This is a genomic window from Trichocoleus sp. AS-A1 (assembly GCF_039962015.1).
In the GTDB taxonomy this organism is placed as follows: Bacteria; Cyanobacteriota; Cyanobacteriia; order Cyanobacteriales; family FACHB-T130; genus FACHB-T130.
In genome coordinates this window covers 1-51,149 of sequence record NZ_JAMPKG010000038.1, presented here as the reverse complement: position 1 = coordinate 51,149, position 51,149 = coordinate 1, and the positions used below count along the sequence as shown (strand labels likewise).

Below are 51,149 nucleotides of genomic sequence, written 5' to 3'. Positions count from 1 at the left end.
TTGTGTTTACTTGGCTTTCAAACTATTATTTTTTCTAGGTTCGGTGCGCTTCGGTGTCGCTTCACTTTCGCTTGCTCTCCCGACCGCTTTATTAATGTAGCAACCACGAACCGCTTCTGTCAACTGTTTTGAAAAACTTTTTTGGAAAACTCTCAAAATCCCCAGCCGAGCAGCTTTTGGGCTAAGTTGGTTGGGCAAGCTTTTAGAAAAATTAGGGGAAAACTGAAGTGGTGATTAGGGGAAAACTGAAGTGGTGAGTCCCAGAGCTGTTCTACCTCCCTTGATCGTATTAGACCCGATGTTACGCAGCTGGTTGTTGGAGGATGTCGGTCGCGGCGATCGCTCGAGTCAAAGTACGCGATGCAGATGGGAGGAGCGATGAACCACCGGATGGAACTAGATGATGCTGTAATGATTAAGGATAATCACATTGCTGTAGCTGGAGAAATTGGCGAGGCGATCGCTCGTATCCGTAGCTAGATGGTGAATAAAGTGGCGACCTTGACTGACCTCCACTTTGATATTGGATCTTCCTGGCTACTCAATCGTTAGAAAAAGCGGCTTTTTTTGATGAGCGACCGGCGCATTACTAAGGAGGGGCTAGTTCTGAATTAAGGCTCAAGAACACCGCCGCTAAGAACTGAACGGAGGAAGTGTTGAGCTGATTGCAAGCCCTGACTCATTATGAAGTGCAATCGTGGTACCCAAATGATGCAAACTCAACAAACCCACACGTAGTTCTCAAAGTAAGCGTTTTGATAGCAAAAGTAGCAGATTAAGAAGTAGCAGATGAAGACAATGCGGGGGAAAGCCACGGATGAATAAGAGTTTCTGCTTTAACCCTGTTGACCGCACTGTACGGCGACTTGAGTAAAATTGTCAAAATTGAACAAACTCCCAAGAAGCGGGAGAGCATTGTGAAGAGCTTAGCTTACCCCATCCTTCTTCAGATCTTTTGTCCGAATGTCTGTTAGGATGAGTTTCTGCCAGTACATTCCGGTCTGTTGCTGGCGCATTGGAAAAAAGCTCATTTAAGCCATCCAACTGAACCACAAATTTCCTGCTCTTAGACTGGCCCCAGGCACTTGATTTGGGATAGGGGCATTACTAGGAGCGATCGCATCCATGACATTTCGTAACCTCGGTCTTTCAACGGACCTGCTTCGTGCTGTGGCTGACTCTGGCTATACTGAGCCAACCCCCATTCAGCAGCAAGCAATTCCCGCCATCCTGAAAGGGCAAGACATTTTCGCTAGCGCCCAAACTGGAACGGGCAAGACTGCTGGCTTTACCCTGCCTTTACTGCAACTCCTGGGTACTGCCAACGCCAACCAGGTGCATCGCAGACCTCGTGCCCTCATCCTCACCCCTACGCGCGAACTGGCAGATCAGGTCAAAGATAGCGTCAAAACTTATGGAAAATACCTGTCGCTGCGAGCAGCAGCGATCTATGGCGGCGTGGGAATTAAGCCGCAAGTTCAAACGCTGCATCGGGGAGTTGATATTGTAGTCGCTACGCCCGGTCGCTTGCTCGACCACGTTGGGCAAAAGACGGTCGATCTCTCGAAGATAGAGATACTGGTGCTGGATGAATGCGATCGCATGTTAGATATGGGCTTCATCCGCGACATCCGCAAAATTTTGGCAGTGCTACCTGCATCGAGGCAAACGCTGATGTTTTCTGCCACCTTCTCTAAACCGATTCAGCAGCTTGCCAGCACCCTACTAAAGTCTCCGACCCAGATCGAAGTAGCTCCCCGGAATACCGCCGCACAGCAGGTAGAGCAGGTGGTTCATCCGGTCGATCGCAATCGCAAGCGAGAACTGCTTTCTCATATGATCGGGTTCCACAATTGGCAACAAGTGCTAGTCTTCACCCGGACGAAACACGGAGCCAACCGTCTAGCTGAGCAACTTGCTCAAGATGGGCTGAAAAGCACTGCAATTCATGGCAACAAAAGTCAGGCAGCCCGTACCCGTGCTTTGCAAGACTTTAAGCAAGGAAAAGTGCGAGTATTAGTTGCCACCGATGTAGCATCACGGGGTCTAGATATCGATCAGCTCCCCCACGTAGTCAACTTTGAACTCCCTAACGTACCAGAAGACTATGTGCATCGCATTGGTCGCACAGGTCGCGCTGGTAACGAAGGAAGAGCGGTTTCCCTCGTCAGCGAAGATGAATACCCATTCCTCAAAGACATCGAACGATTGCTCAATCAAACCCTTGTGAAAGACGTGATTCCAGGCTACGAGCCAACTGCCCCAGTCCGGAAAGTGGTAGACCAAGCGAAAGGTCAGCGCGCAAATCAAGGGCGCAGTAACCGAGCAAAGTCCCAGGCACCATCCGCACCTACCCGCAGCAAAAAGCCCAGCGCACCAGGACGCACTCGAAAAAGTCTGCACACTGCTTAAATTTCTGGCGATTGCCGCCTAGTTAAGGCGAGATACCCGGCTTTTTTAAAAAGTTGGGTATTTTTGTTAAGGGCTGACAATGTGGTTGGCAAGGGGTGCGGTGCGAAATATAGGTTTGCGATCGCTATTTGGCAATCGCTGTCAGTTAGTCATCAATGATAATTATGGGTGAATGGGGAGTTACGGTTGAAGAAGCTACCCCAGCAATCGATGGAAGAACACCAATGACCGTTACCATTCCCATTCGTGCCATTGAACTCACTCCCGGTAGCATGATTAGCATTCATAACTTGTCTTGGCAGGACTTTGAACAGATTCTTACGGAACTGGGAGAAAAGCGCAGCACCCGCATTGCATACTACCAAGGAACGCTGGAAATCATGTCCCCTTTGGCATTGCACGAACGCCCCCATCGCATCATTGCTGATATTGTCAAAGCTATCTTAGATGCTCAAGGGCGGGACTGGGAAGATTTTGGCTCAACTACTCTGAAGCAACCAGAAATTGCCGGAGTCGAACCCGATACTTGCTTTTACATCCAGAATGCCAGTCGTGTCCGGGGTTGCACCAATATGGATCTAGCGGTTTACCCGCCCCCGGATCTCGCCATTGAGTCTGATGTCACTTCAAAGACTACCTTGAACGCCTACGAAGCGCTGCCCGTTCCGGAAGTGTGGATCTATCGCGATCGCCAACTCAAGATTTACATCCTACAAAACGGTGACTATGCCGAATCATCCGTCAGTTCTATTTTTCCCGATCTTCCCATGACGCAAATGATTCCCCAACTGGTGCAAAAAGCCATTGATGAGGGAACCAGTTGGATGCTGCGCGAACTTAAAATACAACTGAGTCAATAACTGGAAAGATTGGAACAAAACTAGACAAGCAAAACATGGATAGTTCCACTCGCCTCCAGAAGATTTTAGTTGATTCGCCGGTTGGTGTTGTGTTACCGGCGATCGCGCTTTTGAATCTCCCCGGCTGGTGGTTAGCTGGCGGTGCAGTACGAAATACAGTTTGGCGAGCATTTTCAATAACTCACTGCCAAAGCTGTCCTCACAGCCCAGTTTTCTAACTACAAGTTCGATGTTAAAAATCAAGCCAGTTTTGCACGTTGGCGTCCCGGTCACAGAGTTCTAGCAACACTGAGTTTTGTAGCGTTTTTAATGATGTCTGCCAAGTCAAAGAACTTCTTTGGAAAGGCGTTGAATTTCCAGAGGGCAATCGGTTGGCATCCACTTCCCTACCCAAGTTTACACCTCATTCATTTTCAAAATCTATTTCTATTTGCTCTGCTGTTACACTATTGTCATCTTCACTAGCTAATTCAACAGTTGGTTCGTTCATTCTTTCGTCAAGGTGTTTAGCAAATACTTCTATAAAACGTTGAAGTTCTGCTCGATTTGGCATTACGTTTCCCTCTCCCCCCTCCCCCAGTAAAAAAAATTTCTTACCAGCTTGAGATGCTTCAACAATTGTTAAATCCATTTCTTTTCTAAGAGCTACTTGAACAGACAAGCAGTGTGGATTCCCTTTATTCATTAATTGACCTCGACCTAACCAGTCAAAAAATTCAGATTGGGAAATCCTAATTTTTGAATTAATTGTAACAAGTGGTAATACTGTTTGATTTCTTTTTAACTTATAAAAAGGCTGCTTCGGCCAAGCTTCATCAGAAACTTTTATCTTTCCATCCTCTATTAAATAACCGACTGCCAGATCTGAGCGCTCAGAAGGGGTTTTAAAGGAGACTTCTCCCCTTTCCCAAATTGGATAAGTACCAAAAGGAATACGAACCTCAGTAAAAACATCTAATTGGGGGTAAAATTCACATAGCTTAATTACCAAGTTAATTAAGTAATCTTGCATAAGAACAGCCGTTAAGTTTCGTGATAAGTTTTGGTTAATATCAAATTTTTGCTTATTTTCACGATCCCCTAGCCAATTATATGTTCCAATAAATGTCTCTAAACCATCTATCGGGTTGGAACCTTTAAAAACGTCATAAACTAACTGAGTTTCTTCAAAAATATCAGCTAGATTTTTTGTAATCTCAGAATTACTACTTCTAAAATCTTCAATATATTGATAGAAGAATTTCATTTTTTAGATACAAAAAACTAAAAAGGTAAGGACAATTGATCTGCAAGACAGGGGTTTGAATCTATATTAAAATTGATTTTTTTAGATAAACTATCTTCTATTTCATTTTGGTTGCAGCTTTGTTTTAGAGCTTTTAATAATTTATTACCTATCGCTTTTGCAAGAAGTGGGGGAACAGCGTTTCCTACTTGAGAATACTGAGGAAGTTCAGAATTACGTTTTTTATTACCTTTCCCTCCACCACCAGAAGATCTTGGGCCTAAAAATTCAAAAGTATCATCAAATGATTGAAGACGAGCCATCTCTCGAACAGTAAGAATTCTATGTTGCTCATAATGGACAAAATCATCGGGTAACGTAACAACAGTAAAAGAAGGCAAATCTGGATGCAGCCGTACACACCACTTTTTTGAAGTATGTAAATGTTCCTCCCAAAGAGCTTTTGGAATAGAATCTAAGCCTTTTCCGGGTTCAATCATTGCAAATCTTGCAATAACTTCAGGCGTATGTCTTGCGGCCTCATGATTTTTTAGCTCATTGTCTATGCGCTGTATTCCTAATTTTGAAAATAATCTGCCGCGTCTACTATCTTCTTGATATTTATGATTAGGAAAATAAGAATTGTTATAACTTTCAGCCGTTTCCCAGGTTCTCAAGAAAGCTAAGTCTCCTATTGCTTCTTTTACAGTAATAGGTGGCTTGTAGTAGTCTGAATTTATATCTTTTATTGGAGGCATATCTTCTCTATGACCAATAAAAAGAATACGTTCTCGTAACTGGGGTACTCCAAAATCAGCGGCATTGACTTGTATAGGCCCGTTTACACCATACCGAACAGGTCTAAGGCTCAAAACTTCATCACGAATTCGTTGAACAGTTTTTCCTCCATACATAGTCGCTAATCCACGTACATTCTCCATAACGAAATATTTAGGTTTGAGAGATTGAATAATCCTCAAGTATGCGAGAAATAGATTGTTGCGAGGATCTTTTTCATCTCTTTTCCCAAAGACAGAGAATCCTTGACAAGGCGGTCCTCCTATTACTACATCAACAGTAGGTTTGCCACTATGTTTAATAACAACATTTAGTAAATTTTCGACAAAGGATATAGAACTAATATCCTCTACCAGGAAAGCATAGTTTATGCCCAACTGTTTTGAAAATCTATTTTCATGAGTTAGACAAGCATTTTGATGAAAATCACTTGCAGCAATTAATTGAAAACGACTTCTATCATTACCAGCGAGCAGTAGTCCCTCTGTAAAACCTCCTGCTCCTGCAAATAAATCTATAAATGTGTACTCAGTCATATATGTTTTCAGATTGATGTTAAAATCTAGCCTGTCGCTCTCTAAGATGTAGTTGTGAAGAATATCATAGCCCTTTAATGCTCGGATAATGCTGCCAATTCGCATTTTCCCGAAACGGTAGCCATATCAACCTTTAAATGCTCTGATGTATGCTTTCCTCAAAGCCAGGAAGTGGAGCATCAAGACATGATAGAGGATGACGCAACGAGATTTGCCTTACAAACTAAACTCTTGCAACGAGTAGAAGCGTTAGGGCTACAGCAAGCTCTATTTCCATCTGATAGAGAGCCAATCAATGAAATTGTGCAACAGCTAGAAAGTATCAATCCCATTCCACAGCCACTCCACACCGACTATCTCCCTTCTTTACTCGGTAACTGGCAATTGGTGTACGCCTCAAAAGGAACGGTTGTTACTCGTCAACTTGCATCAATTCCAGATTTTGGGGGAACAATAAACATCAAACGGGTGTGGCAAAGGTTGGTTGCAGGCGGTACGAGAAAAATTTCTGCCTGTAACGGCGCTTTTCTTGACTTACCCCTGTTGGGAGAATGGCGGTTACAGGCTGACGGCGTTTGGACTTGGGGCGCGGATGAGAAGAAAGCTAAAGTGACTTTTGATAGTTTTTCGATGCAAGCAACAAAGCTTTTTGGCATGGAAAGCTGGAGTTTTCCTGAACTGAAAATCCCAGTATTGGAATTCCTCGGGAATGAGGCAGAGTGGACAACCTCTTATTTAGACGAAGAAATTAGGGTAGGACGAGGTGCAACAGGCAATCTGTTTGTGTTTCGTCGTGAGTGAGTTAGGCGTTTTGGGCGATCGCATTCTATCAACTCTGCAATTATGGAGAATGCGATCGCTCACAAGTAAAATCCGATAGTTCAAGTCATCTGAAGCCCAATATCGAAGGTTCCCACGTAGCCTTGTGCCTCTTGGGTAAGCTGGAGCATCAGTTGATCGCCTCCATCTTGAAAGATGCCGTCTCCATCGTTCCTCTGGGTGCGCTGTCCCTTAGCCGCATAGGGAGGCTGCGCGTGGACTCGATCCGTGAGGGCATCGTCGAAGTAAAGCTGCGAAGTAAACTCAGAACCTCGCCCGGATGCAGAATCGGTGCGAATCTTGAAGTGAATGTGAACCGTTCTGCCTGGATACCAACCAGGGTAAATCGTTACGAACTCAACGGTTCCATTTGCATCCGTCACCTGATTGCCACGCAGGAACTTCTGCCCTTGCGTATCCCCGTTGAAGTCCCGAACATCCGAATAAACGCCCAGTGCGTCACAGTGCCAAATGTCTACTGTTGCACCCCTTAGAGGCGTACAGGATCTTCCATCAATCCCAGAGACACGAAACACCAAATGCAACGGGACTCCTGGCTTCACCGAACCATCAGAGGGATCTGAGCGGATATCAGAGCGGTTAAGCTTCTCATCCACGAAATATGGCCCTTCCGTCTGTTGGGGTTTTACCACGCAAGTCGGAGTCTGCGCGATCGCTATCGGAGTCGGTGTCTGAGTTGATGAACTTATCGGTTTTGCTGAGATAGACTCTCCGCGCCAGCATCCCACAAGCGATACTGCCGCTGTTCCCCCTAGGAAGCCAAGCACCTCTCGTCGCTTCATCATGGAGATAAGGGGAATTCTTTTCAGATGGTCTTTTTTCATTTCATCGGCTCCAAATAGAATTATCGCAATTTACCTAGGCGGTTGAAACCGCGTCTACCAAAACCCGGATGGTGCGTGGGTTCCAAAATCTTTGATTTGTCTTAAGCATTCTCAACTGGGCAGTTGAAACCGCGTCTACACAGACAAAACCCGCCTGTGCGGGTTTCAAAATCTTTGATTTGTCTTAAGTCGGCGCAGCCGGACTTGGTTTGTTTAGCCGCGATTTCTGATCGCCAGGGCTTATTGAAAATTTGGTCGTATCTACGAAAGGGTCGCTAAATTGATTCAAGCTTATTGCTGAGGAGGACGATCTTCCTGTCGTTGATTGCCATCTTGAGGTGGACGGGGCGGAACTCCCAGCGCATTTACCAGTTGCTCTTCCGTCACGCCGAGTTTTGCCGCCGCCGCCTTAAAATCGGGTCGGGGTGGGCGTTGTCCCGGTTCGGGCGGTGTAGTTGGTGGGTTTGCAGGTACTCCCAGTGCTGCCTTCAAATTGGCTTCTGACACACCCAGCTTCTGCGCTGCGGCTGCAAAATCGGGACGGGGCGGACGGGGCGGAACTCCCAACGCATTTACCAATTGTTGTTCGGTAATGCCGAGTTTTGCCGCCGCTGCTTTAAAGTCGGGACGAGGCGGGCGCTGTCCTGGTGTAGGATTCGCTGGCACTCCCAGTGCTTCTTTCAACTTAGCTTCTGAAATGCCCAATTTCTGAGCCGCAGCGGCAAAATCTGGTCCTCGTCTGCGTCCCTGTCCCTGCTGTTGTTGATTGGGCTGGGATGAGTTTTGGGCTTGTCGGTTGGGCGATTGAGCCGTTGCCTGATTAAGAGTCACACATCCAAACGTTCCAACTAGAACAGGAATCGCGATCGCTGCCAGCAGTCGGCGGGTATTCATCACAAGCTTTCTCCTTCGGTTGAATCTCGAAACGTGTCTATAAATTCAATTAAGCTCAACCAAAATTACAGCTTGCCCTTCGTCTAAATTACAGTTTTGTAATCTGAGCTAGTGAAGGCGAGATCCCCGACTTTTTAGAAAAGTCGGGGATCTGAACCGCAGGCGAAGCTCTGCGAGCGCGCTAGCGCTATCGCGTGAACTCCGCAAAAGTAACCTCAAACACACAACAGCCATACTTCCTTGGAAAGACGCGATCGCACAGATGTCTTCCTAGGATGAGTAAGAGTTGCGATCGCATTCGCGCAGACTGTCTCGCGAAAAAGAAGCACAATCCACAGCTTTCCTAGCGTGGAGAAGTCCTACAGGAGTTTAAATGGTTATGAATAGTTCGTCGAACCGACCTCTGGCTGTCGTGACAGGTGCCTCCAAGGGCATCGGTTACGAGCTTGCCAAACAGTTCGCCCAAAACGGCTTTGATCTCCTTGTCACAGCCACCGGATCGAGTATCGATGAAGCCGCTCAAACCTTTGAGGGACTGGGTGCCAAGGTCGAGACGGTACAGGCTGATCTTGCTACTTATGACGGTGTTGAGACACTCTACAACCAAATTAAGGCGACTGGCAGATCGGTAGAGGCGATCGCGATAAATGCAGGGGTCGGTGTCGGCGGTGATTTCGCCCGCGAGACTGATCTGAAGGACGAGCTGAATCTCATCAACCTGAACGTCGTTTCATCTGTGCATCTCGCCAAACGGGTAGTGAAAGATATGGTCGAGCGCGGCAAGGGTCGAATCCTCTTCACTTCGTCAATTGCTGCCATCATGCCAGGGCCATTTGAAGCAGTCTACGCGGCTTCCAAAGCATTTGTACACTCCTTCTCGGAAGCGTTACGCAACGAGTTAAAGGATACAGGCGTCACTGTTACCTCACTCATGCCTGGGCCAACCGATACCAACTTCTTCCATCGTGCCGGAATGGACGACACCACGGTGGGTACAAAACAGAACGATGACCCGGCTGAAGTCGCCAAACAGGGTTTCGATGCCTTAATGGCAGGCAAGGATCACATCATCGCTGGTTCGCTCCTGACGAAGATTCAGGGCAATGTAAGCAAGGTTTTGCCTGATACCCTCAAGGCTGAACTGCATCGTCAGATGACTGAGTCTGAATCACCTAACAAGTAACGCACGCAGTACCTTCCTGATCATCTGTTGTATATAAAGGTGTTTTGGCAGGCATTCTCTACCGACCGGAGCAAATGCAAGCGTTGAATGAGGTGCAGACATCAATACCCGTAGGCAAAAAGTAGTTTAAAGCAGAACATTTATGCACATTCATCATCTCAATTGTGGCTGTATGTGTCCGGTCGGTGGGGCGCTCTTCGATGGCTTCAGTCGCGGTCTAACGGCTCGTCTCGTCTGTCACTGTCTGCTCATCGAGACAAACCAGGGACTCGTTCTAATCGATACTGGCTTCGGCCTGCGCGATGTTAACTCGCCTTACGCGCGACTCAGTCCCTTCTTTATTCATTTCAATGGTATCCAGTTCGATCGCAAGTACACGGCGATCGCTCAGGTCGAGCAACTAGGATTTTCCGCACGGGACGTGCGCCATATCGTGCTTACCCACCTCGATTTCGATCATGCTGGTGGGCTGGAAGATTTCCCTGAAGCAACCGTACACGTAATGCAGACTGAAATTGACGCAGCGCGGGATCGACACGGCTTCATTACCAAAGGGCGCTATCGTCCAGAGCAGTGGGACGAGGTAAAACGCTGGAAGTTCTATTCGCCAGGGGGCGAACCCTGGTTCGGCTTCCAGGCTGTCCGCGATCTTGAGGGACTACCGCCAGAGATTCTCCTCATTCCACTTGCGGGTCACACACGGGGTCATGCTGGCATTGCCATCCAGACAGGAGATAGTTGGCTCCTGAATGCAGGCGATGCCTACTTTTACCGACACGAGATGGACTCCTCCGAACCACGTTGCACGCCGGGAATGCGTTTCTACCAATGGATGATGGAGGTGGATCGCGAGGCGAGGCTCCACAATCAAGATCGGCTACGTGCATTATCGCGCGATCGCAATAACGACGTGCGCCTCTTCTGTAGTCACGATGCGATCGAGTTCAAAGCGTTCGCCGACCAGTCCAGCGACCCTCAGAACTTGAAAATTCATCATTCATGAAGTCTGCGTCAATCAGATTGATTGAAGAAGCAGGAATTAAGAGCGATCGCGGCGAACAACAGGAGACTATGCTCAGTTAGTCCCCGATTTGATGTTTGAGGTCAAGTCCAAAACTGACTTCTTATTTAAGCTGCGTCAGAAGTCTCAGGAATCTCTAGCTCTATGAACGCAGGTTAGGGTTTTAGTTGACTTGCGATTGGTTTATATGAAAATAAGAAAATGTTAGGCCTCCTATCAAAAAAGGGTTAGCGATTGAAAAGCCAATCGAGTAACTCTTTGTCGAATAGGTCTGGCTCTTCAAAGTGAGGCGCATGGCTGCTCTTCTCAAATATGCGGATAGTAAGATTACTAAACTTGTCTCTTACTCCTTCCCACATATAGGGTGGTGGAACGAGGTAATCGTAGCGACCAAGTGCAAGCAATACAGGTGCTTGCAACTTATCTAAGTTCTCAGTAATATCTATATCCCGAAAAACCTCGCCCCAGACATAATCAAACATAGCCATATTGACTTCTATACCTTCCCAAAGTTTTGTCGCGTCATAGTTGTAGTCAAACCAACTTTTGGGTCCCATGAGAAGGCAATAAGTAATAAAAGCTTTCTCAGGTGCAGCAGATATTTCTTCAGGCAACCTGGTCAGGTTTTTAGCAAGAGCCGCTTTACGCTCAGGACAAACAGAATCATTCAGATAACGTTCCGCAGCCAGATGCCCTTCATGCGAGTAATTTGGTCCTACACACATCATTACCACATGAGACACATTGGCAGGATATTTCTTGGCATACTCCAGCGCCATAAATCCATGACCTGAATGACCAATAACAATAATTTTGCCAAATCCTAGCTCTTTCCTAACCAGTTCAATATCATCAACCAGTGAGTCTAGCTGGAACAAAGAGGTGTCTTTACACTTATAAGGAGGTGAGAAACCTCGATGATTGACAAAGACCAACTTTAGACTGCTACGAAGATTGTTAGAAAACGTTCTAGAGTAATACAGTGAACTCCCAACCACGATGGTAGGAGTACCGTCACCCTCAACAATATACTGAAGCTTAAAACCGCTTGAATACACATGGCCTGTTAAAGACATATTCTTACTTCTCCAGATTTCATCCGCTTAATCATAAATACAGAGACGACCGCCATACAGTCTAGGATTTACTATGATTCGTTCAAGTAGTTTCGGCATTTTAAGTAATCGCTTAATTAAATGTTAATACTATGAAGAAGTACGCTTTTGCAGCGTACTGGGTTCAGGGATGGATTGACATAGATGTAAAACATGCATCCTCGTACAGTTGCGATCGCGTCTTCACAGCACCATCCAATCGTTTAGCAAATTTGAAGCCATTAGCACCAGAAGTCTTAGCTATTTTAGCTACAGTAGCAAAAGGATAAGCTACGGTAGTCAGTGCGTAAAAATAGAGGTCAGCAATGTCCAATTACTACCATTGAACGATCGTGCTGTATCACGTGCTGTATCAACTCATAAATCCTCGTCCTTCCTTAGTATAATTTTAGGAGAAGCGAGTTGGATTTGTGTCATAGACACGCAGACAGACTTGTAGGGAATTTTTACTACCCGATCCTACAAAGTGCCCGACTCTAGTTGCTCCAAGTATATGAAATCAGGAGCCTTTACTCCGGCTTCCGCTCTGATTCTAATGAGTTTAGGAGATTCAAAAAAACGCTTGGCATCGTCTATCGATGTCCACGATGAGAAATGCACTACTTTGTTGGGATCGCTTTCATACTTTAAGACCTGATACGACCTCTCTCCAGCTTCCCTTCTTATGTCGGATGCATTGTCAAAAACCTTCTTCCACGACTCGTAGTCTTCAACTTCATGGATAATTAACACGTATTGCATAATTTATCTAGCTAGTAGTGTTTTTTTATTAACATAACCGATGCTTGGGACATTGGTGTTGGTAGTAGTGGATCGCGAGGCGAGGCTCCACAATCAAGATCGGCTGCGTGCGTTATCGGGCGATCGCAGTAACGACGTGCGCCTCTTTTGCAGTCACGATGCGATCGAGTTCAAAGCCTTCACCGACCAGTCCAGCGACACTCAGAACTTGAAAATTCATCATTCCTGAACTCTGCGTCAGTCAGATTGATTCAGGAACCAGAGCTAAGGCGATCGCGGCAAGCAACAGGAGACTATGCTCAATACTAGCCCCTTAGACCTTACATAACTAACCGACGATTGCCATACCATTGACTCAAATCATGCTCAATTCCTTCAAGGATTGCGATCGCATCCATCATTGATTTTGCATCAGCCGCTAATAAAGCAAAGGCTGACTCAACCCGTTGTTGATAGTTCTGTGGACAGAGGGTAAAGCTGTTGGCAACTGCCACCGCACCTTTCTCATTCAATAGGTATTCTTCATTGAGTGCAAATAATACCTGATTCATACAAGCTACGCTACGGAAACAGCAACCTGCTGCATAGGCAACATCTCCGCGTGCAATTGCCTTTTGTGCAATGAACAGTGAAAAACTAATTTCCCAGGCAAAGGTATTAATAGTGGCTTGTTTAAGCTGAATAGGATAAGGGGTTGTCTTTGCCTTTAAAGCATCTAAAACGTTATACGGATCGTGAAGTGGCAGACAAATTGCAACTTCACCCATATAAATAGAGGATACAAAGCCGTGTGGATGCCCTGGTTGGTAATCAATAGTAATTTGCCCAGCATGACAATCACCAATGACACGATTAACCTGAACCACATCACGATAGAGAAAATCTACAGATACACCTCCTATCTTTAGCCAACCACCGCCATTAATCCATTTCCCCCATCCGCCAATTGGGGTGATTAGATTTGCGCGATGATTGTCGTCAAGTTCAGAGGCGAGGTGATTTAGAGCAGTCACATCAAGCGGATTCTCTGGGTTGTAATAGATTCCCAGATCCACATCTGACTTCTGTGTATGGTTGCCTCGCGCCCTTGAACCACCTAGAGCGATCGCTGCAATTCCCTGAATTGACTGTAAACGTTCAACAACACGGTGGATGAACTGAGGCAACTGCTGATTCATATTGACTCCATTTTTACCACCAATTCAAACCCATTTCACATTAGATGCTATCGGACAAGCTTCAAATAACACCCTCACTCATAACATAAGCTGCACAACTATTAGTTGTACCGCATTCGCTATCAAACAGCACCCGCTTCAACTATATTTTCCTCTAGATAAATCCACATATAATTCTGTTGAATAGTCTGTATATAGCTGAATCGAACCGATTAGGCTTTAAGTCCAATGAGAGCGAGCGCGCCGAATGACAAAAAGCTGCATTTGGATTGTTAGACCGCCGTGTACAATCACTAAACACTCAAGTCCAGCTATTAGCTAAACACGCCCTTTAAATGTGTTCTCAAACTTTCAATGTTGTTCCACTGAGACATTAGACTTGGACTGGCTAACGATTTTGCTTTGGTATCTTGCCACCCCCAATCTGCTCTCATGACATCTTTATCGAGGGGAATACGATAAGGATCGCTGAAGTCAGCAACCCAATGTATCTTCACCAATCTGAAAATGCCCCATTCACCCAGTTTCCATTGAGATTGATCTTCACTTCCTTCCTTGACCAGTTCAACTATGTGCGTTAGACACCGCTCATAGCCAACTGGCTTTTGGGAAAGAATAATGAGCGCTCCTTTTGGTAGCTTCAAAGCATGAGCCTCTACACCCATACCCTCTTTGAAGTTCAATTGGAAATGAGATCCAAGGGGGTAGTCTTCATACGCCCACTTGTCGGGTTCATTAACATTATTGACATTTTTGATGTATTCCAGCCGAGTATAATTCATTTTCTTTTCCAGTTTCTTACAAGGCACAAGGTTTTTTAGTTGTTCTAATGTCTCTATGTGACACTCTGAAAACTCCTCAAATGGAGAATAACCATTCCACATTGAACTAAAGGGATAGTGGACATCAAATGGAGCGATGGAACTGAGGTCTTGAGCGACTAGAAAACAGTAAGGCTTTGGCGGGTTACTAATCTGTGCTGCAATCCCCTGACCGCGTTTTGCGTGGGTTTTAGATTTTTCAATTGCTTCAGGTGTTAGAAAAGGGAAAATTGCTTTTTCAGCTTCCTTATAAGTCGCTTCCACCCAAAATGAATCAACGGGTGTCGATCCCCACCGAAAATTACGATACTCGCACTGTGGCCAGTAAACTCGAACAAGCATATCCTCTCCTTGCTCATCTTAGTTTGTTGATAGGAATCGTGTCATAACTGAAGTTACTTTGATAGTTGCTGCACAAATACAGTATGTTCTCGTGCAGCCAACCCTTCGGAGCAACACAGCAATCGCCCCATAGCCCCAGTCAAGAAGTCGTTCACTGCCAACCATAAGCCTGGAAACACTTGACTCCGAGTCACCCCATCCTGATCAGCTGACAGTGGAATACAACGAGGCTATCCCAAAGTTCCTAATTCAGCCAACAACTCTATACCCGAAATCGTTGAGATTCCTATCAAACTAACTCGATTTCAATTTCCCCAGGCGGTTCTAACACACTTGCAATCTTTGTTAGATCGTCAGGATAAGGGTCATACGCCGTCTCAAGCAGAACGACAGGAAGCAGAAGGACTTGTTGAACTGGCAGAATTTTACTATGTTTGCCCTCAACACGGGTGATGAAGCAAGCATAGATAACAACGGAGTTCTTAGTTAGACGACTGCTAGGCAGGTATCGAGTGCTGTAGCAAACGGCTCAGGCGCATCAAGCATGAGCCAATGTCCTGTAGCGGGTAGAGTGATTGTGGTTAGTGCTGGGCGGAGGACGTGAAGGCTGAACGGCGAGTTATTCGACGGAGCAAGAATAGCGTGAGCGCGTGCCCCTGGCGAAGCGAGGTACTCATCGAGAGCTTCTACTGCTTTAAAGGCGAACAAACCGCGGGACGTTCCAAGCAGCCGATCCTTTGGGGTGGCGGCAAGGCGGGCGAGTATTTGCTCTTGCGTTGCCGAGGTGCTCCCTGCCAGTGCGTTGCGGAAAGAGTCTTCCAGCACCGATCGCCAGCCGTCGGTTGCGAGTGCCGCTTGCATCGGAGCGATTTGTGCCTCATATACCTCTGGGGGGCATTGAGTGCAATCGATTGGTGGATCTACCAGTACTAACTGCGCGATCGCGTTAGGTTTAGCCGCCGCCGCCGCGAGTGCGACGCAAGCGCCGAAGCTGTGCCCAACGAGCGCGATCTGCTCAAGTCCAAGGGCTTCTAATACAGCCAAGAGATCGCCTGCACACGAGGCGGGAGAGTAGTCATCATCCGCAGGCGGTGAGGAAGCACCGTGTCCCCGCAAATCGATCGCGATCGCACGTCGAGTCCGGGCGGCATAAGCAAGTTGTTCATCCCAGAGGTCTGCGGAACACGCCATACCATGCACAAACACTACTGGCAGTAGCTTGCATTCCATAGTGGTGACAGGTGCAGCGGCTTCAAGGATATGAATGCTAATGTTCTGAGCAGCGAGAGTTATTAAGTTCATACTGCTTTCCCTTGAGCCTTAATTGCTTCAGATAATCGCCATTACCCTACGGATTAATCTTAAAGCATTGTCTCTAGTCCAATTGCTGCTCAAACACTGGTCAAGCACCTCAAATACACAAACTGCTGTTCCTGTCCCTGCTATGTGATTAGCCCTGCTTACTGCTCCCATTCTACTTGAACAGGCTTTATCTCCTGTTCGTTGAATGCGGTGAGGCTAGCTCTCAGATTCCCATTTGACCAGTGTATGGCTGTGAGATGATACTTGTAGTCTTCTCCGTATTTAGCGCGATAATTGTACATTTGTTTTAAGGTCTAACGGCTAGTGTTATCGATTGCAGATCAGCTTGAACTCAGCACAAGAAGCATTAGTCAGTCCGGTACACGCAGTTGTTAGCTATGCCACTAAACAAGTTGAAGTTCCATTTGCATATTACAACCCTCATAGGGGCAAGGTCGTCCAACTCCTTTCCGAAACCATGACTATCTAAATGAATTTAATATGACCTCAAAAGTGTTCCCAATTTAAAATCCCGGCACTCGTATCCTGAATGCCGGGAAAGATTTAAGTCGCTGAGCCTATATGAGAGATTTCCAGTTTCCGCAGAATCAATCTGATGCTGTGAGGTTTTTCCACTAAACTACCTCCCCGTACATAAAGGAGAGGGCAGGATTTGAACCTGCGTCTCGCTAGCCTTGTTCTACAGAGAATGATACAGGGAGCGATTTTTAAAATGAGATTGGAGCAATAGCTTGAGCTTTATTCTGAGCTTAATGCGCTAGGGCGGCTTTACCATTTGCCTACCCCCAGATAAACTGGGGGGCAGGAATCGAACCTGCAAATCCCTACTCGCTAAAAATGAACTTGTACTCCAAATCCAGTGTAGTTTAATCTGCAAATAAATAGCCAAAAATCGCATTAGCAACTTGCCGCTGCTGCACTTCCTTGCTATTGGCTTCTTCTCTAGCTTGAATCACGGCTTTTTGTAACATATCCACTCTACGCAGCATTCGATTCACGCGGTCTTGAGGAAGTGCCCCTGAGAACTCAATCAAACTCCAGGTTCCTTCCACAATATCTTTGGAAACCTCCTTAATTTGGGCAGGGTGATGTTCCGTTGCTTCATAGGCAACCACAAAATCAGTAATTTTCTTAGTTTTCACAGTTTCTTTGGGACTGGTGACGTAGCATCCTCTATTGGGGTCATGCTGCCAGTCTTTGTCAATCGAAAGCACGGGTAGCGAAGCAATGAACGTCTTCACATCCTGAAGCTGCTTTTCAAGAAATAATAGATAGGAAACAGGAACATCTGCAATAATAGTCTGTTCATCTACTGTGACAGATGCTTTAGCCTCAGTATTAGCGTAGTCCTGAGTAGCTGCTAGGTCTAAAAATTCAGAGCAAGATTGCACAAACTTTTCGATCAACTCCTCAGCCTTCAGCGTCAGTTTTTGCGATTCAGGAGGATATACAAATCCATCCTCTTCTCTAGGCTGGTAAGTTCTGCTCAATCCTTGAAATAATGTACTCTTCTGACCCAGTTGAGATACTTCGGCTTTGCCTTTGTTGGCATTTGCTTTAACAGATTGCAACACAGCGATCAACTGATTTAGCTTCATAGAATTACCAAAATTGGTCAATTCAATTATTGCCTAGCCGATAGAGCCAATTTCTGACTTGGCAGGGAAAACTTATTGGGACGTGTGGCTTACAGATAACCACAGGTTACACTGAATAAACGCCCAAGCCGTCCGACGCATGAGAAACCCATGCATATTCTGTTCGTTGAAGATGAAGCGAAAATTGCCAACTTCGTCCGAGCCGGATTGAAGGAACAGGGTTTTGTTGTCGATTACTGTGACAACGGAGACGAGGGGTATGCTCGCGCCTTGGACAACGAGTATGACGCGCTCGTGCTTGACATCATGGTGCCGGGAAAAGATGGTTTGTCTATCCTCAAGAGCCTGCGCCGGAAAGGACAGAATGTACCAGTCATTTTGTTGACTGCTCGTAATGAATTGGATGACCGACTTGAGGGTCTAAATTTGGGTGCTGACGACTATATCGCGAAACCATTTTTTGTGGAAGAACTCGTTGCCCGGATTCATGCAGTGATACGTCGGACTGCGGGCGATCGCCAAAATCTAGTCTGCGTCGGCCCCATCAAACTGGATCGCATCACGCGAGAAGCCACTTGCAATCAACATATCGTTGAACTCACCACCCGCGAGTTTAACCTGTTGGAATATCTAATGCGATCGCCTGGACGAGTCTTTACCCGAACGCAAATCTTAGAACACATTTGGGGCTATGACTTTAATCCCAATACCAACGTAGTCGATGTGTGCGTTCAACGGATTCGCAAAAAGATTGATTCCATTGGTGGCGCGGGTTGGGTTGAAAGCATTCGCGGCGTTGGATATCGATTTCGTCAATCAGAGTCTCAAGAGTGAAGCTGCGTTCTTTCCGTATCCGGATTGCTCTATTGTCTGCTGTTCTGGCAGGTAGCGCCCTCATTGGGTTTGGATTAATTTCCTGGTGGCTGATTTATGAGGCAAAGGTGAGCCGTCTGGATGCAGAATTGGAAAGCCAATTGATGCGGGTAAGTCGCCCTCGACCGCGTGGCTGGCAGTCTTATGAAGACTCACTTGGGCAGTTGTTTAGAACCGATACAAAAACAGCGATCGCCTTACTAATAATCGGTGCAGATAACAATGTGCTGTATCGTTCCGAGCAATGGACTGCCGATCTCGATACCAAAAACCTTTGGACATCGCACCCCCAATTGCTGCCGTTTCCATCACCCCCTTCCGAGCGGCCAACAGCCCCCTTTTCCGAAGCCAACCCGCCATTTCCAGAGCGATCGCAACCGCCGCCGGATCGACCCCCGCCTACGCCTCGATTCGTTACTCAGCGCACCGCAAGCGGAACATGGCGGATTGGTGCCGTTACAACACCTTTTGCTCAAATTGCGATCGCAGTGAGTTTAAACGCGATCGCAACTGAGATGGTCGTTATCCGCAACATCTTCCTGATTTCAATTCCAGGGGTACTTCTGCTTGTAGCCGGGGGTGCATGGGCAATTGCTGGAAGCAGCTTGCATTCCATCCGACGACTAACCACGAGTATTGGGAATGTCACCGCTAGCGGTTTGGAACAACGGGTTCCTATCGGGACAACGGATGTTGAATTTGTCGAGTTAATTCAGGTTTTCAACAAAATGTTGGAACGCCTGGAACGCAGTTTCAAACAAGCGTCCCGCTTTAGTGGAGATGCTGCCCACGAACTCAAGACTCCGCTAGCGATATTGCAAGGGGAACTGGAACGCACTCTGCAACAAGCCGATCCCGGCTCCGAGGTGCAACAAAGCTTGAGCAATTTGCTGGATGAAGTGCGCCGACTGACGGGGATTGTGCGTAAACTGTTGCTGCTTTCTCTAGCGGATGCCGGACAAATGAACCTGCATCGAGTTGAGGTGGATTTGTCTGGTTTATTAACTGAGATGCTGGAAGATATCGAACTGCTAGCACCCCATTTGGAGATTCAAACAGAAATTGCTGATAGTTTGTGCGTAAAGGGCGATCGCGACTTACTCATTCAAGTCTTACAAAACTTGATTAGCAATGCCATTAAATATAATCTCCCGAATGGCTGGATTCGGATTCAGGCTCGTCGTCAGAGTACAGATGTGTTGATTACTATCAGTAATTGCTCTCAAGAGATTCCTCTGGATGAGCGAAACCGAATTTTTGACCGTTTCTATCGTGGCGATCCAGCCCGGACCCGTAAAGTAGAGGGAATTGGATTAGGACTGAGCTTAGCGCGGGAAATTGCGCGATCGCATCGTGGTAATCTGACGCTTGATCCGACCTTATCTGGACAGACTGCATTCACGCTAACCTTACCAGTAGGGTTGTAAAAGCAGCGTTCTTTTTGTACAGAGCCAGCTTTCCCCTTACTCAGTTTTCGTTGAGAATATGCCTTCAATCGCGAAAGCGATCGCTTTCGGGTTTCTCGAAACTGCTAACCGCTCCAACAAGAGCCGCACAAGCACAATACTAGAGCCGCCAGCAAGCGAACTCCGAACTTCTGGCTTGGTAGAGAACAGTGAAATTGGCGCGATCGCACTTTTGCGGCGGCGATATCGCTGATGCAAATATGTCTAATCTCTCTAACCACTGTCACCTTGACATTCCACAATTTACAATTAGTAATGTCGCCAGAGAAACGCAAAAGGATTTCTTTGTATTCCGCGTAATTGAAATCCAGCCTGCACTGGCTACAAAGGCAATATTGATTTCCTGGCTTGTAATGCTTGCAGGTGGTCGCCAACGGTTCGTTGTATTTACTCTAGAGACCAATTTATGAAAGACCTGACTCGTTATCGAAACATTGGCATCTTCGCTCATGTCGATGCTGGCAAGACCACCACAACTGAAAGAATCCTGAAGCTGACAGGTAAAATCCACAAAATTGGTGAAGTACACGAAGGCGCGGCGACGACGGACTTCATGGAACAGGAGCAAGAACGCGGGATTACGATCCAGTCGGCTGCAACTACCTGTTTCTGGAACGATCACCAACTGAACATCATTGATACCCCAGGACACGTTGATTTCACAATTGAGGTCTATCGTTCCCTGAAGGTTCTCGATGGCGGTATTGGTGTTTTCTGTGGTTCAGGCGGAGTCGAACCGCAATCTGAAACCAACTGGCGCTACGCCAACGACTCCAAAGTCGCTCGCATCGTCTACATCAACAAGCTCGATCGCACCGGCGCTGATTTTTACCGAGTCGTCAAGCAAGTCGATCAAGTGCTTGGAGCCAAGCCACTGGTGATGGTGCTGCCAATTGGCATTGAAGAACAGTTTTGCGGCGTGGTCGATCTGCTGACCCGTAAGGCATGGGTGTGGGACAACTCTGGCGATCCGATGAACTATAAGATCAAAGATGTTCCTACCGACATGGTCGATCAGGTCGAGACCTACCGCGAACAGTTGATTGAGCTAGCGGTTGAGCAGGATGATGCTGTGATGGAACAGTATCTCGAAGGGGAAGAGCCGTCGATGGAGGATATTAAGCGTTGTATCCGCAAGGGTACTCGCGACTTGGCGTTTTTCCCGACCTACTGCGGCTCGTCGTTTAAGAATAAGGGCGTACAGTTGGTGCTGGATGCCGTGGTTGACTACCTGCCGAACCCGATGGAGGTCAAACCGCAGCCAGAGATCGATCTGGAAGGGAATGAAACAGGCAGCTTTGCGCTTGTCGATCCAGACAAACCATTGCGGGCACTCGCGTTTAAAATCATGGACGATCGCTTCGGTGCTTTAACCTTCACGCGCTTGTACTCCGGGACATTGTCCAAAGGCGATACCGTACTGAACACCGCGACAGGTAAGACTGAGCGGGTCAGCCGTTTAGTTGAGATGCATGCGAATTCTCGCGAAGAGATCGACTCAGCTCAGGCGGGCGACATTGTAGCGATCGTCGGCATGAAGAACATCCGAACCGGACACACCATCTGCGATCCCAAGAATCCCGCGACGCTGGAGCCAATGGTCTTTCCAGAACCCGTCATCTCCATTTCGGTCAAACCGAAGCAAAAGGGGGGTGAAGAAAAGATGGTCGCCGCGCTCACTAAGATGGTGCAAGAAGACCCGTCTTTCCATATGGTGACAGATGAGGAGAGCGGCGAAACAATTCTCAAGGGGATGGGTGAGCTACATCTCGACATCAAGGTGGACATTCTGAAGCGCACCCACGGGGTTGAAGTTGAGGTGGGTAAACCTCAAGTAGCCTACCGCGAGTCGATTACGAAACGCCTCGAAGACAGCTACGTCCACAAGAAGCAGTCTGGTGGTTCTGGTCAATTTGCCAAAATTGGCTATGTAATTGAGCCGGGTGAACCAGGCAGCGGCTTCCAATTTGAGTCAAAGGTGACAGGTGGTACCGTGCCGAGAGAGTATTGGCCAGCAGTGGAAAAAGGCTTTGAAAGCTGCGTCGATCGCGGTGTATTGGCTGGGTTCCCCTGCATGGACTTAAAGTTCACGCTGCTTGAAGGGGGTTTCCACCCGGTGGACTCGTCAGCAATGGCGTTTGAGATTGCTGCAAAAGCCGCTTATCGGCAGTCTGTTCCTAAGGCTGCGCCTCAGCTGCTCGAACCAATCATGAATGTTGATGTCTTCGCACCAGATGATTACATGGGCGATATCATCGGCGATCTTAACCGCCGCCGAGGGATGATGAAATCTCAGGAGACAAATCAGACGGGGGCACGCATTAAGGCAGATGTGCCTTTGAGCGAAATGTTTGGCTACATTGGCGATCTGCGTACCATGACATCTGGGCGCGGACAGTTCTCAATGTCGTTCTCACACTATGCACCTTGCCCCAGTAACATCGCAGAAGAGGTGATCAAAGAAGCGAAAGAGCGTCAGGCTGCACACTAGGGCATTGGCTCCGATGAAGCGATTTGTCGGAGCCAATAACCGATAGCAATCCTCAATCAGTCGTGAGATTTTTGCGTAGTGTGAGCGTCCTGCTTGCGTTGAATCCCAGGCAAGATGACCGCACTACGTATTCTTATGACTTTTCTTAGGACTTGAATAGGACTGCTGTATATAGATGTGAATTTGATGCAAATTTTCTGGCGGTCTGTCGATATTAATTTGTTATGAAGCTGAATCCTTTGCCTACAGAAGTCATTCTGAGCCATCCCCGTTCTACCCTGAGTCATCTATATCTAGACTGGAATCCTGAGCCTGGAGCCTATTTAGAAGTCGAGGGTCAAACATATATGGTTTTAGAACGTAGGCATCGCTATCTGCTCAAATCGGGTCGTTATCAGCTTCACAAAATTGCTCTTTACGTTCAAAAGTTCGATACTCCGGCAGAGGGCAGTCTGTTGGACGGGCGCTGGGTAATCGGAGATATCACCTGCTCATACAATGCTCGCTCTGAGTTGCTTCGATGTACGATTAATCCCAGTGGGCCTTGCGATCGCTGCGTTCATTATCAGCCCTTTTAGAATCGCTCTTTATCCCATCAGTTGCGGCTTAATGCCATCTTCGGGTTGCTACAACGATTCGAGCAATAAAGAGCCATTTTATATAAAAAAGTTTAAACTTTGTCTTGCCAACGGATGACGTGACGTACTTCGCTCAGAAGCCCTGAATCCTAGTAGCGTCGGTAGTTATATTAATCTGCATCGATAAAGGTAAAACGAAATCGTTTCTGCTTAACCTTGTGCTAGCAAATATTCTAACGTTTTCATCGCAGGAGCCAGACGCAGCTTAGAAATTAAGGAGTATGTATGGCAGGAAAATTAGACGGAAAAGTGGCAATCGTCACTGGTGCATCGGCGGGAATTGGTGAGGCGACTGCGATCGCGCTAGCAGCAGAAGGCGCACAGGTAGCGATCGCAGCAAGGCGTTTTGATCGACTGAATGCGATCGCAGATGGCATTGCAGCGACGGGTGGAAAAGCATTGCCAATCGTGGCAGATATCACGGATGAAACTCAAGTTCAGAACCTAGTGCAAAAAGCAAACGCACAATTTGGTCGAGTCGATATTCTCGTCAACAATGCGGGCATTGCTTTGTCAGGTAATATTGAGGGAGCAAATACCTCTGACTGGCGACGCATGATCGATCTCAACGTTCTGGGATTGATGTATGCAACTCATGCGGTTCTTCCTATCCTGAAGGCACAAGGATCGGGACATATCGTTAACATTTCATCCGTTGCAGGTCGAACCGCACGAGTAGGAATCGGTGGCTACAATGCGACAAAATGGGGAGTCAATGGCTTCTCGGAATCGTTGCGCCAGGAAGTATGCAAGCACAACATTCGCGTCACCATCATCGAACCAGGCATGGTGGATACGGAAATCGACAGCCACATTACCGATCCAATCGCCAAACAGCGCACCGAAGAACGGCGTAAATCGATAATACCCCTGCAAAGCGAGGACGTTGCAGCCGCGATCGTTTATGCCGTTACTCAGCCGCCGCGAGTGAATGTCAACGAGATTCTGATTCGACCCACCGCTCAAGACTGGTAGATCCCAAATAGCGAAGCGGCTGGTTCTCTGAGAATCGTTATAGTTTAACGCTTGACGGTATCGGCGGACTGATTGAACAACAGATCCCGCGCCTGATCTGGACTGATGACTTGATCTTTGAAGGCTTCTGCTTTTTCATAAGCCCGAATGGTTGCAGGACGGGCTTTTATTGCTTCAAACCAGCGTTGCAAGTTGGGAAAATCTTCGATCTTTTGGCTTTGCTTTTCGTAGGGCACGATCCAGGGATAAGCAGCGATATCGGCGATCGAATAATCACCGGCAATAAATTCGCGATCGCTTAATCGTTTATTCAACACTGCATACAAACGTCCCGTTTCATTCACATAGCGATTAATCGCGTAGGGAATTTTTTCAGGGGCGTATTGAGTGAAATGATGGTTTTGTCCTGCCATCGGTCCGAGTCCGCCCATCTGCCAAAATAGCCATTGCAGAACCTCTGCGCGATCGCAAATATTTGCTGGAATCAACTTTCCGGTTTTTTCTGCTAAATACAGCAGAATTGCACCAGACTCGAAAACAGAAATCGGTTCGCCACCCTCAGCAGGTTCGCGATCCACGATTGCAGGGATGCGATTGTTGGGGGAAATCTTTAGAAACTCTGGTTTAAACTGATCGCCCGTGCCAATGTTGATCGGAACGAGGGTGTAGGGTAGCCCAACTTCCTCTAGAAACATAGTAATTTTGTGTCCGTTTGGCGTCGTCCAATAGTAAAGGTCGATCATGATGATGTCTCCTGAATATTACAAAGATTAGGTTTTAGCGATCGCTTTCAGCGCCGAACTGACAGCTCAAAGATAATCAATGCTGTGGTTGCCATGCGCTCAATTATTTCTCCTCCTACACACCATGCTGCTTAAACCATGCCTGAAGGCGTTTCCAACCATCTTTGGCTTCTTTCTCGCGGTAAGAGGGGCGATAATCGGCAAAAAAGGCGTGGGGTGCATTGGGGTAGACAATGATGTCAGATTTGCTGCTGCTGGACTTCAAGCGATCGCGCATCTGCTCTACTGTATCCAGGGTAATCCCCGTATCCTTGCCACCATAGAGTCCGAGAATGGGGACACTCACCGCCGAGGCTATATCGACGGGATGTTTGGGTGTCAGTTCGGTAGCATTGCCCACCAGACGCCCGTACCAAGCCACGCCTGCCTTGACTTGGGGATTGTGCGCTGAGTACAGCCAGGTAATGCGTCCGCCCCAGCAAAAGCCGGTAATCGCCAATTTATCGGCATTCCCCTCGGCTGACTTTACCGCCCAGTCTACCGTAGCATCCAGATCGGAAAGCACTTGGGCATCCGGTACTTTGGCGACTACTTGGCGAATTTCATCAACGTTGCTTAACTTTAAAACATCGCCCTGACGCACAAACAATTGGGGTGCGATCGCTAGGTACCCCAATTTGGCAAAGCGACGGCAAACATCCTGAATATGCTCGTGTACACCAAAGATTTCCTGAATCACTAGGACGATGGGAAAAGTTCCTCTTTTTGCGGGCATCGCCCTGTAAGCTGGAATTTCGCCATCTTTAACCGGAATTTTCACCGCACCTGCGACTAATCCCTTAGCATCAGTCGCAATCGTTTTGGCAGAAATGGGTTGCACTGCTAGGGCAAAACCTGTTGTCAGGGTAGCCGTAACCATAAATTGGCGGCGCGTGATTTCTTTCATTCTCTTTACCTTGAGCTATGCAGTCTCAATCCTAGTTAAGGAGGAAATGAGCTGTAACCAAACAGCCATTAGGCAGATGCAATAGCTAGGAAATCTAATTATCAAGATCGAAAACAAGTGTAAACAAAAAATAAAGTTGTTGACTAGAAAATAAATTTCTATCTAAAGAATAAAGCTTGCCACGGGTAAATACCTGGGGTAGTTGGGAAGTTATGGATAGGACGCGATCGCCCTCAGCTAACCCACCTGTCAACCACTGGACACGCGCCGCTACTGTGTGCGAGGCGATCGCATAGAAACACAACTTACAGCTTTAATCAAGCAGATGCGCTCTTAAAGAAATTGGTTAGGAAGATGGCACTGCGAATCCAAGTATGAAGTAGAATTTGCCGTTAAACTCAAACTCTCTGAGCATCTCCATACCAAGTTTTTGAGTATGCGCCCGAAGACTTCGCAAATTGTCATTGACTACGAAAGCAACGCCAGCATTGAACTGTGTGGCGACTTGAGCAAGAAGTGCCTGAAATAAACCTTGTAAGATACCACTTCCACGGTAAGCAGTTGCAACACAAACCGGACCATACCAAAAGGAACGATAATTGCTTAAAGGTTGCCCATGAAACATTATTTCTGGATACAAGCTCATTATATATTTGAGCAAGGGAATTTCCTGAGAGTATTCTTGAGTTGTTGCACAAACATATCCAACCACTAGGTTCTCTTGCACAGCAACCATTATTGCTAAACTTTCGTTAATCGCTGCCAGATGAAAATCATCCTTAAAGTCAATTGATAGAAAGCCATTCTGCCTTTCTAGCTCAGACAAGTTAGACACGAGATTCTTTCTATGCAAAGCGAGGATTTCAGGATAATCAGCCGCTAATGCTCGTCTAAAAATGATGTTCGTCATGTTTGTTATATCTCTTGTAAATTAGCTCAAGGATAGGTATGAGCGCCGTAATATAGCAATTTTGTTAAAGTTTTAAACAGGTATTTTTCCTGACGTAGAGACGCGATATATTTTGTCTTTATTGAAGTTTACGGATTATTTAAGATTGTTATAAGCTGTAATACTACTTGCCTGCGGCTATTGAAAAGTTAAAATTTATTCTTCAATAAAATTCAGTCCATGAATTGAGTTAGTACACGTTCCAACTCATCCGGTTGGAAACTGCCCTCAGCAGGTTGCCGATTCTGATGCGCTGGTTCCAAATAAAGGTATTCACAATAAACATTCGTAAATTGAGTGTGGCGTTTAATCGCCCAATCAAAGATACAAGCTCCCGTTAACACAGCAAAGGAAAAATCTGTATTTTGCATCGCGGAATGACTGAAGTTGGCATCGGTTAAGTTCGCTTTCCTAAAAGACGTTCCGGGATTGCTTTGAATCGCTTGAATTAGCCATTTGAGAATACGGAAGGTCAAGAACGCGGAAACGAACATCAGCAGTAGGAGGAACAATCCTTGAACGATTGCTCCATCAACGAAGCCAAGGATGCTAACAATCACAAGCCCAAGGGTGAGCGTCACCATTACCGCCAACAGTACAGCAATGGCTGCAATGTTCAAGAAACTCGTGATTTGTGGAAAGCGGAAAGCAATCTTATCCCGGATGAAGCTTCCAAACACGAGAGCTAATATCGGAAGCGCACTGAAAAAGAAGTTGAGTCCCTTATTGGAGCGATCGCCCAACAATACCATTGACACTTGGGCAGCGATCGCGCTGAAGGCGACTAAAACAACTGGACCAACGATAGCGGCAGCAACTAGAATATTTACCTGGCGGCGGCTCTGACCCGTTTTGGCCCTCTCAAACGTTGCCCCAATTAGGGTCGCCCCAGTGAAATTGCACCCCCGCAAGTCAGAGCCACTGAAGTCTGCGCCAGCCAAGTCCTGCCCTTTGAAAGAGCAATTTTGCAAGTTTCGGTTGGCGTAGTTTCGATTGGTCATTATTTGCTGGCTTCGTTAGTATCAACAGCTACAGAGTATAGTTCCATAAAATTGCCCGATGGTAGGACTTATGCATTGACAGAAGCCAATTTCTGGGCAGTCGCCCCAGCATCTTTTCTAGGGGTTTCAGGATGAAGTCAGGCGCTACCTGAAGAGACAGATTTCAGTTTATACCAATTTTAAATTAACCTTCTTGAGGCATTACTTTTCTCAAATTTTTTTAAGTCGTGGATAAAGGGATTGATATCGCATCCAAGCCTCTTCTAAGGCTGAATTAACTGCTTGGGGAGTTACAGTAAGCGTTGGTGTAGCTGCCAGTTTGAGCGTGTCATTAGCATCGGCGTATACGCCAATTCCGATACCCGCCAGTAGAGCAGCACCCCGCGCGGAAGCAGCAGCAACTGTAGTTGCATAGAGAGGTATTCTTAATACATCAGTCAGTAATTGTTTCCAAGACATTTCTGCCGTTCCACCGCCTGCTAAACGCAGTTCTGTCGCTTTAAAACCTGTTGCCTCAAGTGCCTCAAAACCTTGTCGCAAGGCAAAAGCAACTCCCTCTAAAGCTGCCCGCATCAGGTGCGCCTGTGTGTGATGAAGTCCAAGCCCCACCCATGCCCCGCGTACATAGGGGTCAAGGTGTGGAGTTCGCTCACCTGTAAGGTATGGCAAAAATGTCAATCCTTCACATCCTGGGGGAACAGTAAAGGCTTGAGTATAGACTTGCTGCCAAGTCAAGCCGAGGATACCTCGCACCCACTCAAGCGCTAACCCGGCATTTTGCATTGCTGCAAGGCTGTACCACTGGTTAGGTACGGCGGCTCGATAGAGATGTGTATGACCATGAGGATCGATAATGGGTTGGGAGCGAGGTGTAATGATTTGAGCGCCTGTGCCAATGGTTAGTTGAACCAAACCAGGCTCTAGTAATCCATTACCAAGCGCTGCCGCTGCCGTATCCGCAGCACCAGCGATAACGGGTAAGCCAACTCTTAAGCCAAGATGCTCTGAAGCAACAGTTGTTAGGTAACCTGCGATCTCACTTGAGGGGATAATTTTTGGTAACCAATCACAACGTAGATTCAGGGCTGAGATTGCTTCCCTTGCCCAGTTGTCCGACACAACATCGTAAAGCAAAGTACCACTAGCGTCAGAGGGTTCGGTGGCAACTTCTCCAGTCATCCGTAACCGTAGCCAATCTTTTGGCTGAAGTGCCCAACGCGCTTGGGTGTAGACAGTAGCCTCGTGTTCTCGTAGCCACAGCAAAGTTGAACCCGCCATTCCTGCTGTAATTGGGTTGCCCAAGCGCTCTAAAATAGCGGCATCGAGCGAATGATAAGCGTTAAGCGTGGCACTAGAGCGAGTATCTGCCCAAAGGATAGCAGGACGCAGGGGCTGACCGGACTCCGAAGCTAGGACAACGCCGTGCATTTGCCCTGAAAGTGCGATCGCCTGTACTCGATCGGCATGATTTCCTACAGCCTTCCTCACAGCCGAGGCAACAGCTAACCACCAATCTTCTGGTTCCGACTCAGCCCATCCAGGGTGGGGTGCATGAACAGGATAAGAGCTTGACGCCTCACCTATAGTGGTTCCGTCTGTCGCTAGGAGCAATGCCTTAGCAGAGCCTGTTCCTAAATCAATGCCAAGCAGCATTAGGCTAGTCCTCAAATCATTCAGCGTCTTAGCAAACGGGCGATCGCTTGCACCAATTCTTCCGGTTCGACAGGCTTCGAGATGTGCATCCCAAATCCGGCAGCTAAGGCTTGCTGCTGATTGATTTCTCCAGCATAGGCAGTAAGTGCGATCGCAGGAATCGTGCCTCCCTGTTGGGGCGACCACTTTCTAATTTGCCGAATCAGCGCATAACCATCCATCTCTGGCATCCCAATGTCACATAACAACAGATCGGGGACAGATTGATTCAGGTGGGTCAATGCCTGTACACCCGAAGCGGCTGTCGTAACTTCTGCACCAGATTGCGTCAGGGTGAATGCTGCCAACTCCCGCATATCTGCATCGTCGTCCACAACCAAGACCCGAACACCTGCTAAGTCTGTCGCACTTTCTGAATGCCTACGATCGGAAGAGGGTTCCGGCTCAACGAGGTTTAACGGGAGCCGGATGGTAAATGTAGCCCCTAAGTTTTGTCCTAAGCTGTCTGCTTGAACGGTTCCTCCATGCAGTTCGGTAAAATGACGGACGATCGCCAGTCCCAATCCCAATCCGCCGAATTGTCGGGTCGTTGTCCCATCTTCTTGACGGAAGTAGTCAAACACATAGGGTAAGAAGTCTCGACTGATGCCTTTTCCAGTATCTTTGACTTGAATCTGAGCATACGTGCCAACTTGCTCTAGTCGCACTTCGATTCGTCCTCCGCTTGGGGTGAACTTCACGGCATTGGAAAGGAGGTTCCAGACTACTTGTTGCAGGCGATTCGTATCGCCTAAAACCGTTCCTGAAACGGGATTAAATATAGTTTGGATTTGAATGTGTTTGGCTTCGGCTGCTAGTCGTACCGTTTCTAGGGCGGCTTCAATCGTTCCTGCTAGATTTACGGGAGCGACGTTTAACGTCATTTTTCCTTGCAGAATGCGGGAAACATCCAACAAGTCCTCAATTAATTGCGCTTGCAGCTTGGCGTTGCGTTCGATCGTTTCCAGGGCTTGCTGCGTTTTTGTGGCATCGAGTCGCCCAGTTCGGAGCAATTTTGTCCAGCCCAGAATCGGATTGAGGGGCGATCGCAACTCGTGGGACAACACCGCTAAAAATTCGTCTTTAATCCGGTTAGCGGTTTCTGCTTTTGCGCGATCGCTTTGAGCCGCCCGGTACAACTGAGCATTGTCAATCGCCAAGGAAGCACGACGAGCCAATTCCTCTGCTAGTTGCAAATCTGCCGGGGTATACTGTCGTTCAGATTCGGCGGCGATAAAGGAGATAACCCCTAGAATTCGTGCCTGAGTTCGTAGTGGCACGGTCATTACAGATCTGAATCCCACTTGCCGTAGAATCTCTAAATGCTCTGCATCACGCGCTGCCTGCACCAACAGTTCATCGGGAATATCGGGCACTATATCCGGTTGTCCAGTCCGCAATGTCAATGCAGCACCGCGAGGGTCATCTGGGTTTATCGGATACTTGTCTCTAATCTGATATGCCCATTCCAGCTTGGCAGGGTCGATGTGAGCAACCGCAATCTGCGCGATCGCACCGTTCTCTTCTATCATGTGAACCGTACACCAGTCGGCTAATTCCGGCACCGTAAGCTGTGCGACGCGCTCTAGAGTCGTTTGATAATCCAGTGAGGATGCCAGCACCGCACTCGCCTCAGAGAGAAAGCGTTGGGCATGCTCTAATCTGACGCGCTCAGTCACATCTACCACATAGACTAGAACGCCTTCGACCTGACCATTTGAGTTAACAGTCGGAAGATAGTAAACGTTATAGTAACCGGGACGGCGATCGCCGCGTCCGGGAACATTCACCGCAAAGTTCGGTGAAATGAAGGGATTCCCTGTGGTGTATATCTGATGAAAGACTTCAACTAATTGGGGATCGAATTGACCAAAAAGATCGGGAATTGAGTAGCCTAAGTGTTGCTCGCGAGTTAATCCATTAATTTCTGCTAATGCTTCGTTGATGGCAATAAATCGCTGCTTTTCATCTAACAGAGCAAGTCCAATGGGTGATGTTTCAAAAATGGTTTCCAGTTGGCGCTGTGCGGCTTCTGCTTCAGAGCGTGCAAGGCGCTCGCGTTCTAACAGTTGTTCTCGTTCTTGTTCTGCTTGCTTGCGCTCCGTCACATCCAGCACCAGCGATAACACCGAAATCATCCGTCCCGATTCGTCCCTGAGACTGGAGTTATACCACTCGCAATGCACAATGTTGCGATCTTCGGTGTAATTGCGGTTGTATGAAAAAATATGGGGTTCTTCACCATAGACCAGCCGTTGGCAGACTTCAGCAACTGCTTCCAGGTCTTCCTCAAAGACAAAAGGTATCTCTGTTAAAGATTTACCCAGCATTTCTTCGGCTTTCCAGCCCAAAATGCGCTCTGCACCAGCAGACCACCGAATGACTTGAAAGTCTCGATTCCATTCAACGACTGCCATAGGAGAGTTTTCAACATGGAAGTTGAGCTTTTGTAGGGCTTGACGCAACGCCTCTTCCGCTTGCTTGCGTTCTGTGATATTTATGACGACACCAATCGAGTGCTTGGGATTTCCCTGAACATCATAAGTAAACTTTCCTCTCGCTTCCACCCAGTGAACCGAGCCATCTGACCAACGTAGGCGATATTCATGGTGATACTCTTTCTTTTGGGCTATCGCTTGCTGAAATTTCGCCTTAGCTTCTGCCAGGTCATCGGGATGGACCCGACTTTCCCAAACTTCATGGCTGGGTTCGCATTCATTCGGTTGTAGACCCAGGACGGTGAAGTGTCCTTCTGACCAAAGCAATGCCTCGGTCTGCATATCCCAGTCCCACGTTCCCATGCGTCCGACCTTGAGCGCGAGTTGCAGATGAGCTTCACTTTCTCGCAATTGTTCTTCTGCCCGCGATCGCTCTACGGCTAGCCAGGTTTTTTGAGCAATTCGCTCCATCTGCACCACATCTTCCTCCGTCCAGCGTCGGGGAGCCACATGGTGCAACACCAACAATGCAACAAATCGCCCTTCTTTCACCAATGGAACACACACGAGAGATTTAGTTTGAATTGCATCAAAGGCAGCCACCCCAACTCCGGTTGTCCGAGGATCGCGATCGACATCGTCTACGACAATAGTTTTGCCCTGCTTTAATTCAGCAATGAGTTCACGACCAAAGGAATCCATATGATGGCTACCGACGATGCTGATGACACCATTGCAATAGTCGCGATCGACGATGACGTATTCCTGAGTGGAATCAATTTCACCGTAGGTACAGCGAGTGACATTGAAGTGCTCTCCTGCGGAGCGAACCACCCGCCACATAATTTCCTTCGAGTCTTGAATGGCACGAATCGCATCATTCAGTTCAATCAGAAACTGCTGCTGTCGTTCTTTTTCCTGTAGCTCTGCCAGCAGTGACTCAATCTGTTGCCTTGCCCGCACCTGGGCTGTCACGTCCATGTTATAAACCAACACGCCCTGAATGGTTTCCTCCGCATCCCGCCAAGGCGCAAAGATGCAGTTGAAAAATCCTTCTTCCAACACACCATTGCTGTTTCGATCCCAGTAAGCAGGCGACTCATTTCCAATGAACGGTTCTCCCGTTCGGTAAACACGATCGAGCGCTTCAAAGTAAATTTGCCCCTCTAGCTCCGGGAAAACGTCCCGCATTGATTTACCGATAATGTCTGGAGTGCGCCCAGCCACTTGCAGATAAGTTGGATTGGCAAATTCATACACAAGATCGGAACCTTTAACAATTCCAATCATGGCAGGCAATTGCATCAGGATTTCATGCAACCGCTGGCGTTCGCTTTCTGCTTCGAGTCGGGCAGTTTGTTCTCGATCTAAAAGGCGATCGCGCTCCGCTTCCATTTGTTTGCGTTGGGTGATGTCAACCGAAACGCCAATCATGCGAACTCCTCGTCCCGTCTCATCCCGATAGACTTGCCCCTGACTGTTGAGCCAGCGCACAACGCCGTCTGGACAAATTACTCGATACTCCGGTGTGTAGGGCTGTTCTCCAGCCATTGCCCCTGCCGTCGCTTGGATCACCTGTTGTCGATCGTCTGGATGAATGAGCGCAACAAACTCTTCTCCCGTCCCTTCATAAAGACCCCAAAAGTCTAGAGCATTAGCAGAACACACCACTCGATTGCTCTGCAAATCCATATCCCAGACAACCGTTTGAGCCGCCGTCAGTGCTAATTGCAGGCGTTCATCGCTTTCTCGGAATGCCTGTTCAACCTGTTTGTAATCGCTCACGTCTTGGAAGATAACAACGGCTGCAACAATCTGCCCTTGGTTATCTAAAATCGGTGCTGAGTTGACGTTAATGAAAACGCGGCTACCATCATCTCGATGAATTTCTATCCCTTCGTTGGTGACGACCTCACCTGTTTTTAGCGATCGCGCTAAGGGCATATCTTCATGGGCATAGGGCTGACCGTTAGAACGAAGTGAAATGTATGAAACGACGGGATCGTATTCGTTAAGCTCAAGCGATTGTTCGTAGCCATACCCAACAATCTGCTTAGCTTGTTCGTTCGCCAGGACTAACTTACCGGATACCGCATCGGCAATCATGACTCCCGCAGGCATCTGTCGCAAAACGGCTTCAAATTTGGCGCGTTCAATTTCCAGCTCGTGCAACAAGCGTTCTCGTTCTGCCTCCGCTTGCTTGCGATCGCTAACATCTCGAAAATAAATGGCTACCCCTGCGGTCGAGGGATAGGCATTCGCCTCTATCCAACACTGGATCGGTTCCCCAAATTCTTCCCACGAAACAGGAACCTGTTGTGCCACTGCCCGATGTAGTTCCCGATATGCAATGCCACCGACCAACTCAGGAAAAACCTCATTCCAAACGTCCTTGCCCAGTAACTCTTCTGGCGTTTTGTGCAGGATTTGAGCCGCCGCCCGATTCACGTAGGTGTAGCGCCAGTCGCGATCGAAGGCGACAAAAGCATCTGTAATGCTTTCAAGAATCGTTGCAACCTTGTGTTCAGTTTCTTGGGCAGGGAACAACTGTTCGCTTTCAAGAGTGCGGGCAAAGCGTTCAATGACTTCAGAGCGAGAAATTCCTCGCCTGTGAGCCTCTTGATCGAGCGATCGCCATGCTGTATCGGTGAGAGATAGGCTAACCCGTTGTTTCGTCTCTGAGTTCCAATTGCTAACAAACTTGCCTGTGCCGTCGCGCTTCATGAACAGCCATCCGTATACATACACGGTCTTCTCTATTCAATCTGAGTCGCTACGTCAGGAGAATCCGTCTTAAGAGAGATGCTTTGGAGAGAGGGAATACGGATGCGGATGATACCTACGAGAATCGGGCTAGCGTTCCTTCCTTTAGCGCCAAACTCATGCAAATTACGCAAGTGTTCGGCAACAGTTTCGACGAAAAGTGACGACTCTCAAAGAGCCAGAAACCTTTTTGCGACTTGAGCCGAAATCTAATTTCTGGGGAGGTCTAATGGGTTAGTCTATACTGACAGATGGCAATTCCTAGCGGGTGAAGAGAGGCTTGTTCGACCAGCATCGCCAACAATTAGTGGAAAAGGATGCACCCCTGGCTGCGAGGATGCGCCCACGTACTCTTGATGAGTTTATCGGGCAAGACCACATCCTAGGCTCCGGGCGTTTGTTGCGCCGTGCGATTCAAGCTGACCAGCTTTCTTCCCTGATTTTTTTTGGTCCACCGGGTACGGGGAAAACAACTCTGGCTCGGATTATCGCCAATACCACCCGCGCTCACTTCATTGCGATTAATGCCGTCCTTTCTGGGGTAAAAGAAATTCGGGATGCGATCGCTACCGCTCAAAAACGCCAAAAAGAACACACTCAGCGCACGATTCTTTTTGTTGACGAGGTTCATCGCTTCAATAAATCTCAACAGGACGCCCTGCTTCCTTGGGTGGAAAATGGGACGGTGATTCTCATTGGTGCAACCACAGAAAATCCCTATTTTGAAGTTAACAAAGCTCTTGTCAGCCGTTCCCGCATCTTTCAGCTGAAGCCCCTCAATGAAGCTGACTTACGCCGCGTCCTCGAACAGGCACTCGCTGACTCAGAACGCGGTTATGGTCAGCTATCTGTAATCTTAGAGCCGGATGCGATCGCACATTTGGTCAATATCGCTAACGGTGATGCCCGTTCCTTACTCAATGCCTTGGAATTAGCCGTCGAAACCACACCCCCCGACGAAACTGGAACGATTCGCATTACGCTATCTGTCGCGGAGGAATCGATTCAGCAAAGGGCTGTACTCTATGACAAGGAAGGAGATGCCCACTTCGATACGATTAGTGCCTTTATCAAAAGTTTGCGCGGTTCCGACCCCGATGCAGCTTTATACTGGCTAGCAAAGATGGTTTATGCCGGGGAAGACCCCCGCTTCATTTTCCGGCGAATGTTAATTCTAGCTAGTGAAGATGTGGGACTCGCTGACCCCAATGCCTTAGTCGTCGTTAATGCCTGCGCGAGTGCTTTCGAGTGGGTGGGAATGCCAGAAGGACGCTATCACCTGGCTCAAGCCACGCTTTATCTCGCCAATGCGCCCAAATCTAACAGCACGATGGGATTTTTTGATGCGCTAGCGGTGGTTGAGAAGGAACGGGAGGCGGAAGTCCCCAATCACCTGAAAGATGCCAACCGGGACAAGAAAGGATTGGGACATGGTGCAGGCTATCTTTATCCTCACGCCTACCGCGACCACTGGGTAGCACAACAGTATTTACCGAGTAGTTTGCAGGGACAGGTGTTTTATCAACCTTCAACACAGGGATTTGAAGGAGAAATTAAGACGCAGGTGGCGCGTCATCGGGAAGCGCAGTTGGAAGCAGTGGCAGAGGGTGTTTTTATCTCACCCGTGGAAGTGCTAACAACAGGACCAACTGACCGCACAGTTGACCGTTGGTTGCAACGCACGTTGAGTCAGATTGGCGAGCAACTTGCAGGGATACGCGATCGCATTTTCACCCTTGCACAACTTCAGCGTCACCATGTCATTTTGGACTTGAATGCCGGGAGTGGTTTACTCACCTTTGAAGCTTTGCGTCGCGTACCAGAAGGTGGCGTTTATGCCTGTACTCGCACTGCTGATGAAGCAAAGGCACTCCAAGAGCAAGTGGTAGCGCTTCCAGAACTCAATCGTCCCGTCCTATTGAGTGCTACCTTAACCCAATTGCCAAAGGTTTTAGCTGCCCAATCCTCTGATATCCGATTTGACTGCATCATCGGGCGAAATGCACTTATCCACGAACCGGATAAAGCAGCAGCAGCCAAATGGTTAGCCCAATTACTGCAACAGTCGGGCGTTTTGGTACTTGCAGAAACAGTGCCACGCCACACGCAACGGCTTTATCGTTTGCTCGAAAAGTCGAAACCCAATGCCGACTTATACCAGCGATTAGTGGCAGCGGAAGAGGCAATTTACAGCCACACGTCAGATCCAATGGTCAACTGGAATGCGTTTGATTTGAGAAAAGCTTTCGAGTCGGCGGGATTGGTGGTTGAAGTAACTGAGGAGCGATCGCAAACCTCCATGCATATTACACCAGCCTTAATTGACCGCTGGTTCGCAACGACTTCTGTAACGAATAGACCCTCCTATGCGGCGCATTTGGCGAAGCACCTCCAAGAACAAGAAATTCGGATTATAAAAGAGCTATTTATCCGCTCCCTGCTTCATCAGACCGTTAATTGGGAAAGCGCGATCGCTTTTGTGCGATCTTCGCTATCGTAGGGAACGTGACGAATTTCCGATTCATTTCGAGTATTTAGGCTATGGAAGAAGTTCTTCAGATACTCAAAAAAGTCATTCTGGCGGTAGTTGGTGGTGGAGCGGCGCTTTTAGCTTTCTATCTGGCACTGTTTTTTTCGATTATGGTTCTGGTTCCTACCAGTTCTCCCAATCAACTAGAAGAATGGACAAACACTGTGGTGACAGTGTATAGCATCAAATTAAATCTACTCTCGATACAACGATTGAAAGGGGCTGCTATTGGTATCAGTGTTGTCCTTCCCCTTGCTGCTGTTGCTTGGTTTTCACTCCGAGGATTCATTCACCAACGGTAGTAATAACAAATAATTTGCGCTCCAGCAGCAGTTGAATAAAACAAAAGTTTAGTTTCAACGCTTAGCGTAATCTATGGGCTGTATTGCAATCGCGCTGGCAAGTTCACCTTAATTTTGTAATTTTTTGTAAAAGGTACTTCGTCCTAAAAATTAGGATAAAAAGAGGTAGGCATCTAGTTAAAAAGGAACTAAATTCGTGAGTCAGTCTATTTCTAAATTGGTGGATACCCTGCCAACCAGCAGCATGACCGTTTATATGCTGCGATCGCTCGATTATGTCGTTCCCGGTGAGTGGCAAAACTTGGTGGGATTTGAAAATACTATCCGTGCGGTGACAGGTGTTACCGACAAAGGTCTGATTGAGGAGATTGGCGAGAGAGCGATCGCGCTGTACAACGATCCAACCCAGAGTTATCAACAAACCTTATGGCTTTACCAAACAATTGACCGTGCTGATAGCGCCATTGGTGCAGCAGCGCTAGCGAATAAAGTAGGCGAGAAAATCAGTTTTCTGAATTTTTTAAACCAGCTTACTCCCAAAGCGGATACCGTACAAGCGATTGATTTGTCCCTAAAGCTGGTTGTCGAGTTGATTGCCTTTTGTCGGTTGCACGGCATTCCTACCAGCATTGAAGCATTTAGAACTTCTTTAGGAAACTATCACAACGAATCCATAATGCGAATGGCTGCGCTAGTTGCTGTTGATGGATTGATTCCGCTTGGCCCCAACTTCATCCTCAAAGCTCAATCTATTCTTAGCCAGGTCAATCCTTCGCAATTAGAAGGAAATACTACCTATCAGAGTATTAACAGTGCAATTCCTGGCGGTACTACGACTGGTAAATTAGGCTTCATTGGTGAGAGTTTTGCCTCAGTTAACGGCTGGATGAGCAACTTTGTTGCATCTCGTGGGTTAACACAAGAAAATGTTTTGGGGCACTTACAACAGTTTATGAATACGGCTGATAGTAAGTTGGATTATCTAGCTGCATTCCTAGATATGTCAACTAATTACTACGAGCATACAGGTACCCAAACTGTGGCTCGAAATTTGATTTTACGAGCAGCCGAACAGACTGAAGGTAAAGCTAAAGACAAAAAGAAAAAGCACAAGGAAAAAGAAAAGGAAAAGGAAAACAAAAAAGATAAAAAAAAGAAAGATTAACGAGAGCGCGATCGCTCCTCATTCTCTCAAAACTTATTGAGCGCGATCGCATTCAGCATTGGCGAGGATAGCGAGCGCATTAATGACACCAGCGACGAGGAAAAATATAGCTAGTGGGTTTCCTTGGTCTACCCTAACCCAACATTTTAAGCTTGCCGCGCTACTACGGCGATATGCGATCGCACTGACGAACTAAAGGAGATAAGAGATGAAAGCTATATGGGAAAAGATAGATAAATGGCTTAGAGTAAATGCACCAAAAGTATTGGATAATTTGCAATCAGGAGCCACTGAGGAAGAAATTCAACGAACAGAAAATTTCTTCTGTATTAAGTTTCCTAAAGATGTCAAAGAGTCCTATCTCATTCATAACGGTCAGGTTGATGAACAGTCTTACTCCCTTTTCCCACATCTTGAATTTCTCTCTCTTGAAGCGATGATTACCGTATGGCAATCCTGGTATGAGATGGGCAACGAAGGTTTTAAATATTCACCAGAAGATATAGAAGAAGGTGTTTGGAAAGGTTGGTGGCATCCGAAATGGATTCCTCTAACCTACGAAAGTAATGGCGCATGTAAATGTCTAGATTTAGCTCCAGAACCCGGCGGTGAAGTAGGTCAAATTATTATCGTAGAGTGGCAAGAACCTATTAGAAGTATAATTTTTCCTAGCTTTAGGACGTGGCTAACTGGATTTGCTACTGAACTCGAACATGGAGAATATCGCTTCTCTGAAGATTATGGTGGATTGGTAGATAGAAGTGATGTCTGACTTGTCGAACCCTAGAGAAGACACTTCGCCAAAATACCCAGCGTGTGAAAAAAATGCCATTTCAGTAAGTGAAGGAGGACTACAATCAAGTTGCTCTCTAAGCTTCTCCGTTCACTCCTCCCCATGTCCTCGATTTCCTCAATCAGATTCTCCCAGTCCACCTCTGCATAGTCCTGACTCCGCAATTTTTTTACAGTCGTTTCTATCCATCGCAGGTAATCTGTTTCATGGAGAGTTGAATGATGGACTTGGCTAGGAGGCATAGTAGATTATTCCATAGTCGATTTCTTTGACAACCAACTGGGCCGGGAAATCCAGACACTTGTGCATGTAGTCCGTGTATTAGTGTCGTGGCTGGAGTAGGAGCATCCCTTAAATGTAGTGATGGCGAAGTAGTACTGTGTTTGCCCTTGGGGTTCCTGAAGTGTAGAACACGATCGCTAAAATGCGATCGCTCTCTAGAAATCCTCAAGAGAATTTGATTCTTTCTGTTGCCACTCGATTTTATACATCGCACCACTATTTTGCGCCATTTTGTAGACTTTAGGTAAGCCACTCAAAGTGGCGGCTTACTGAGTAAAGAAGCATTACCATGTCTGAAACTCAACCAGTACCAGAAAAAACCAATGCTGCTCCCACCGTACAGAATTCTCCACAACTCAAGCCGGGAGGAATTCTCAGCAATTGGAAAACCAGAGTCGGGATTATCGCTACGGCAGTCATTGCTGTTGTTTTTGGCTTGTTTGTTCTCGGTTTCTTTTGGCAGCACATGATTGCAGGGATGGGTATGAGGTCTTGGTCTAGCCATGCGCGTGCCACACCGATTGAGTGCATGATTAAGGACACGAACAATGATGGTTATGTGAGCTGTAGCGCCATGCTAGGCGGCGAAGTCGTACCACTTGAGTGTGGAGCCAACATATTAAATATTGGTTGCCGAGTGAATTATGGTGCGGCGGCTGCCCCTCCTGTGCGTCCATTCAATCTGCCAAATGTTCGCGGAAGTTCCTGAAATTCTAAGAAACTTTTGCCCAAAGTTTCTTAGAGATAGCGCTTAACATCTCAAACTAGGCGTTGCTGAATCGCGATCGCAGATGGTTTGGCGTACACACTCTACTCTACTGGAGACTAAGTAGAACGAATTTCGTGCAGAATTCTGCAACAACAGAAGACATAACCCTCCGATATTGAGGAGAGTTTACACCAAACTATTTGCGATTCCTGCCCCAAGCTTACCAAACCATCTGCGGTTGAATCAAAAACAGCCTAAAGACCAAAACCCTTGAGTGTCGTCACTTCCCCCCACTTCCCGCATACATAGTCCAGAATTCACCAAACCATCTGCTATCACGCGATACATGGCAAATTCGTTCCGATATCAGACCAAATATGAAACTAATAATCCCTACCGAAATTGCATCTGATATCGAGCCGCGTTTACCTCCCAATTTACAGGTGGTACGTGTGGATAGTGAGGGCAATCTTGACGGCGATGCCAGCGATGCTGAAGTTTATTTCAACTGGATTCTGCTAAAACCAACTACTTTGCATAAAGTTCTCGCGGCTGCACCCGCGCTGCGTTGGCAACACACCCCTAGTGCCGGGGTAAATCACATTCTGACACCAACGTTTTTGGAACGGGAGATTACGCTCACGAATGGCGCAGGGGTTCATGCAATTCCGATTGCGGAATTTGTCCTGATGTTTATGCTCTATCATGCGAAGAATTTACCTCAACTACAAGCGTTTCAAGCTGAACGTAATTGGGGGAGAGGCATAAAACTGAAAGAGTTGAAGGATGCAACCTTGCTAATTATTGGTGCGGGAAGTATTGGCGTCGCGATCGCGCAACGTGCGTCATCTTTTGGAATGAGAGTTTGGGGTAGCCGTCGCCATCCCGAACCGCTACCGGAGTTTGACAAAGTCGTGAGTGCAACCGAATGGCGATCGCTGCTTCCGGAAGCTGATTATGTCGTCGTTAGCACACCTTTGACACCGGAGACGAAAGGCACGATGGACGCAGCAGTTTTTCAAGCCATGCGTTCATCTGCCTTTTTCATTAATATTGCTAGAGGTGCAATCGTCGATGAAGCTGCATTGCTGACTGCTCTTCGAGAAGGCTGGATTGCAGGCGCTGCATTAGACACTTTTTCCGCAGAACCCTTACCGCTAGATAGTCCTTTTTGGTTGCTGCCTAACGTCTTTATTTCACCCCACTGTTCGGCAGATTCGCCACAAACTTACCAGCGATCCTTAGAACTGTTTTTGGAGAATTTGAGCCGCTATCAAGCTGGTTTACCGCTGCGAAATGTAGTGGATAAGCAAGTGGGTTACTAATATTTTTCCCACTCATCCTCTGCAATTAGCAATTCGAGATTCTCAAAACTTCCTGACTCTCACTGCTGCTTTAGCACAAAAGTTCTCAATAGAGGACTTGTAGCGAGTGCGAAGACGTGAAGATGCTTGCTTAGAACTTGTGTAACTGTCACAGAGCAGTTTATAGGGTGCCTTCGCGCGATCGCCTTGCTTCAATTACAGTTGATTACGTAACGCAACAGGATGCACTCAGCAACCTTTAGCCTAGATGATGGGTATGATTTCTAGGCTGGCTTGCAGATTTTAGGGCGAACCATAAGCGTAGGAACGTGACGGTGAAACTTCGGTAACACGTACTTATTTTGTCCCGCCTTATCCTTATAATTAATCTTGGTCAATCAGCCTTTCAGGGACTACCTCATACTGCCTAGTTCGTCAACTAGATTTTCTTAACGATAAAAAAGTACATCTAGAGATTCTCGCAACGAAAGCTGTTCAATGGCTCCACTGAGCTAGTTAGCCGAAAAGCCTAAATAGTTGACTTGTACAATAATTTGCCAAATACAGGCTAAAACAAGGGGCCGTTAATATGAACTTGAGCGGCAAAAGTAAGATTCCGAAAATTCTCCAAACCGATCAATCCCAACTGCTAACAGACTGGATCTCAGAGCAAATAACTGCTGGTATCCGCAAAGACCTAATTAAGGAAATAGAGCTGCGTGAAGAATGCAGAGAATTCCTGGACTTGTTCTCGGCATCTGTCCAGCAAGGTAACTTCACCGACATTAAATCGACTGAATGGCGTAGCGTGCGCGAGATGCTTGGCTCGATTTCGCGATCGCGCAGCCAGAAAGGCTTCACGCCATCAGAAACCGCAACTTTTGTTTTTTCTTTGAAGCAACCTTTGTTCAGCCGCTTGCGCCTAGAACTTGCACAGGATAGCGAAAGCCTTCTGGAAGAGATTTGGTCAGTTACGACTCTGTTGGACAAGCTTGGACTCTGGACAACTGAGAGCTATCAGAAAGCCCGCGAGGAAGTGATCCTGCGCCAACAAGAGGAGCTGATGGAACTTTCAACGCCGGTCGTGAAACTGTGGGAAGGCATTTTAGCCCTACCCATCATTGGCACCCTCGATAGCGCCCGCACCCAAGTGATGATGGAGTCCCTCTTGCAGAAGATTGTAGAGACGGGTTCGGAAGTCGCCATCATTGATATTACGGGAGTGCCCACCGTTGATACTCTCACCGCTCAGCACTTACTTAAGACAGTCACTGCGGCTCGTCTAATGGGCGCTGATTGCATCCTGAGCGGGATTCGGCCCCAGATTGCTCAAACGATTGTCTACTTGGGCGTGGATCTGGCTGATGTGATCACCAAGGCTTCTCTATGCGACGCATTTGCTTTGGCGCTGAAGCGAACTGGAGCCACGATCTCTCGCGCCCAAACACGCACTTAAGGAGTTTTATGGAACGTATCCCCATATTACAAATGGGTGAATTCCTGCTAGTGACGATTCAGGTCGATATGCACGATCGCCTAGCGATCGCTTTGCAAGATGACCTGACCGACCGCATTAGCCAAACAAGTGCCCGTGGTGTGCTGATAGATATTTCAGCACTAGAGATCGTTGATTCTTTTATTGGACGGATACTGGGAAATATTGCCAAGATGTCGCGAGTACTTGATGCTGAAACGGTTGTTGTAGGTATGCAGCCAGCAGTCGCCATCACTTTAGTAGAGTTAGGACTCTCCTTAACCGGCATTCGCACAGCCTTAAACGTTGAAAAGGGAATGTCCCTCCTGCATAAATCGTTGGAGGCTTCTCCTAGGGGGAGCATAGATGGTCTTGCAGAGGTCTGAAACGATAAGCATCCAGTCTTCGGCAGACGTTGTGCTAGTACGGCAAGCCGTGCGTCAGTTTGCCCTAGGACTGGGTTTTAGCCTAATAGACCAGACTAAAATCGTGACAGCGGCGAGCGAGCTGGCACGCAACACCCTGGACTATGGCGGCGGCGGGACGGTGCAACTCGAAGCCCTAGAGGAGGGACTCCGTCGGGGTCTGCGGCTAACTTTTGAAGACAGTGGGCCAGGAATTCCGGATATCGATCTGGCGCTAAAAGATGGCTTCACAACCGGAAACGGCCTGGGGATGGGTTTGAGTGGGTCAAAGCGCCTTGTGAACGAATTCAATATCGTTTCCCGTGTCGGAGAAGGCACAAAAGTCACTATTACAAAGTGGAAGTGAGTTAATTATGAATGCTCCCGTTGCCTTACCCATTTTAGAGTCTAGTCAGGCTGGTGAAGCGAGACGAATAGCCCTCGCGATCGCGACTCGTCTCGGCTTCAACGAAACTGAGCGGGGGCAGGTTGGTATTGTCGTTACTGAGATCGCCAATAACCTGGTTCTGCACGCTAAAGACGGTCTGTTGCTGCTACAGCCTTTAAGCAAAAACGAGATAACGGGTATAGAAATCCTAGCCTTGGACAAAGGGCCAGGGATCAGCAATATCCAGGAGTGTCTGCGCGACGGTTTTTCTACAGCAGGGACGCCTGGAAATGGTTTGGGGGCAGTTAGCCGCCTTTCTGCTTTTTTTGAGATTCATTCTGTTCCCAACGTGGGTACAGCTTTATTAAGTCACCTCTGGGCTTGCCCAGAAGTGGCAAACCAATCGACCAACAATCTAGAGATTGGCGTGGTGTGCCTCCCGATGGCAGGGGAGGAGGTATCGGGTGATGGGTGGGCAACCGACCAACAGCCCGGTCGCAGTCTGCTATTAGTCGCAGATGGTTTGGGTCACGGCCCTCTAGCCGCCCAGGCGTCCCTAGAAGCCATTCAGATATTTCGAGAGAATGTCCGCAAAAGTCCCGCAGAGATTATTGAAGCGGCTCACGTAGCCCTGCGGAGTACTCGTGGAGCCGCTTTAGCGATCGCAGAAGTAGACTTTAAAACTCTTGTCGTTCGTTTTGCTGGAGTTGGTAATATCGCTGGCAGCGTTTTTTCTCCCGCAGGAAGCTACAGCATGGTTTCCCACAATGGCACAGTGGGGCATGAAGTCCGTAAAATCCAGGAATTTGTCTATCAGTGGCCTCAAGGAGGGCTTTTGGTGATGCATTCCGATGGGTTGAGTACACAGTGGCGATTGGATCGCTATGCTGGTCTCATAACCAGACATCCCAGCCTAATTGCTGGAGTTTTGTACCGGGATTTCTACCGAGGTCGCGATGACATCACTGTGCTGGTTGCTCGCGAAGAAGACTGAAGGCCAAAGGAGTACAGCAGGGGCTGATGAACAATAAATAACAAGCGATTAGCCATTAGCAATTGACCAATGACCAATCTTCTTACGATAGAAATACGATTTGAGCAAGATGTCGTGATGACCCGTCAGCAGGCACGCCAGATTGCTCAAGCTTTGGGGTTTGACTCGCAGGATCAGACGCGCATTGCCACTGCTGTATCGGAAATTGCCCGCAACGCCTTCCAATATACCCGTGGGGGAAAAATAGAGTTTCGGGTGGAAGGCGAATTGCCTCAGAGCTTGGTGGTATGCATTCGTGACCAAGGGCCGGGTATCGCCAATCTGAAGAGCATTCTGGATGGGCAGTATAAATCAAAAACCGGAATGGGTTTAGGCATTATTGGCACCAAGCGGCTGATGGAGCGGTTTCATATCGCGTCCACGCCAGGGCAGGGAACAGAGGTGCTGATGGAAAAAACCTTGCCAAAGCGGGCACCGATCTTGACAGCAAAGCGCTTGGCGCAAATTGCTGATGAGTTGGCGATGCGAGGGTCTCAAAATCCCTTTGAGGAAATTCAGCAACAAAACCAAGAACTGCTTCGCACTCTAGCAGAACTCGAAAAGCGTCAAGCTGAATTGGCGCAGGTCAATCGCGAGCTAGAGGATACTAATCGGGGTGTTGTGGCATTATATGCCGAGTTAGACGAAAAAGCAGTTTCTTTACAGCGAGCCAATGAACTCAAAACTCGCTTCCTCTCTAATATGAGCCATGAGTTTCGCACGCCGCTCAACTCGATTATGTCTCTCTCTCGACTGCTGCTAGATCGGATGGATGGTGAATTGACACCCGATCAAGAACAGCAAGTGACGTTTATCCGTCAATCGGCTGAAGGACTCTCGGAGTTGGTGAACGACCTTTTGGACTTGGCAAAGGTCGAGGCAGGAAAAATTGTGGTTCATCCGAATGCGTTTGAAGTTAGCGAGCTATTCGCTACTCTTCGAGGAATGCTGCGCCCACTTCTTAGCGATAATTCCTCAATTTCTCTTGTTTTTGAAGAACCTGTTGGCTTTCCCCCACTCTGCACCGATGAGGGGAAGGTTGCCCAAATTTTGAGAAATTTTATTTCTAATGCATTGAAATATACCGAAAGAGGTGAAGTTCGCATCAGAGCTGAACTGGACAAAAACGCTGTCGTCTTCTCGGTGGCTGATACAGGTATCGGAATTGCGCCTGAGGATACTGAACGGATCTTTGAGGAATTTATTCAGGTGAATTCTCACCTTCAAAAGCGGGTTAAAGGAACAGGTCTAGGACTGCCGCTTTCGCGGAAGTTAGCCGAGTTACTGGGAGGGAGTGTCTCCATCAAAAGCTTACAAGGGGTAGGTTCCACGTTTTTCGCCACCATACCGCTCATTTACCGGGGTGAGGGTGATATAGAGGAGGTATCTGAACCCGATGCTCCTTTGCAGTTAGATGCGACTCGCTATCCAGTATTAGTTGTAGAAGATAACCCAGAAACACTGTTCATTTACGAGAAGTATTTTGCGGGGTCGAGCTATCAAATTTTCCCAGCGCGATCGCTCAAGCAAGTAAAACAAGCATTTCAAATGTTTGAGCCACGAGCTGTGCTATTAGACATTTTGCTTGAGGAGCAAAATACTTGGGATTTCCTTTCAGAGATGAAAGGAAACGCTGCGACACGAGATATCCCGATCGTTGTTATCACTGTTATTGACAACGAAAAGAAAGCTCGTGCTTTAGGTGCAGATGCCTTTTTTGTGAAACCAGTAGAACGATTATCGCTTCTTGAAAAACTTAATACTTTAGTCAAACAAGAGCATTTACAAAAAGTTTTGATTATTGACGATGACCCAGCATCCCACTATCTACTAAAGCAATATTTAGCCGATTTTACGGGTCGCACCACTCGTGAAAAATGTTTTAATTTTAAGATAATTGAGGCAACTTCAGGGGACGAAGGTATCCGTCACGCCCGCCTAGAAAATCCTTCTTGCATTTTTCTCGACCTAGTTATGCCAGATATGAGCGGGTTCGAGGTTTTGGAACAGATGAAAGCCGATCCAGCTACTAAAAATATTCCGGTAATTATTAATACTTCAAAGCTTCTTGAACCAGAGGAACGCTCGATACTTGTTGAAAGCACAGTAGCGATTCTCTCAAAAGAAAACTCATCCCGTGAAGAAGCGATCGCTCTTGTCCGAGAAGCACTTCTTTTAGCTGGGCTAGTTCTAGAGCCTGGAGAGGCTGCTCATGTCTGACCGCACCCTTATCACGATCTTGCACGTAGACGACAATGAAACGAACCGCTATGTCGTCAGCCGAATGCTTCGGAAAGAGGGGTATAAGGTTCAAGAGGCTGCCACTGGCGAAACGGGTCTACAATTAGTAGCGCAGCAACCGCCTGACTTAATTATCCTTGACGTGCAGCTTCCTGATATTAATGGATTTGAGGTCTGCCACCGGCTCAAGGCAAATCCTGCTACTTCCTCAATTCCTGTCCTGCATCTGTCTGCTAGTTTTGTCGAGAGTAAAGACAAGGCACAAGGGTTAGAGAGTGGTGCAGATGGCTATCTAGCCCAGCCGGTGGAGGCAATCGAGTTGCTCGCTACTGTGAAAGCTTTGCTCCGCATCCGAGAGGCTGAGGAATCGGCAATGGCTTTGGCGAAAGAGTGGCAAACGACATTCAATGCCATGAAAGATGGTGTTTGTTTACTAGATCACCGTGGCAGAATCTTGCGAACTAACAGCGCCATGACGAATCTTCTGAAAAAACCGTTCGGAAAGATCGAGGGTTGCTTTTATCAGGAGGTAATGCACGATATCCTGGGCTGCGTCGAGGTAACTCCCTTAACTCGTGTCCAAGAAACCCGTCGTCGCGAGAACGAGGAGCTACGGTGTGGTGAACGATGGTTTTCTGTAACCACAGATCCCGTGTTCGACGAGAGTGGAGTTTTTACGGGTGCTGTGTATATTGTAGCTGACATCACAGATCGCAAGTGGGCATCAGAAGCGCTGCGAACCAGCGAAGAACGGTTTCGCTTGTTATTAGAAAATGTAAAAGACTACGCGATTTTCTTCATCGACCCAGACGGGCGTGTTATTCGTTGGAGCATTGGAGCAGAGCGCATTTTCGGTTATCAGGAAGCCGAAATCCTCGGTTTATCTGCCTCAATTATCTATATACCTGAAGACCTAGAACTCGGTGCAGACAAGCAAGAACTGGAAACGGCAGTAATAGAAGGTCGTGCTGAAAATGAACGCTGGTACCTGCGTAAGGACGCCACCCGTTTCTGGGCAAGTGGCATCGTAACGCCCTTACGAGATGAGACTGGGCAGCTACGAGGCTTTTCTAAAATCATGCGTGACTTCACTGAACGGAAGCAAGTTGAAGACGAACGCAACCAACTACTCGTTGCCGAACAGGAAGCACGCACCGCGGCGGAGTCAGCAAACCGGATGAAGGACGAGTTTTTGGCAACACTGTCTCACGAACTGCGATCGCCCCTCAATGCAATGCTAGGGTGGGTTCAATTACTCAATACCCGCAAATTTGACGAGGCGACTACTGCGCGGGCGATGGAGACCATTGAACGCAGTGCTAGGGCACAAGCTCAGCTGGTGGAGGATTTGCTGGATGTTTCCCGCATCATTCAGGGCAAGTTACGCCTAAATGTCCGCCCAATTGAGCTTGCTTTGGTTGTTGAGGCGGCGGTTGATACCGTCCGTCCGGCGGCTGATGCTAAGGCTATTCGACTCCAAAGTGTACTCGATCCGGCAGCAGGCCCGGTTGCCGGTGACTCAGATCGCTTACAGCAGATAATTTGGAATCTATTATCCAATGCAATCAAGTTCACACCTAAAGAAGGGCGAGTTCAGGTTCGCCTCGAACGGATTAACTCCCATGTTGAAATAACAGTAATCGATACAGGGCTTGGCATTAACTCTGACTTTGTGCCCTATGTCTTCGACCGCTTTCGTCAAGCTGATAGTTCTATTACCCGGTCATACAGTGGACTTGGTCTTGGTCTAGCGATTGTACGCCACTTGGTAGAGCTACACGGTGGGACAGTTCGTGCAGAAAGTCAAGGTGAGGGGCAGGGAGCGACATTTATCGTAAAGCTTCCTCTGATGCCTGTCCGTATGGAGACAAGTGAGGGAGAGCGGGTACACCCAACGGTTGGGCGGGGAGTTTCATTTAACCATCCACCTTCGTTAGATGGCTTACAAATACTCGTTGTAGACGATGAGGTTGATTCGCGCGTGTTTGTCACCACGCTATTGGAACAGTGCGGAGCTTCTGTGTGTGCCGTTGGATCGGCTGATTCAGCGATTGAAGCAATAAAAATTCTTAAACCAGATGTTCTATTGAGCGATATCGGGATGCCTGGAGAGGATGGCTACACATTGATTCGTAGAGTACGGGCATTGAACGTGGAAGAGGGGGGACGAACTCCTGCTGTTGCTCTAACAGCATACGCTAGGGCTGAAGATAGGATGCGAGCGATCGCTGCCGGATTTCAAATGCACATCCCTAAACCTGTGGAACCTTCTGAATTAGCAACCATTGTAGCGAGTCTTGCTGGACGAACAGGAATTCATGAAGTGTGAAGTCAACGGCAGTCAGTAAATGCTCTAAGACTCGACTTTCTACAATGAACGGTTCCACTGAGTTAAGTTTTTAAGTATCAGAACAACAAGTGCCTACTTCACTGTTCCGAGGGAAGGTTGACTCAGAAATCCTGAAGTAGGCTGAAAAGACAAGTTGCAAGCCGAGAGGAGTTGGTGATTGTGGATAGAAATAGATGGAGAAGCGTCCAAGCAAGGGAGGGCAAGTAAGCTGAAAAATCTACAGAAATATTCAGCAACCCCCGTTAATTGTCTAGGGGAGATGCTTTGTTTTGCCAAATAGATGACTTTTGTCAAAAATTTGAACCGCAGTGGCAGCAAAAGCTACTGATGCATGACCTCAAGACTCGGAAGCGACAATAGACCTCTTGCATGAATCAGGAAGAGGAGGCAAGCTTAAAGTTAATAATGGCAGCAATCAAGTTGAATCGTAAGCCAAAGCGCCTGCGTCGATTCCGGTAACGCTCTGCCAGGATGCGAAAGACCTTCAGCAAGCGGTTGATGTGTTCTGCTACTACTCGCAACCGTGCTAACAACCGATTGTGCTGACACTCAAACTTGTCCAGTTTGGCTTTGCGTGACTTTTTGGTTGGGGTACAACTGCTTGGATGCAGTTTTGCCATACCTTGATACCCCGGCGTCAGCCTTTCCAAAGTTGCTCTGGCAGCATCGGGATACGATTGAGCTTGAACTTTTCGCTAATCATGCACTCGCCCTTTACCAAATGCTGTGCAGATGATTTGCCCGTTGGCTTGGTTGACTACCACTTGGGCTTTCAACGTGTGCCGTTTCTTCTTGCCACTGTAGTAGCCTCGCTGTTTTTTTTTGGACGTTCGATTGGACTCTCAGTCACATCGACCACCAACACATTCCAGGTGTAAGCGTTGGCATAAAGCTGCTTTTTTCCAGGTAAGCGGAACTTGCCAGAGCGCATTAGCAACGTTTCTACCTTCGTGGGGGAGGCGACACACGGCTGACTCACTGATTCCCCAACTGGTCGCAATATGAAACTGAGTGCGATATTCTCGCTCCTACTCCAGCACAACCAGCAGTTGGTCTTCGACGCCGAGTTTTGGCTGTCCACCTCGGAAGCCGCGACGATCGAGATGCGGACGCAAAATCTCGACCATCTGCTCAAAGGTGTCTTGATGAACACCACATCTGCGCTTAAAGGCACTGGGCTTGAGGGATTTGAGTTGCTCGTAGGTCATGGCTAGTTCCTCCTTAACCTACTTCTATCCACCTTCTACCTATTCACGCAAGAGGTCTAATATTCAGAGAGGGTAGCCCCAAAATAGCATTTACTAACATTAGCTCAATCCTATAATAAAGGGTCGCTCTTGAAGAGCGACCCTTTATTATACTCAATCTAACTAAAAATCAACCTGGCACTGAGCTATTTTCCCAGGCAGTCACCCACCGAGTATCTTCGCCGCAGTTGCGTTTCACCTCCGAGTTCGGGATGGAGTCGGTGTGGTTCCACAACGCTAG

Annotated in this window: 39 protein-coding genes, 1 tRNA gene, 1 rRNA gene and 6 pseudogenes; 27 read left to right on the top strand and 20 right to left on the bottom strand. The window is 47.6% G+C overall.

Annotation, left to right across the window (positions count from 1 at the left end; translation table 11 throughout):
• Nucleotides 1–351: 351 nt before the first annotated feature.
• The 4 genes and pseudogenes from NC994_RS22840 to NC994_RS22825 all read left to right on the top strand — a co-directional run.
• Nucleotides 352–477: pseudogene (locus tag NC994_RS22840) on the top strand (nicotinate-nucleotide diphosphorylase (carboxylating)); the annotation flags it as partial.
• A 648-nt stretch (nt 478–1,125) separates the two neighbouring features.
• Complete coding sequence (locus NC994_RS22835) at nt 1,126–2,412, top strand: DEAD/DEAH box helicase (protein ID WP_190434724.1); 1,287 nt, start codon at nt 1,126–1,128, stop codon at nt 2,410–2,412.
• A gap of 224 nt (nt 2,413–2,636) precedes the next feature.
• Nucleotides 2,637–3,272, top strand: a complete 636-nt coding sequence (locus NC994_RS22830) for a Uma2 family endonuclease (RefSeq protein ID WP_190434737.1) — start codon at nt 2,637–2,639, stop codon at nt 3,270–3,272.
• A 35-nt stretch (nt 3,273–3,307) separates the two neighbouring features.
• A pseudogene (locus NC994_RS22825) lies at nt 3,308–3,548 on the top strand (nucleotidyltransferase family protein); the annotation flags it as partial.
• A gap of 127 nt (nt 3,549–3,675) precedes the next feature.
• On the opposite strand, the gene NC994_RS22820 reads toward NC994_RS22825, so the two are convergent.
• Nucleotides 3,676–4,518 (bottom strand): hypothetical protein, encoded by an 843-nt coding sequence (locus NC994_RS22820; RefSeq protein ID WP_190434721.1) that lies wholly within the window; start codon nt 4,516–4,518, stop codon nt 3,676–3,678.
• 17 nt (nt 4,519–4,535) lie between these two features.
• Nucleotides 4,536–5,831: a DNA cytosine methyltransferase gene (locus NC994_RS22815; RefSeq protein WP_190666179.1), complete on the bottom strand. Its 1,296-nt coding sequence runs from the start codon at nt 5,829–5,831 to the stop codon at nt 4,536–4,538.
• Nucleotides 5,832–6,017: 186 nt separating this feature from the next.
• Here NC994_RS22815 and NC994_RS22810 point away from each other — a divergent pair, with 186 nt between their 5' ends.
• The gene (locus NC994_RS22810; protein ID WP_190434717.1) at nt 6,018–6,632 is read left to right on the top strand and encodes a PAP/fibrillin family protein; all 615 of its coding nucleotides are present in this window, start codon (nt 6,018–6,020) and stop codon (nt 6,630–6,632) included.
• 80 nt (nt 6,633–6,712) lie between these two features.
• Here NC994_RS22810 and NC994_RS22805 read toward each other — a convergent pair whose 3' ends face one another.
• Together NC994_RS22805 and NC994_RS22800 are read right to left on the bottom strand one after the other, a co-directional pair.
• Nucleotides 6,713–7,495 (bottom strand): intradiol ring-cleavage dioxygenase, encoded by a 783-nt coding sequence (locus tag NC994_RS22805; RefSeq protein ID WP_190434714.1) that lies wholly within the window; start codon nt 7,493–7,495, stop codon nt 6,713–6,715.
• A gap of 291 nt (nt 7,496–7,786) precedes the next feature.
• Complete coding sequence (locus tag NC994_RS22800; RefSeq protein ID WP_190434712.1) at nt 7,787–8,389, bottom strand: hypothetical protein; 603 nt, start codon at nt 8,387–8,389, stop codon at nt 7,787–7,789.
• A gap of 379 nt (nt 8,390–8,768) precedes the next feature.
• Here NC994_RS22800 and NC994_RS22795 point away from each other — a divergent pair, with 379 nt between their 5' ends.
• Together NC994_RS22795 and NC994_RS22790 are read left to right on the top strand one after the other, a co-directional pair.
• Nucleotides 8,769–9,572: an SDR family NAD(P)-dependent oxidoreductase gene (locus tag NC994_RS22795; protein ID WP_190434708.1), complete on the top strand. Its 804-nt coding sequence runs from the start codon at nt 8,769–8,771 to the stop codon at nt 9,570–9,572.
• Between the two features lie 142 nt (nt 9,573–9,714).
• Nucleotides 9,715–10,575, top strand: a complete 861-nt coding sequence (locus tag NC994_RS22790) for an MBL fold metallo-hydrolase (protein WP_190434705.1) — start codon at nt 9,715–9,717, stop codon at nt 10,573–10,575.
• 245 nt (nt 10,576–10,820) lie between these two features.
• Here the strand turns inward: NC994_RS22790 and NC994_RS22785 are convergent, their stop codons facing one another.
• Together NC994_RS22785 and NC994_RS22780 are read right to left on the bottom strand one after the other, a co-directional pair.
• Complete coding sequence (locus NC994_RS22785) at nt 10,821–11,669, bottom strand: alpha/beta hydrolase (protein ID WP_190434701.1); 849 nt, start codon at nt 11,667–11,669, stop codon at nt 10,821–10,823.
• A gap of 498 nt (nt 11,670–12,167) precedes the next feature.
• Nucleotides 12,168–12,449 carry an antibiotic biosynthesis monooxygenase gene (locus tag NC994_RS22780; RefSeq protein ID WP_190434699.1) on the bottom strand — a complete coding sequence of 94 codons (282 nt, stop codon included), beginning with the start codon at nt 12,447–12,449 and terminating at the stop codon, nt 12,168–12,170.
• Between the two features lie 67 nt (nt 12,450–12,516).
• Between NC994_RS22780 and NC994_RS22775 the strand changes: the two are divergent.
• Nucleotides 12,517–12,678 (top strand): annotated as a pseudogene (locus NC994_RS22775) (MBL fold metallo-hydrolase); the annotation flags it as partial.
• A 91-nt stretch (nt 12,679–12,769) separates the two neighbouring features.
• On the opposite strand, the gene NC994_RS22770 reads toward NC994_RS22775, so the two are convergent.
• Together NC994_RS22770 and NC994_RS22765 are read right to left on the bottom strand one after the other, a co-directional pair.
• Nucleotides 12,770–13,627 (bottom strand): nucleotidyltransferase domain-containing protein, encoded by an 858-nt coding sequence (locus NC994_RS22770; RefSeq protein ID WP_190434696.1) that lies wholly within the window; start codon nt 13,625–13,627, stop codon nt 12,770–12,772.
• Between the two features lie 314 nt (nt 13,628–13,941).
• On the bottom strand, nt 13,942–14,790 hold the full coding sequence (locus NC994_RS22765; RefSeq protein ID WP_348225623.1) for a hypothetical protein: 849 nt from the start codon (nt 14,788–14,790) through the stop codon (nt 13,942–13,944).
• A gap of 264 nt (nt 14,791–15,054) precedes the next feature.
• On the opposite strand from NC994_RS22765, the pseudogene NC994_RS22760 reads away from it, so the two are divergent.
• Nucleotides 15,055–15,257, top strand: a pseudogene (locus NC994_RS22760) (hypothetical protein).
• A gap of 19 nt (nt 15,258–15,276) precedes the next feature.
• Here NC994_RS22760 and NC994_RS22755 read toward each other — a convergent pair.
• The 3 genes from NC994_RS22755 to NC994_RS22745 all read right to left on the bottom strand — a co-directional run bounded on the left by NC994_RS22755 (nt 15,277) and on the right by NC994_RS22745 (nt 17,711).
• On the bottom strand, nt 15,277–16,092 hold the full coding sequence (locus NC994_RS22755; protein ID WP_190434693.1) for an alpha/beta fold hydrolase: 816 nt from the start codon (nt 16,090–16,092) through the stop codon (nt 15,277–15,279).
• 658 nt (nt 16,093–16,750) lie between these two features.
• Nucleotides 16,751–16,899 (bottom strand) — tRNA-OTHER (locus tag NC994_RS22750).
• Between the two features lie 80 nt (nt 16,900–16,979).
• On the bottom strand, nt 16,980–17,711 hold the full coding sequence (locus tag NC994_RS22745) for a hypothetical protein (RefSeq protein ID WP_190434689.1): 732 nt from the start codon (nt 17,709–17,711) through the stop codon (nt 16,980–16,982).
• A gap of 150 nt (nt 17,712–17,861) precedes the next feature.
• Between NC994_RS22745 and NC994_RS22740 the strand changes: the two genes are divergently transcribed.
• The 6 genes from NC994_RS22740 (at nt 17,862) to NC994_RS22715 (ending at nt 24,154) form a co-directional block, all read left to right on the top strand.
• Nucleotides 17,862–18,545 (top strand): response regulator transcription factor, encoded by a 684-nt coding sequence (locus tag NC994_RS22740; protein ID WP_190434685.1) that lies wholly within the window; start codon nt 17,862–17,864, stop codon nt 18,543–18,545.
• Complete coding sequence (locus NC994_RS22735) at nt 18,542–20,011, top strand: ATP-binding protein (protein WP_190434683.1); 1,470 nt, start codon at nt 18,542–18,544, stop codon at nt 20,009–20,011. Before NC994_RS22740 ends, NC994_RS22735 begins: the two co-directional genes overlap by 4 nt.
• Before the next feature lie 58 nt (nt 20,012–20,069).
• A complete protein-coding gene (locus NC994_RS22730) occupies nt 20,070–20,243 on the top strand; it encodes a hypothetical protein (RefSeq protein ID WP_190434680.1) in 174 nt (57 codons plus the stop codon).
• Between the two features lie 213 nt (nt 20,244–20,456).
• The gene (gene fusA / locus NC994_RS22725; protein WP_190412929.1) at nt 20,457–22,541 is read left to right on the top strand and encodes an elongation factor G; all 2,085 of its coding nucleotides are present in this window, start codon (nt 20,457–20,459) and stop codon (nt 22,539–22,541) included.
• Nucleotides 22,542–22,765: 224 nt separating this feature from the next.
• Nucleotides 22,766–23,119: a DUF6464 family protein gene (locus NC994_RS22720; protein WP_190434677.1), complete on the top strand. Its 354-nt coding sequence runs from the start codon at nt 22,766–22,768 to the stop codon at nt 23,117–23,119.
• A gap of 285 nt (nt 23,120–23,404) precedes the next feature.
• The gene (locus tag NC994_RS22715; RefSeq protein ID WP_190434674.1) at nt 23,405–24,154 is read left to right on the top strand and encodes an SDR family oxidoreductase; all 750 of its coding nucleotides are present in this window, start codon (nt 23,405–23,407) and stop codon (nt 24,152–24,154) included.
• Between the two features lie 44 nt (nt 24,155–24,198).
• Here the strand turns inward: NC994_RS22715 and NC994_RS22710 are convergent, their stop codons facing one another.
• From NC994_RS22710 to NC994_RS22685, 6 genes are all read right to left on the bottom strand, one after another.
• Nucleotides 24,199–24,897, bottom strand: a complete 699-nt coding sequence (locus NC994_RS22710; RefSeq protein WP_190434670.1) for a glutathione binding-like protein — start codon at nt 24,895–24,897, stop codon at nt 24,199–24,201.
• 115 nt (nt 24,898–25,012) lie between these two features.
• Nucleotides 25,013–25,843 carry a dienelactone hydrolase family protein gene (locus tag NC994_RS22705; protein ID WP_190434668.1) on the bottom strand — a complete coding sequence of 277 codons (831 nt, stop codon included), beginning with the start codon at nt 25,841–25,843 and terminating at the stop codon, nt 25,013–25,015.
• A gap of 346 nt (nt 25,844–26,189) precedes the next feature.
• Nucleotides 26,190–26,753 (bottom strand): GNAT family N-acetyltransferase, encoded by a 564-nt coding sequence (locus NC994_RS22700; protein ID WP_190434665.1) that lies wholly within the window; start codon nt 26,751–26,753, stop codon nt 26,190–26,192.
• A 212-nt stretch (nt 26,754–26,965) separates the two neighbouring features.
• Complete coding sequence (locus NC994_RS22695; RefSeq protein WP_190434662.1) at nt 26,966–27,793, bottom strand: pentapeptide repeat-containing protein; 828 nt, start codon at nt 27,791–27,793, stop codon at nt 26,966–26,968.
• 210 nt (nt 27,794–28,003) lie between these two features.
• A complete protein-coding gene (gene xylB / locus NC994_RS22690) occupies nt 28,004–29,446 on the bottom strand; it encodes a xylulokinase (protein WP_190434659.1) in 1,443 nt (480 codons plus the stop codon).
• Nucleotides 29,447–29,466: 20 nt separating this feature from the next.
• Complete coding sequence (locus NC994_RS22685; protein ID WP_190434729.1) at nt 29,467–34,647, bottom strand: PAS domain S-box protein; 5,181 nt, start codon at nt 34,645–34,647, stop codon at nt 29,467–29,469.
• A 319-nt stretch (nt 34,648–34,966) separates the two neighbouring features.
• Between NC994_RS22685 and NC994_RS22680 the strand changes: the two genes are divergently transcribed.
• The 4 genes from NC994_RS22680 (at nt 34,967) to NC994_RS22665 (ending at nt 39,455) form a co-directional block, all read left to right on the top strand.
• A complete protein-coding gene (locus NC994_RS22680; protein WP_190434726.1) occupies nt 34,967–37,186 on the top strand; it encodes an AAA family ATPase in 2,220 nt (739 codons plus the stop codon).
• A gap of 41 nt (nt 37,187–37,227) precedes the next feature.
• Complete coding sequence (locus NC994_RS22675) at nt 37,228–37,518, top strand: hypothetical protein (protein WP_190434657.1); 291 nt, start codon at nt 37,228–37,230, stop codon at nt 37,516–37,518.
• A 196-nt stretch (nt 37,519–37,714) separates the two neighbouring features.
• Nucleotides 37,715–38,683: a hypothetical protein gene (locus NC994_RS22670; protein ID WP_190434655.1), complete on the top strand. Its 969-nt coding sequence runs from the start codon at nt 37,715–37,717 to the stop codon at nt 38,681–38,683.
• A gap of 208 nt (nt 38,684–38,891) precedes the next feature.
• Nucleotides 38,892–39,455 carry an SMI1/KNR4 family protein gene (locus NC994_RS22665; RefSeq protein WP_190434651.1) on the top strand — a complete coding sequence of 188 codons (564 nt, stop codon included), beginning with the start codon at nt 38,892–38,894 and terminating at the stop codon, nt 39,453–39,455.
• A gap of 56 nt (nt 39,456–39,511) precedes the next feature.
• Here NC994_RS22665 and NC994_RS22660 read toward each other — a convergent pair.
• Nucleotides 39,512–39,718: pseudogene (locus tag NC994_RS22660) on the bottom strand (DUF29 domain-containing protein); the annotation flags it as partial.
• Nucleotides 39,719–40,047: 329 nt separating this feature from the next.
• On the opposite strand from NC994_RS22660, the gene NC994_RS22655 reads away from it, so the two are divergent.
• The 8 genes from NC994_RS22655 (at nt 40,048) to NC994_RS22620 (ending at nt 49,640) form a co-directional block, all read left to right on the top strand.
• Nucleotides 40,048–40,467, top strand: a complete 420-nt coding sequence (locus NC994_RS22655) for a hypothetical protein (RefSeq protein ID WP_190415972.1) — start codon at nt 40,048–40,050, stop codon at nt 40,465–40,467.
• A gap of 377 nt (nt 40,468–40,844) precedes the next feature.
• The gene (locus tag NC994_RS22650) at nt 40,845–41,792 is read left to right on the top strand and encodes a D-2-hydroxyacid dehydrogenase (RefSeq protein WP_190434649.1); all 948 of its coding nucleotides are present in this window, start codon (nt 40,845–40,847) and stop codon (nt 41,790–41,792) included.
• Nucleotides 41,793–42,360: 568 nt separating this feature from the next.
• On the top strand, nt 42,361–43,227 hold the full coding sequence (locus tag NC994_RS22645; RefSeq protein WP_190434646.1) for an STAS domain-containing protein: 867 nt from the start codon (nt 42,361–42,363) through the stop codon (nt 43,225–43,227).
• 8 nt (nt 43,228–43,235) lie between these two features.
• Complete coding sequence (locus NC994_RS22640) at nt 43,236–43,631, top strand: STAS domain-containing protein (RefSeq protein ID WP_190415969.1); 396 nt, start codon at nt 43,236–43,238, stop codon at nt 43,629–43,631.
• A complete protein-coding gene (locus NC994_RS22635; protein WP_190415968.1) occupies nt 43,612–44,016 on the top strand; it encodes an anti-sigma regulatory factor in 405 nt (134 codons plus the stop codon). The genes NC994_RS22640 and NC994_RS22635 overlap by 20 nt, the downstream gene beginning before the upstream one ends.
• Before the next feature lie 7 nt (nt 44,017–44,023).
• On the top strand, nt 44,024–45,031 hold the full coding sequence (locus NC994_RS22630; protein ID WP_190415967.1) for an ATP-binding SpoIIE family protein phosphatase: 1,008 nt from the start codon (nt 44,024–44,026) through the stop codon (nt 45,029–45,031).
• Nucleotides 45,032–45,100: 69 nt separating this feature from the next.
• Entirely contained in the window at nt 45,101–47,290 is a 2,190-nt protein-coding gene (locus tag NC994_RS22625) for an ATP-binding protein (protein ID WP_190434644.1), read from the top strand.
• Nucleotides 47,283–49,640: a response regulator gene (locus NC994_RS22620; RefSeq protein WP_190434641.1), complete on the top strand. Its 2,358-nt coding sequence runs from the start codon at nt 47,283–47,285 to the stop codon at nt 49,638–49,640. Before NC994_RS22625 ends, NC994_RS22620 begins: the two co-directional genes overlap by 8 nt.
• 395 nt (nt 49,641–50,035) lie before the next feature.
• Here the strand turns inward: NC994_RS22620 and NC994_RS22615 are convergent.
• Both NC994_RS22615 and rrf read right to left on the bottom strand, forming a co-directional pair.
• Nucleotides 50,036–50,869: pseudogene (locus NC994_RS22615) on the bottom strand (IS5 family transposase).
• A gap of 172 nt (nt 50,870–51,041) precedes the next feature.
• Nucleotides 51,042–51,149 (bottom strand): 5S ribosomal RNA (rrf, locus tag NC994_RS22610); the annotation flags it as partial.

Bases quoted from the DNA above. Each gene is read 5' to 3' on its own strand.
- NC994_RS22715 (WP_190434674.1), top strand. From the start codon at position 23,405: ATGGCAGGAAAATTAGACGGAAAAGTGGCAATCGTCACTGGTGCATCG.
- NC994_RS22765 (WP_348225623.1), bottom strand. From the start codon at position 14,790: ATGCTTGTTCGAGTTTACTGGCCACAGTGCGAGTATCGTAATTTTCGG.
- NC994_RS22625 (WP_190434644.1), top strand. From the start codon at position 45,101: ATGACCAATCTTCTTACGATAGAAATACGATTTGAGCAAGATGTCGTG.
- NC994_RS22655 (WP_190415972.1), top strand. From the start codon at position 40,048: ATGTCTGAAACTCAACCAGTACCAGAAAAAACCAATGCTGCTCCCACC.
- NC994_RS22805 (WP_190434714.1), bottom strand. From the start codon at position 7,495: ATGAAAAAAGACCATCTGAAAAGAATTCCCCTTATCTCCATGATGAAG.
- NC994_RS22630 (WP_190415967.1), top strand. From the start codon at position 44,024: ATGAATGCTCCCGTTGCCTTACCCATTTTAGAGTCTAGTCAGGCTGGT.
- NC994_RS22710 (WP_190434670.1), bottom strand. From the start codon at position 24,897: ATGATCGACCTTTACTATTGGACGACGCCAAACGGACACAAAATTACT.
- xylB (WP_190434659.1), bottom strand. From the start codon at position 29,446: ATGCTGCTTGGCATTGATTTAGGAACAGGCTCTGCTAAGGCATTGCTC.
- NC994_RS22695 (WP_190434662.1), bottom strand. From the start codon at position 27,793: ATGACCAATCGAAACTACGCCAACCGAAACTTGCAAAATTGCTCTTTC.
- NC994_RS22685 (WP_190434729.1), bottom strand. From the start codon at position 34,647: ATGAAGCGCGACGGCACAGGCAAGTTTGTTAGCAATTGGAACTCAGAG.
- NC994_RS22790 (WP_190434705.1), top strand. From the start codon at position 9,715: ATGCACATTCATCATCTCAATTGTGGCTGTATGTGTCCGGTCGGTGGG.
- NC994_RS22635 (WP_190415968.1), top strand. From the start codon at position 43,612: ATGGTCTTGCAGAGGTCTGAAACGATAAGCATCCAGTCTTCGGCAGAC.
- NC994_RS22815 (WP_190666179.1), bottom strand. From the start codon at position 5,831: ATGACTGAGTACACATTTATAGATTTATTTGCAGGAGCAGGAGGTTTT.
- NC994_RS22835 (WP_190434724.1), top strand. From the start codon at position 1,126: ATGACATTTCGTAACCTCGGTCTTTCAACGGACCTGCTTCGTGCTGTG.
- NC994_RS22645 (WP_190434646.1), top strand. From the start codon at position 42,361: ATGAACTTGAGCGGCAAAAGTAAGATTCCGAAAATTCTCCAAACCGAT.
- NC994_RS22700 (WP_190434665.1), bottom strand. From the start codon at position 26,753: ATGACGAACATCATTTTTAGACGAGCATTAGCGGCTGATTATCCTGAA.
- NC994_RS22720 (WP_190434677.1), top strand. From the start codon at position 22,766: ATGAAGCTGAATCCTTTGCCTACAGAAGTCATTCTGAGCCATCCCCGT.
- NC994_RS22650 (WP_190434649.1), top strand. From the start codon at position 40,845: ATGAAACTAATAATCCCTACCGAAATTGCATCTGATATCGAGCCGCGT.
- NC994_RS22665 (WP_190434651.1), top strand. From the start codon at position 38,892: ATGAAAGCTATATGGGAAAAGATAGATAAATGGCTTAGAGTAAATGCA.
- NC994_RS22740 (WP_190434685.1), top strand. From the start codon at position 17,862: ATGCATATTCTGTTCGTTGAAGATGAAGCGAAAATTGCCAACTTCGTC.
- NC994_RS22820 (WP_190434721.1), bottom strand. From the start codon at position 4,518: ATGAAATTCTTCTATCAATATATTGAAGATTTTAGAAGTAGTAATTCT.
- NC994_RS22770 (WP_190434696.1), bottom strand. From the start codon at position 13,627: ATGAATCAGCAGTTGCCTCAGTTCATCCACCGTGTTGTTGAACGTTTA.
- NC994_RS22755 (WP_190434693.1), bottom strand. From the start codon at position 16,092: ATGAACTTAATAACTCTCGCTGCTCAGAACATTAGCATTCATATCCTT.
- NC994_RS22620 (WP_190434641.1), top strand. From the start codon at position 47,283: ATGTCTGACCGCACCCTTATCACGATCTTGCACGTAGACGACAATGAA.
- fusA (WP_190412929.1), top strand. From the start codon at position 20,457: ATGAAAGACCTGACTCGTTATCGAAACATTGGCATCTTCGCTCATGTC.
- NC994_RS22780 (WP_190434699.1), bottom strand. From the start codon at position 12,449: ATGCAATACGTGTTAATTATCCATGAAGTTGAAGACTACGAGTCGTGG.
- NC994_RS22830 (WP_190434737.1), top strand. From the start codon at position 2,637: ATGACCGTTACCATTCCCATTCGTGCCATTGAACTCACTCCCGGTAGC.
- NC994_RS22785 (WP_190434701.1), bottom strand. From the start codon at position 11,669: ATGTCTTTAACAGGCCATGTGTATTCAAGCGGTTTTAAGCTTCAGTAT.
- NC994_RS22640 (WP_190415969.1), top strand. From the start codon at position 43,236: ATGGAACGTATCCCCATATTACAAATGGGTGAATTCCTGCTAGTGACG.
- NC994_RS22730 (WP_190434680.1), top strand. From the start codon at position 20,070: ATGCCTTCAATCGCGAAAGCGATCGCTTTCGGGTTTCTCGAAACTGCT.
- NC994_RS22800 (WP_190434712.1), bottom strand. From the start codon at position 8,389: ATGAATACCCGCCGACTGCTGGCAGCGATCGCGATTCCTGTTCTAGTT.
- NC994_RS22705 (WP_190434668.1), bottom strand. From the start codon at position 25,843: ATGAAAGAAATCACGCGCCGCCAATTTATGGTTACGGCTACCCTGACA.
- NC994_RS22810 (WP_190434717.1), top strand. From the start codon at position 6,018: ATGATAGAGGATGACGCAACGAGATTTGCCTTACAAACTAAACTCTTG.
- NC994_RS22795 (WP_190434708.1), top strand. From the start codon at position 8,769: ATGAATAGTTCGTCGAACCGACCTCTGGCTGTCGTGACAGGTGCCTCC.
- NC994_RS22675 (WP_190434657.1), top strand. From the start codon at position 37,228: ATGGAAGAAGTTCTTCAGATACTCAAAAAAGTCATTCTGGCGGTAGTT.
- NC994_RS22745 (WP_190434689.1), bottom strand. From the start codon at position 17,711: ATGAAGCTAAATCAGTTGATCGCTGTGTTGCAATCTGTTAAAGCAAAT.